Raw genomic sequence first — 56,461 nt, 5'->3', positions numbered from 1 at the left:
ATTCAGCCTTGCCTTTTTCGATGTCGCTGAATTCGACCTTCTGGTACTTCTTGGCTTCGGTGTAGATCGCGGGACCGGTGAAGGTGGAATAGAAGGACGACTCGCCCGGCATCTTGTTCCCGTCGCGCACGAGCTGCAGGTAGAGCTGAGGTACAACAGCTTCCTGTCCGAGATTGCGAACCTCATGTTTCACGTCCACGGCATAACTGCCACGGTGCAAGGTATAGGTCTTGACAAGTTGAACGCCGCCTGAAACTTGCGATTCGAATTGCAGCTGCAGCGTATCAGCGCCCGCCTGCAGCTCACGCTCGCTGCTCACCAGTTTCATCACGGTCTTGTGATTGGGCAGATCTGTGCGGGGATTGCGCGGATCTGCGCCATCGATCAGACCGGTCTGGGACAAGTAAACCCGGTCTTTGCTCTCGTCGAGCAGGACCACCGGGGTCTGCGGATCGTGCGATTCGTGATGGCGCAAGAACTCCGAGCGCACGAGCGAGCCGCCTTCGGTGTCGAATGTCAGCCTCAGCACGTCAGTCGATACGGTGACCCGCTCGCGCGGCAGGGAAGACGCCGCGGCCTGGACGGTGCCGAGGGCGTTCTCTGCGCCGGGCGCCACAAGCTGACGCGCCTGGGGCAGTTCAGCAACTGGCCCCGTGCTGGCCGTCGGCATCTCACGAACCGGCTCAGCAGGCTTGGCTGCCGTGGCGGCGGGCGAGGGAAAGAACGTTGCCGGGCGCCCATTGTGAAGCTGCCATTGGTCCCACAGCAGGACGATGGAGAAGCCGAAGATCACCCAGAGGATGGTGCGGCGGATGTCGTTCATGTCGTTTTCTTTTCCGAAAGGGATTTCAACAAGCCTGTGAATAAACGCGGCTTCTGCTGGGGAACAGGATCATGCCCGCCCGCGCACCAGGGATGACAACGCAGTAGACGCCCCACCGTCAGGGCACTGCCGGCCAGCGCACCATGCCTGTCCAGGGCTTCCAGGGCGTAACGGGAGCAGGTGGGCTCAAAACGGCAGGCCGAACCAAGCCAGGGGCTCAGAAAATAACGGTAGCCCTGAACCAGGGCCATCAGCATGCGGGTTGGCAAACGCGCCCTCATGACTTGCCTCGGTTCAGGTCCGCTGCCCGGGCGAATAGGCGCTCCAACTCCACCCGCACCACCTGTCGCAGAGCAAGGGAAGCCGCGCTGCGGAATTGCTCCGCAGCGTAAGCTGCTTTCATACGCACCAGAAACACCGTATGCTGGGGCAAAGAGGCGCGCAAAGCGGGCATCCAGACCTCGGCCATGTTGAAAATCTGGCGTCGGATCAGGTTGCGCGTGACCGCCCGTTTGGCCCAGCGTTTGGGAGTAACGGCACCGACCCAAAGCCCCTGACCAGGAAACAGGGCAGGAAGCTGGGCTACCGTGGGTCCGGCTGGGGATTGCAAGGCCAAGCCGTGCAAGACGAAATGCTCCGTGCGCGCCAAGGGTGGGCTGGAGCGCAGAGCCTCGAATTGAGGCTGAGCCCGCAGCCGACGCGCTTTCAACGCGAGCTGAGACTTAGACCGCCAGGCGCTTGCGGCCCTTGGCGCGACGTGCGTTGATGACGGCACGGCCACCGCGCGTCTTCATGCGAACCAGAAAGCCGTGGGTGCGGGCGCGTCGAATCTTGGAGGGTTGGTATGTGCGTTTCATGGGATGTCTACCTTGGGGAAACCTTGGATTATCCCAAAAATTTGCTTTCCCGACAATGAAATGGCCAGCCGCAATGCTAAAGCGCAAGTGCCGGACAGGGGTCTCTCAGTGGTGTGGATAAATTATTGACAAGGTACAATGGCCTAGCCCGGTTCATGCAACATATCCACAACAGAACGATTTCCGCATGAGCGACGGATTCTTCCAGACCCAGCAGGGCTCCAGCCAAGACATCGGCCACAGCCTGTGGCAGGCTTGCGTGGATCAACTGGCGCAAGAACTGCCGGAACAACAGTTCAACACCTGGATCCGGCCCCTGTCCGCCCGCTTGGCCGACGACTATTCCCGCTTGACGCTCTATGTCGTCAACCGCTTCAAGCTGGACTGGATACGCGCACAGTACAGCAAACGCATCGCCGCACTGCTGGAAAGCATTTATGGCCAGCCCATTGCCCTGGAGCTGGCGATCGCGCCGCGCGAAGCGGCTCATCCTGTCAGAAGCCAAGGTGCAGGTTTCGTCGAAACGGAATCGCTGGTCGAGACTTTGCCTGTCGAGGAAATCTCCTACGCCGTTGTGTCGGTGCAATCGACCTCGTCCAGCCGGCATCGGCTCAACACGGCCCTGACCTTCGATACCTTGGTCGAAGGCACAGCCAACCGCATGGCGCGTGCGGCCGCCATGCATGTGGCGGGTTCTCCCGGACAGCTCTACAACCCGCTGTTCATCTACGGCAGCACAGGCCTGGGCAAAACCCACTTGATTCACGCCGTGGGCAACCGTCTGCTGGCCGAGAAACCGGGCGCCAAGGTGCTGTACACGCACGCCGAATGGTTCGTCACCGACGTGGTGAAGGCCTACCAGCGCAAGACATTCGACGAGTTCAAGGACAAATACCACTCGCTGGACCTGTTACTGATCGACGACGTGCAGTTCTTCGCAGGCAAGGACCGCACGCAGGAAGAGTTTTTCAACGCCTTCGAGGCCCTGCTGACCAAAAAAAGTCACATCGTGATGACCAGCGACACCTATCCCAAGGGCTTGCTGGACATCAACCAGCGCTTGGTGTCCCGCTTCGATTCGGGTCTGACCGTCGCCATCGAGCCACCGGAACTCGAAATGCGCGTGGCCATCCTGATCAACAAAGCCCAGAGCGAAGGAGCCAGCATGCCGGAAGAGGTGGCCTTCTTCGTCGCCAAGAACGTGCGCTCCAATGTGCGCGAATTGGAAGGGGCCTTGCGCAAGATCCTGGCCTACTCCCGTTTCAATCAGAAAGAAGTCTCGATACAGCTGGCTCGCGAGGCCCTTCGTGACCTGTTGTCGATCCAAAATCGGCAGATTTCGGTGGAAAACATCCAAAAAACCGTGGCTGACTACTACAAGATCAAAGTCGCGGACATGTACAGCAAGAAACGCCCGGCCTCGATCGCCCGCCCGCGTCAGATCGCCATGTACCTGGCCAAGGAATTGACCCAGAAAAGTTTGCCGGAAATCGGCGAGCTGTTTGGCGGACGTGACCATACCACCGTGCTGCATGCCGTGCGCAAGATTTCCGGTGAACGCCAGCAATTGACCGAACTGAACCAGCAGCTGCATGTGCTGGAACAGACGCTCAAGGGGTAAGGCACGACAGAAATAATCCGTTGGCGAAAACCTGGGGATAAATTTTGAATAAGTTGGAACTTATCCACAGATTTTTGAGATGAGCCCAACTTGTTCAAGTTGATGCGCATGCAAAAAGATTCACGCCCACAGACTAGTCCCTGACGCAAGTACTTGATAAAAAAAGAGAAAATGCAGCTGTCCACAGAAACCGGCTGACTTCTATCTACGACTACTAATTTTTTATAAAGATTCTGGAAGTTATTCAAGAAGAGGTTGAAATGATCGTCCTGAAGGCATCACAAGACAAAGTCCTATCCGTGCTTCAGTCTGTCGCGGGCATTGTCGAACGCCGCCACACCTTGCCCATCCTGGCCAATGTGATGCTGCGCAGGTCGGGTAATGCCGTGCAATTGACCACCAGTGATCTGGAGATCCAGATCCGCACCGTCGCCGAATTCGAAGGTGATGCCGGTAACTTCACCACGACCGTGGGTGCGCGCAAGCTGATCGACATCCTGCGGACCTTGCCGCCTGACCAGACCGTCACGCTGGAATCCAGCCAGAACAAGTTGGTTCTCAAAGGGGGCAAGAGCAAGTTCACCCTGCAATCCCTGCCGGCCGAGGACTTTCCCTTGGTGCAGGAAGCCGCGAACTTCGGCCCGAAGTTCAGCGTGCCACAGAAGACCTTGAAGGAGCTGCTGGCGCAGGTGTCCTTCTCGATGGCCGTGCACGACATTCGTTATTACCTTAATGGCATCCTGTTCGTGGCCGAGGGCCAGCAGCTCAGCCTGGTGGCCACCGATGGTCACCGTCTTGCCTTTGCTTCCGCCATGCTGGACGTGGAAGTACCCAAGCAGGAGGTGATCTTGCCGCGCAAGACTGTGCTGGAGTTGCAGCGCTTGCTGTCCGACAACGAGGGCGCCATCGAGATGCAGTTCGCCGGCAACCAGGCCAAGTTCAGTTTTGGTGGCATGGAGTTCGTTACCAAGCTAGTCGAGGGCAAGTTCCCGGACTACAACCGCGTCATCCCCAAGAACCACAAGAACATCATCGTGCTGGGTCGTCAGCCTCTGCTGGCCAGCCTACAGCGTGCCGCGATCCTGACGAGCGACAAGTTCAAGGGCGTGCGCTTGAATATCGAACCCGGCACTCTGCGCATCGCCTCCACGAATGCCGAGCAGGAAGAAGCCGTGGATGAGCTGGACATTGATTACAACGGTGACAGCATTGAAATCGGTTTCAACGTTACCTACCTGATCGACGTGCTGACCAACATGACGCAGGAGATGGTCAAGGTCGAACTCTCCGATTCGAACAGTTCGGCCCTGGTGACCATTCCCGACCATGCCAGCTTCAAATACGTGGTGATGCCCATGCGCATCTGAGCGGGTCCGTCCCGTTCCAGGCCCGCGATGGACCCTTGTCCCGTCGCGGGTTTCTCGTTTCAAGAACCCCAGTAAAAAGCAAAGACCACTTCATGAGTGAAACCGCAAAATCCGGCAGCGAAAGCTACGGTGAGTCCTCGATCCAGATTCTTGAGGGTCTGGAGGCTGTGCGCAAGCGTCCTGGCATGTACATCGGTGACACCTCGGATGGCACGGGCTTGCACCATTTGGTGTTCGAGGTCGTGGACAACTCCATCGACGAGGCGCTGGCTGGGTATTGCGACGACATCGTTGTGACCATCCACACGGACAACTCCATCAGCGTGGTCGATAACGGTCGTGGCATTCCGACTGGCGTCAAGATGGATGACAAGCACGAACCCAAACGCAGCGCGTCCGAGATCGCCTTGACCGAGCTGCATGCGGGTGGCAAGTTCAACCAGAACAGCTACAAGGTCTCCGGCGGCTTGCATGGCGTGGGTGTGTCCTGCGTGAACGCTTTGTCCAAGTGGCTGCGCCTGACGGTGCGTCGCGACGGCAAGGTGCATCAACTGGAGTTTGCCCGCGGTTTCGTGCAGAACCGCGGCATTGTCAAGGTCGAAGGTGTTGATGTGTCGCCGATGAAAGTGATCGGCGACACCGAGAAGCGCGGCACGGAAGTCCACTTCCTGCCCGACACGGAAATCTTTCAGCAGAACAGTGAATTCCACTACGAGATCCTCGCCAAGCGCCTGCGTGAACTGAGTTTCCTCAACAACGGTGTGCGCATCCGCCTCAAGGATGAGCGCAACGGCAAGGAAGACGATTTCTCGGGTGCGGGTGGCGTCAAGGGTTTCGTGGACTTCATCAACGCGAACAAGAAAGTGCTGCATCCCAATGCCTTCCACGCGATCGGCACGCGTCCGGCCGACAGCTATGGCGGGATCCCCGGCACCGAGATCGGCGTGGAAGTCGCGATGCAGTGGAACGACGGCTACAACGAAAGCGTGCTCTGCTTCACCAACAACATTCCCCAACGTGACGGTGGTACCCATTTGACGGGCCTGCGCGCAGCCATGACCCGCGTGATTGGCAAGTACATCGAGAGCAATGAGCTCGCGAAGAAAGCCAAGGTTGAGGTGACGGGCGATGACATGCGCGAGGGTTTGTGCTGCGTGCTGTCGGTCAAGGTGCCGGAACCGAAGTTCAGCAGCCAGACCAAGGACAAGCTGGTGTCCAGTGAGGTGCGCGCACCGGTGGAAGACATCGTGGCCAAGGCCCTCACCGATTATCTGGAGGAACGACCCAACGACGCCAAGACCTTGTGCGGCAAGATCGTCGAGGCGGCGCGTGCCCGTGAGGCTGCCCGTAAAGCCCGGGAGATGACACGCCGCAAGGGCGTGCTCGACGGCATGGGTTTGCCCGGCAAGCTGGCCGATTGCCAGGAGAAAGACCCCTCACTCTGCGAGATCTACATCGTCGAGGGTGACTCCGCCGGCGGCAGCGCCAAACAAGGACGCGACCGCAAGTTCCAGGCCATCCTGCCTCTGCGCGGCAAGATCCTGAACGTGGAAAAGGCCCGGTACGAGAAGCTGCTGACCAGCAACGAAATCGTCACCCTGATCACCGCCCTGGGCACGGGCATCGGCAAGGCCAGCAGCGACTCAGGCAAGTCAGGTGCCGACGATTTCAACATCGACAAGCTGCGCTACCACCGCATCATCATCATGACCGACGCGGACGTAGACGGAGCCCACATCCGCACCCTCTTGCTCACTTTCTTCTACCGGCAGATGCCTGAATTGGTGGAGCGTGGTCATATCTACATCGCCCAGCCGCCGCTGTACAAGGTGAAATCGGGCAAGGAAGAGCTTTACCTCAAGGATGCTTCCGCCCTCGACACCTACCTGCTGCGCATCGCACTCGCGGGCGCGGCCATCCACACCGGTGGCGTGGCGAACACGGTCATCAGTGGTGACACCCTGGCCGAACTGGCGCGCAAGCACCAGCTGGCCGAGAGCGTGATTGCGCGTCTGCACAACTTCATGGACGTGGAGGCCCTGCGTGCCGTCGCCGATGGCGTGGAGCTGAAGTTGGAAACGGTCGCCGAGGCCGAAGCCTCGGCTATGGCACTGCAAGCCAAGCTGCGTGAACTCGGCAGCGGCTCGGAAGTCGCGGGGGAATTCGACGTGCGTACCGACAAGCCTATCCTGCGCATCAGCCGTCGTCACCATGGGAATGTCAAGAGCAGCGTGATCACGCAAGACTTTGTGCATGGCGCCGACTACGCCGCGTTGGCCGAGGCCGCACAGACTTTCCGTGGCCTCTTGGGTGAGGGCGCCAAGGTCCTGCGCGGCGAGGGCGAGAAGCAGAAGGAAGAAAAGGTCGCTGATTTCCGCTCCGCCATGGCCTGGTTGATCAGCGAGGCCGAACGCACGACGTCCCGCCAGCGTTACAAGGGTCTGGGCGAGATGAATCCCGGCCAGCTCTGGGAAACCACCATGGACCCGACCGTGCGCCGCCTGCTGCGCGTGCAGATTGACGACGCGATCGAGGCGGACCGCGTGTTCACCATGCTGATGGGCGACGAGGTGGAACCGCGGCGTGACTTCATCGAAACCAACGCCTTGCGCGCGGGCAACATCGACGTTTGAATTCCTACACAAGTACAAGGAGATAACCATGGGAATGTTCAGCTGGCAGAAAAAAGACACCGAGGTGCTCGCCCAGGGCGGCGTGATCGCGCCTGACGAGCGCCTGCCTTGGGGACAGACGGCCGTCATGGGTGTGCAGCACGTCATCGCCATGTTCGGTGCGACGGTGTTGGCGCCCATCCTGATGGGCTTTGATCCCAATGTCGCGGTGCTGATGAGCGGCATCGGCACCCTGATCTTCTTTCTGATCACGGGCGGCAAGGTGCCCAGTTACCTCGGCTCTTCCTTTGCCTTCATTGGCGTCGTGATCGCCGCCACGGGCTACGCCGGTTCCGGGCCCAATGCCAATCTGGGCGTGGCTTTGGGTGGCATCGTGGCTTGCGGCGTGGTGTACATCGTGATCGGTGCCATTGTGCAGATGGTCGGCGTGGGCTGGGTCGAACGGCTGATGCCGCCGGTGGTCACCGGTTCGGTGGTTGCCGTGATTGGCTTGAATCTCGCTGTGGTGCCGATCAAGAACATGGCCCCCACCAACTTTGATGCCTGGATGCAGGCCATCACCTTTTTGTGCGTCGGCGCCGTCGCGGTGTTCACGCGCGGCATGGCGCAACGCCTGCTGATTCTGCTGGGCCTGATCGCCGCGAGCGTCATATACGCCGTGTTGACCAATGGTCTGGGCCTGGGCAAGCCGATGGACCTGTCCGGCATCGCCGCCGCCGCCTGGCTGGGCCTGCCCGCGTTCAGCGCGCCGGTCTTCAGCGCGCCGGCCATGTTGTTGATCGCCCCGGTGGCCGTGATCCTGGTGGCTGAGAACCTGGGGCACATCAAGGCGGTCACGGCCATGACCGGTCGCAACCTCGATCCTTACCTTGGCCGGGCCTTCATCGGTGATGGCGTGGCCACGGTGGTCAGCGGTGCAGCCGGCGGCACCGGCGTGACGACCTATGCCGAGAACATCGGCGTGATGGCCGCCACCAAGATCTATTCCACGGCCGTGTTCGTGGTGGCCGCCCTGATCGCCGTGCTGCTGGGTTTCAGCCCGAAGTTTGGCGCGGTGATCCAGGCCATTCCCCTGCCGGTGATGGGCGGTGTCTCCATCGTGGTGTTCGGCCTGATTGCCGTGGCCGGCGCACGCATCTGGGTGGACAACAAGGTGGATTTCTCGGACAACCGTAACCTCATCGTCGCCGCCATCACCCTGATCCTGGGCACGGGGGATTTCACCTTGCGTTTCGGAGACTTCGCACTGGGTGGCATCGGCACCGCGACCTTTGGCGCCGTCCTGCTGTGGGCCTTGCTCGGCCGTTCGGCCAAATGATCGCTACTCGGGAAAACGAGGCAAAATGACCCAAAACGGCGTGGCTGACTCCACGCCGTTTTTTTGCTTGGCGAGCACGCATAATTCAGCCCACCCTCCGCAGGAGCCACCCGGTTCGGTTCATGAGCGAGAAGACACCCTTCGAGATCGCCCGCGAAACGCTCAAGCAGATCACGCTGCGCAAGCTGCCGCCGACGCCGGTCAACTACCAGGCCATCTACCACGCAGTGGCTGGCTTGCCGCAGGTGGAGCTGTTTCCCGAGGAGCCCTTGCGGCGCATTGCTCAAGCCTTGCCCGCCCGTAATCCCGGTCAGGAAAAGCAGCTCGGCTTGCTGGACTACGCCATCAACCAGCGCAACTGGCTGGGCGTGCACAACGCCCTCTTGGCCTATGCTGGTTTCGCGGCGCCGGGCGGGGGCGCCCCCCATCCGGCGGCGCCGGAGCCGCTTACGGCCGACGCACCGGACATCACGTCCGGGGTGCTGGAACAGGTCGCCCGTCTGATCGAGTTTGCGCAACCCGCCTTTGGCAAGGAGGACACCGGGTTTCTGGAGCGCATGCAGCAGACCCTGGACGCCTTGCGCGACCCCTCGGTCAACATCCTGAGAATCAAGGTCCAACTCGCGGATTTCAACCACCGGCTTTCCTTCGCCGCCGAGGAACAGGCCGAAATCCGGCAGGCCCTGTTCAAGCTGCTGCAACTGATCATCAAGAACATTGGTGAACTCAGCCCAGACGACGCCTGGCTGCAGGGCCAGATCCAGGCCTTGCAGACCGCAGCCCAGCCCCCGCTGACCCTGCGCCGCCTGGACGAGGTCGAGCACCAACTCAAGGACGTGATCTTCAAGCAGACGGAGGTCAAGGGGCGTGCCATCGAGGCCCAGGAATCCCTGCGGCAGATGCTGGCGGCTTTCATCACACGCCTCACGCAAGTCACCGCGTCCAGCTCCGACTACCAGGACAAGATGGAGGACAGCCTGCGTGATCTGGAGCAGGCCAAGACCCTGGAAGACATCGGTCCCGTGCTGCGCGGCCTGATTCGCGCGACGCGGGATATGCGGCTGGAGACGGTCAACGTGGGTCAGGAGCTGCAGTCCATGCGGGCGCAGGTGCAGGCCAAGGAAGCAGAGCTGCGCAAGCTCCAGGCCGAACTGGAACGGCTGAGCGCCCAAGTTCGCCATGACGGCTTGACGGGCGCACTCAATCGCCAAGGCCTGGACGAGGCCTTTGTGCGCGAGCTGTCCACCGTGCGCCGCAAGGACGCGCCCTTGTGCGTGGCCCTGCTGGACATTGACAACTTCAAGCGCCTCAACGATGCCCGGGGCCATGAGACGGGCGACGTGGCCTTGCAGCACTTGGTGGCGGTGGCCAAGGAAAACCTGCGCCCGCAGGACACTCTGGCGCGTTATGGCGGCGAAGAGTTCGTCATCCTTCTGCCCGAGACGGCGCTGGAGCAGGGCATGGAGATCATGACCCGGCTCCAACGTGAGTTGAGCAAGCGATTTTTTCTGGCCCGGCCCAAGCAGGGCACCAAGTCGGAGCCCCCCGGGGATGCCGCGACTGCGGGCGCCGACCAAGACAAGATTTTCATCACCTTCAGCGCGGGGGTGGCTCAGCTGACGGCTGATGAAACGGCGGAACAGGCGCTGCACCGCGCCGACCAGGCCATGTACCTGGCCAAGCGCGCGGGCAAGAACCGCGTGGTCGCGGCCTGATACGGCCGCACCCAATCAAGGAGTTTGTGTCATGACTTTGCTGATCGCCGGCCTGCTGCTGTTCTTGGGCGTGCATTCCATCCGCATGCTGGCGCCCGCAGCGCGCGAGCGCTGGCGGAGCCGACTGGGTGCCGGCATCTGGAAAGGGCTGTATTCCCTGTTGGCCTTGCTCGGGCTGGCTTTGATCGCCTGGGGGTTTGACGCCGCGCGGGAGCATCCGGTCATTGTCTGGATGCCGTCTTCCCCGGGCATGGCGATGGGCTTGCGTCACCTGGCGGCCTTGTTCACGGTCTTGGCCTTTGTGCTGCTGGCGGCAGCCTATGTGCCTGGCAACCACCTCAAGGCCCGTGTGGGCCATCCCATGGTGCTCGGTGTCAAGACCTGGGCCTTGGCCCACCTGCTGGTGACGGGCATGCTGGCGCATCTGGTTCTCTTCGGCGCGTTCCTGTGCTGGGCCATCGCGAACTACGCGCTTTCGCGGCGTCGCGACCGGCGGGCCGGGGTCACCCACCCGCCTGGGCGATGGACGGCCACTGTGCTGACCGTCGCCTTGGGCCTGGTCGGCTGGGCCGTGTTCGCCTTCGGGCTGCACGGCCTCTTGATCGGCATCAAGCCCCTGGCCTGATCCGCGCGCGGATCACACCTCAGCGCGGACCCGGGCCTCGGGACTCTTCCATGAAGAAGGGCTGCGCCGTGCGGGCATCGAAAGTCTTCTGTTGCTCGGGGTTCAGCGCGGCGTAGAAAGTCCGCGTTGCATCTTCGCGCCGTGTCGCGGCGGCTTCGCGTTCCTGGCGCAAGGCGCGCAGGCGATCCAAGCGCTCTGGCGTCTTCAGCTGGGCCCAATCCACGCGTTTCTTGTCTTCGCGGCCAGGCTCGGCCGCTTGCATGGGCGGCTTGAGGGCCGCATGGAAGGTCTCCCAGGCTGGCGCTTGCGCGGACGTTAGTTTCAGGCTGGCATGCAAATCCGTCATGCGTTTTTCCCAGCGCTCGGCCTGGGGCCCTGCCACGCGGTTCGCTTTGTGTTCCCCGTGCATTTCCGGTCCGGGTCCCTGGTGCGGACCCGGAGGCGCCGCGAGGGCAGGGGCAGGCAGCGTGGAGGTGGCCAGCATCAGGCTGGCCGCGAGCATCGCGGTCGACAGCGGGGTCATGCGTGTTTTCATGGCGTCATCCTTTCATCCATCCCGCCACGAGCGGCGGGGTGCATGAAGTCTGGGGCGCTTGCATGTCCCGCGCGTGTGCCGTCGCTGTGCGCGTGTAAAGATGGACTAAGCCATGGCAAAGGCCAGGCCGGGTTCCGCTTCAGCGCTGCTTCGCGGAGGTGGTGGGCGCATCGTCATCGAGGTCTCTGGCCCGGCCTGCATTTTTTGCCCCGTAGAGGGCACGGTCCGCCCGCTGGTAGAGCGCGGAGGCATCGGTGTCCTGCGCCTTGATCTGGGCCAGGCCGCTTGAAAAACTCAGGCGCAGTTGCGGATGGTCCGGCACGGGTCGGCTGTCGCTCAGATCCTGGCGCAAGCGCGTCAGTACCTGACGTGTTCCTTGGACGGTGGTGTTGGGCAAGGCCATCAGGAATTCTTCGCCACCGATGCGGCCCACCAGATCCTGCGGCCTGCGCCGCGCTTCTAGCTTGCGCGCGAAGTGCGTCAGGACCTGATCACCGACGCTGTGGCCATGGTTGTCGTTGATCTGCTTGAAATGGTCCAGGTCGATGGCGGCCAGGGTCAAGGGATAACGCAGGCTGCGGGCCTGCTGGAACAGGGCCCCCAACTGCTCAAAGACATGGCGCCGGTTGAACAGCCCGGTGAGTGGGTCGGTGATCGCCAACTGCACCGCGTGGTCACGGGCCTGCTGCAGCAGGGACTCCTGGGCTTTGAGGGTGGAGATGTCGGTGATCACATTCAAGAGCCAGCCGTTCTCGTGCAGGGTCTCGGTGACCCGCATCCAGCGGCCGTCCACCATGTCGGATTCGAAGCAGCGCAAGGTGGTCTGGCGTCGCCGTTGCCCGATCTCACGCAACCAGCCCTCGATGTCGTCGGTCTGGATCAGCAGACCGACCCGCGCATGGAAGCAATTGCGCATCATGTCCGCCCAACTGGGATAGGCGGCGGGTGCGATGCCATAGCTGGCGCGCATGTAGTCGTTGGCGTAGCGCAGCCTGTCGTCCGGATCGAACAAGGCAATACCGCTGGCTGCGTCGTCCAGACAATCGAGCAGACGAAGGCGCGTGTGGTCTGTGTTCAAGCCGTGGTAGGTGTGGCCTAGCTGTTTTGGATTGGAACACAGCCGCACTTGGGGCCCAGTACCCCTTGCCCTTTACCGTATTGGTGCCGGGGCCCCTTGCCCCTGTGCGGGGAACTCAGGCGGCGTCGCCGGACTTGTTGGCGCAGGTGTTCCAGCCCAGCAGGGAATAGGGCGGGCACCAGCCCATCAGCCCCGTGGCCAGCGGCAGCAGGCCCAGCCAGCCCCACCAGCCAACGACACCCGTGAGGGCCAGGACGATCAGCACCAGGCCGACCGTGATGCGGAGCGCGCGGTCGATACCGCCGACATTGCGTTTCATGAACATCTCCTCAGTTGATTGAAACAGATGGGCGATCGGTGTCGCCCGCGAGGTCATCCAGGATGGGGCAGTCCGGCCGCTCATCGCCGTGGCAGTCGTGCAGCAGCTCCTTGAGGCTGCGCTGCATGGCCTGCAACGACGCGATGCGCACTGACAGTTCGTCCACATGCCGCTGGGCAATGCGCTTGACGCTGGCGCTGGCGCGGCCCCGGTTGCTCCACAGCCCCAGCAGCTCGGTGATTTCGTCGATGGAAAAACCCAGGTCGCGCGCGCGCCGGATGAAGCGCAGCTGACGCACCTCGATTTCGCCGTACTGCCGGTAGCCGCTGTCTGTGCGGGCCACTTGCGACAGCAGGCCCAACGACTCGTAGTGCCGCACCATCTTGGCCGAGATGCCCGAGCGTTGGGCGGCCTGACCGATGGGGATCGGCCAGCGGTCCGGGTCGCGCGAGGGCTCAGGCAGCGACGGCATAACCCTCTTCCGTGATGGCGCGGCTCAGGGCCTCGCGCGGCTGTTGCGATTGGACCTGGACGAGGTTGTGACTGCGGTCGATCCGGACTTCTGCCTGTGGATCGATTTGGCGGATGGCCTGGGTGACGGCCTTTTCGCAATGACCACAGCTCATGCCGGTGACGGTGAAGGACTGGTTCATGGGGCGTTCCTCCGGAATGTTGGGGTGCTGCATCCGGCATATGCCGGTCTGTGCTTGCCATTTTCAACCTTGACCCCATGGCAAGGTCAAGTGCTGATGTGCAAGCAGACCGTAGCGTGCGCTGGCAAACCATGGGAACTGCAGGAGGCTTGACCTTGACACAAGGGCAAGGTTCAGAATGCCGTGCATGGACACGATCAACACTCCCCTTCCCACGTCAGCCCGTCCGGCGCAAGCGCTCAGCACGCTGGATCTGGGCATCGGCGGCATGACCTGCGCGGCCTGTGTGCTGCGGGTGGAAAAGGCCTTGAAGAAAGTACCTGGCGTGCAGGACGCGGTGGTCAATCTGGCCACCGAGACTGCCCGCGTCACGTACCGGCCGGACGCACCCGATGAAGCGGCCCAGCTCCGACGCGCCGTCCGCAGCGCCGGTTACGAGCCCCGTGCCGCCGATGCGCTGATGCACGAGGACCTTTCTCCCTGGGCCGGTTTTGCGCCGGTGGCCCTGGGCGCCGTGTTGTCGCTGCCGCTGGTCTTGCCCATGCTGCTGGGCTGGTTGAGCCTGGGGCAGGGCGGTCAGGCTTGGATGTTGCCCGCCTGGCTGCAGTTCGTGCTGGCTACACCAGTGCAATTCATCCTCGGGGCACGGTTCTACCGTGGCGCCTGGCACGCCTTGAAGAGCCGTACGGGCAATATGGACCTGCTGGTGGCGCTGGGCACCAGCGCGGGCTGGGGCCTGTCGGTCTGGCTCTGGTGGACGGCGTCTTCGGATGTGCATGCGGGCGCTCACACTGCGGTACAGCCTCATCTTTACTTCGAAGCCAGCGCCGTGGTCATCACCCTGGTGCTGCTGGGCAAGTGGCTGGAGGTTCGTGCCAAGCGCCAGACCACGGCCGCCATCCGTGCCCTGCACGCGCTGCGGCCCGAGCTGGCGCACTGGCTGGGGTCCGAGCTGGCGCCGCAGGACGAAACCGACATCCCAATCAGCGAATTGATGGTGGGGGATCGTGTGGCCGTGCGTCCTGGCGAACGCATTCCCGCAGATGGCCTGCTGCTGGACGGCGAGACCCAGGTGGACGAATCCATGCTGACTGGTGAACCCCTGCCGGTGGGCAAGGCCCCCGGCGCGGTGCTGACCGGCGGCTCGGTCAACGGGGAGGGCCGTGTCGTGCTGCGGGTTACGGCCACGGGCAGCGAGACGGTGCTGGCGCGCATCATCCGCCTGGTGGAGGACGCGCAGGCGGCCAAGGCACCGATCCAGCGACTGGTCGATCAGGTCTCTGCGGTTTTTGTGCCCGTGGTGCTGGTGCTGGCCTTGCTCACACTCGGCGGCTGGCTCTGGCGCGGTGCGGACATGGAAGCCGCGCTGATGCACGCCGTCGCTGTGCTGGTGATCGCCTGTCCCTGCGCTTTGGGCCTGGCCACGCCCACGGCCCTCATCGCCGGTGCCGGCGTGGCGGCACGGCGCGGCATCCTGATCAAGGACGCCCAGGCCCTGGAGCTGGCACACCGGGTCGACACGGTGGCCTTCGACAAGACCGGCACCTTGACCGTGGGCCAACCTCGCCTGACGGCTTTGCAGGTTGCGCCAGGCCAGAATGAGTCCGCCTTGTTGCAGGCGGTGGCCAGCATGCAGAGTGGAAGCGAGCACCCACTGGCCAGAGCCGTATTGCAGCTGGCGCGCGAGCGGGGCGTGAGCTGGCCCGCGCCGGATGCCGTGCAGGCTGTGCCGGGGAGGGGCACGCAGGGCGAAGTTCAGGGCAGGACTTGGCGCATTGGCAGCCTGCGCTGGATGACCGAGCTGGGCGTGTCGCTTGGCGCGTTGGAGGAGGCGGCGACGGCCTTGCAGGCGCAGGGCGCCACGGTGTCCGTGCTGGCCGAAACCGTGAATAGTACTGGGGAGGGCAAGGCGCTCGCACAGGTGCATGCGCGCGCCCTGCTGGCCTTTGGTGACGAACCCAAGCCGGGCGCGGCGGCCGCCTTGTTGGCTTTGCGTGATCGGGGCCTGCGCCTGGTGATGATTTCCGGTGACAACCCGGGCGCTGCGCAGGCCATGGCACGCCGGCTGGGCCTGCGGCCGGAGCATGGGGAAGTGCTGGCCAATGTATTGCCCGGCGACAAGGCCGCCCAGGTGCGGGCCTTGCGCGAGGGCCAGCACGTCGTCGCCATGGTGGGCGACGGCGTGAACGACGCGCCTGCCCTGGCTGCCGCCGATGTCGGCATCGCCATGGGCAATGGCACCGACGTGGCCATGCATGCGGCGGGCATCACCCTGATGCGAGGTGATCCGGCCCTGGTGGAGGCGGCGCTGGACATCTCTCGCCGTACCGTGCGCAAGATCCGCCAGAACCTGTTCTGGGCTTTCATCTACAACGTGGCTGGCATTCCCCTGGCGGCCTTGGGCGTGCTGAGTCCGGTGGTGGCCGGCGCGGCCATGGCCTTGAGCTCCGTCAGCGTGATGGGCAATGCCTTGTTGCTGCGGCGCTGGAAGGGGTCTTAAGCGGGGGGCGGTGCCGGCGGGCCCATCGGCTCGGGCTTGGTGTCCTGCTCCAGCCAGCCCAGAAAACGCAGGGCCTGGGCCCGGCTGTTGCCGCACATCTCGGGCGTGGGCATCAGGCTGCCGCAGACAGCGGGTCGCTCGGGCCGGCCGAAGAGCTTGCAGCGCAGCTGTTCGTCCAGCTGGATGCAGGGCACGCCGGCTGGCTTGCTGATGCCATTGACCACCGGCATGCCCGGGATAGGGCTGGAGATGGAGGGCGCGATGCAGCAGGCGGCGCAGCCGGGGCGGCAATCCATGGCCGGGAGATAGTTCAGTCAGCTGTTGAGTCGTTGCGCCGCGAAGAGCACCTGGTCAATCACGGCCTGAACGGCACTGCGGGCGCGGTCCGACAGCAGCTGCCCTTCGGCGTCAAACGCTTCGCCCGCGCGCCCGAGCGCATAACTTTGCGGCGTGACCCAGCATTGCAGGTTCAGCAGCAGGGGAACCAGGTGGCTTTGCGAGCGCAGCCCACCCAGGGCACCTGGTGAGGCGCTGAGCACGCCCACCACCTTGCCACGCGTGGCCTTGTAGCCGTCGGTCCAATCCGGGTCGGCTGCGACCGGGCGGGAGAGCCAGTCGAAGGTGTTCTTGACCAGGGCCGGGTAGCTGGCGTTGTACTCGGGCGTGCAGATGATCCAGGCCGGATGCTCGAAAAAAACCTGCTTGAGCCGGACCACGTCGGGTGGCGTACCCCGGGCTTCCAGGTCGCCGTTGTACAGCGGGACGTCGTAGTCCCCCAGCTCGAGGTGCGTGACCTCGGCGCCGCTGGCGCGGACCATGGCTGCCGTGACGCGGGCGAGTTGCCGGTTCAGGGATTGCTGGCGGGTGCTGCCCGCGAAGACGAGGACTTTCATGACCGGCATTGAACCACAGACCCGATGCGCAGCGCATGTGCGTGCAGAGCTGGGCCTGCAGGCTGGGTGTTGGCCTGGCACCGCTTCGCTGTGGGATTCACCCGACAAAGCTCCAGGATGCTGCGCAGTTTGTTCCACGTGAAACACAAAGCCTTGCGAGATGCCGCGATGGCGGAAAAAGAGGCGGGCCGGTAAAATTTCGCCCCTCGCACTCCTACTCTCTGTCTGTGCGTTTTGCCTTGATGCCCAAGGCCGCGGCCACAGGAGATGTCCCCATGCTGTATCCCGAAGAATTTGAAGTCATCGTTGTGGGTGGCGGCCATGCCGGCACCGAGGCCGCCCTGGCGGCCGCGCGCATGGGCTGCAAGACCTTGCTGCTGACCCACAACATCGAAACATTGGGGCAGATGAGCTGCAACCCCAGCATCGGCGGCATTGGCAAGGGGCACTTAGTCAAGGAAGTGGATGCGCTGGGCGGCGCCATGGCGATCGCCACGGACGAGGCCGGCATCCAGTTCCGCATCCTCAACGCCAGCAAGGGACCGGCCGTGCGCGCCACGCGCGCCCAGGCCGACCGCATTCTGTACAAGGCCGCCATCCGCCGCCGCCTGGAAAACCAGCCGAACCTGATGCTGTTCCAGCAGGCCGTGGACGATCTGATGGTGGAAGGCCATCGTGTGGTTGGCGCCGTCACCCAGGCCGGCATCGCCTTCCGTGGCCGCACGGTCGTGCTCACGGCCGGAACCTTTCTGGACGGGAAAATCCACATTGGCCTGGACAACTACGCGGCCGGTCGGGCCGGGGACCCGCCTGCGGTCAGCCTTTCGGCGCGGCTCAAGGAACTCCAGCTCCCCCAGGGGCGGCTCAAGACTGGCACGCCGCCGCGCCTGGATGGCCGCACCATCGATTTCTCCCAGTGCACGGAACAGCCCGGGGACGGCATGCCCGGCGCCGCCAGCCAGGGCGCGAACGAGGGGGAGGTGCCGGTGTTCAGCTTCATGGGCCGCCGCGAGATGCACCCCCAGCAGATGCCCTGCTGGATCACGCACACCAATGAGCGCACGCACGAGATCATCCGTTCGGGGTTTGACCGCAGTCCCATGTTCACGGGCAAGATCGAAGGCGTGGGCCCGCGCTACTGCCCCAGCGTGGAAGACAAGATCAACCGCTTCGCGGGCAAGGACAGCCACCAGATCTTCCTGGAGCCCGAGGGCCTGACCACGAACGAGTACTACCCGAACGGTATTTCCACCAGCCTGCCCTTTGACATCCAGCTGGCCTTGGTGCGCTCCATGCGGGGCCTGGAAAACGCCCACATTCTGCGGCCCGGCTACGCCATCGAGTACGACTATTTCGATCCGCGCTCGCTCAAGAGCAGCTTCGAGACCCGCCAGATCCAGGGCCTGTTTTTCGCGGGCCAGATCAATGGGACCACGGGCTACGAAGAGGCCGCTGCCCAAGGCCTGTTTGCTGGCATCAACGCCGCCCTGCAATGCCGGGGCGAGGCGCCCTGGCTGCCCGGCCGTGACCAGGCTTACCTGGGCGTGCTGGTGGATGACTTGATCACCAAAGGCGTGACCGAGCCCTACCGGATGTTCACCAGCCGGGCCGAATTCCGTCTGCAGCTGCGGGAAGACAACGCCGACATGCGCCTTACCGAGACCGGCCGCCGGCTGGGCCTGGTGGACGATGCCCGCTGGGATGCCTTCAACCGCAAGCGGGATGCTGTTTCACGTGAAACAGAACGCCTGAAATCGACCTGGGTGAACCCGCGCATCCTGCCCGCTGCCGAGGCCGAGCGGGTGCTGGGGGTGGGCATCGAGCATGAATACCATCTGTTTGACTTGCTGCGCCGCCCCGGCGTGAAGTACGCGGAACTGATGTCCATGGATGGCGGCAAGTACGCCAGGCCGGTTTCGGGAGGTCGTGAAGCACAAGATCCCACCCTGCCACCGCAGGCCGTTGTTTCACGTGAAACCTTGGGTGAGCTGTACGAACCCGTGGTCGACCAGATCGAGATCGCGGCCAAGTACGCGGGTTACATCGACCGCCAACGGGACGAAGTGGAGCGCGCAGCCCATTACGAGCAGCTCCAGCTGCCTGCGGACCTGGACTACATGGCCGTGTCGGCCCTGAGCATCGAAGCCCGGCAGAAGCTGCAGAAACACCGCCCAGAAACCCTGGGCCAGGCTTCACGCATCTCGGGTATCACGCCGGCCACCATCTCCCTGTTGCTGATCCATCTGCGCAAGAGCGGCTTCAAGGGTTTTGCCAAGATGGCCGAGGCCGAAGCGGCATGACGGCTGAGTTGGCGCCGAACCTGGCAGCCCGCCTCGAAGCCGGCGCCAGCGCGCTCGGCGTGGCCTTGTCCGAGGCCCAGCGCACCCAACTGCTGGACTACCTGGCCTTGGTCCAAAAGTGGAACAAGGTCTACAACCTCACGGCGCTGCGGGATGCGCAAGAGATGCTCACGCACCACCTGCTGGATAGCCTGGCCATCATCGCGCCGCTGCGGCGGCAGACCCAGGGACAGTCTGTGCGCCTGCTCGACGTGGGTTCTGGTGCCGGCTTGCCGGGCGTGGTCATCGCCATCTGCTGCCCGGAGATCGAAGTCACCTGCGTGGACACGGTGGCCAAGAAAGCCACCTTCATCCAGCAGGTGGCCATCGCGCTCAAATTGCCCAAGCTGCACGGTGTGCATGCGCGGGTGGAAAGCCTGTCAGGTCCATTTGACGTGATTTCTTCCCGGGCCTTCGCCTCCTTGGCTGATTTCACCGCCTGGTCCTCTGGCGCTCTGGCGGCCCAGGGTGTCTGGATGGCGATGAAAGGGCGGCACCCGGCCGAGGAAATTGCGGCCTTGTCCCTGGGGGTCGAGGTGTTTCACGTGGAACCACTGACCGTGCCGGGCATGGATGCGGAGCGTTGCATGGTCTGGTTACGCAAAAAAACGGGCGCCGGCACCTCTGCCTGAGTCGCGCCACACGGTGGGCGTCGTACACTCGACGCCTCATTTTCGAGAGACGCTTCCCCCATGTTTGGCATTGCAGACTACGGCGCTTTTGTCGCCGCCATCCTCCTTTTCCTGTTGATTCCGGGGCCGGGCAATCTCGCCATCATCACGTCCACGGGCAAGGGGGGGCGGGCAGGGGGGATGGCGGCATCGTTCGGCATCATCGTGGGTGACCAAATACTCATGTGGTCCGCTGTCGCGGGCGTGGCCGCGCTGCTGCTGGCCTATCCCACTGCCTTCCATCTTGTTCAGTGGCTGGGCGCGGCCTACCTCGCCTGGATGGGTTTCAGAATGTTGATCGCCAAACCCGGTGATGCGCCCGTGCTCAACATCCAGCCGCGCCACTATTTCCGGCAGGCCTTCATCATCACCTTGCTCAATCCCAAGGCCATCGTGTTTTACATGGCTTTCTTTCCGCTGTTCATCAACCCGGCGCAGCACCAGGGCCTGCTCACCTTCGGCGTGATGGCGACCACCGTCGCGGTGCTCGGCTTTCTGTATTCACTGACCGCCGTGCTCCTCACGCACCATCTGGCCGAGCGCCTGCGCGCCAGTCCGCGCATCGGGCAGACATTGGAAAAACTGGCGGGCGTGTTCCTGATCGGTTTTGGCCTGAAGCTTGCGCTGAGCAAATAAGACGAAGACCGGGCCTTTTCCCGCAATAACGAGAGTTCCACACACGAGTGCTGCATGGCCAAGATTTTTTGCGTTGCTAATCAGAAGGGTGGGGTGGGCAAGACCACCACCACGGTCAATCTGGCGGCTGGTTTGGCCAAGCTCAACCAGCGGGTGCTGATGGTCGATCTCGATCCTCAAGGCAATGCCACCATGGGCTCGGGTGTGGACAAGCGCCAGCTGGCGCGCACGGTGTACGACGTGCTGTTGGGCACGGCCTCCGTGGCCGAGGCCCGCGTCAAGAGCGACAAGCTGGTGGAAGCTGGCTACAGCTACGACATCCTGGGTGCGAACCGTGAATTGGCCGGGGCCGAAGTCGAACTGGTCGATCTGGAGCAACGCGAGCGCCGTCTCAAGAACGCCTTGGCCCAGGTCATGGAGGAGTATGACTTCGTCCTGATCGACTGCCCGCCCAGCCTGTCCATGCTCACCCTGAATGGCCTGTGCGCGGCGCATGGCGTCATCGTGCCCATGCAGTGTGAGTACTTCGCGCTCGAGGGCCTGGCCGATCTGGTCAACACCATCAAGCAGGTGCACGCCAACCTGAATCCCGACCTGCAGATCATCGGCTTGTTGCGTGTCATGTACGACCCACGAGTCACCCTGCAGGCCCAGGTCAGCGACCAGCTCAAGGCGCACTTCGGCGACAAGGTGTTCGATGCCGTCATCCCGCGCAATGTGCGCCTGGCCGAGGCGCCCAGCTACGGTTTGCCCGGCGTGGTCTTCGATCCGGCCGCGCGCGGTGCCCAGTCCTTCTTTACCTTCGCGGAAGAAATGGTCGGACGCATCAGCAAGATGTGAACCAAAAGTGAGTGTTTGCTTTTAGATGAAGAACAGCAACGTCCTGCTCCTGCCCGGCTGGTACGACTCCGGTGCCGCCCACTGGCAAAGCTTGTGGGAGGCCCAGCACGGCTATACGCGCGTGCAGCAGCATGATTGGGAGCGCCCACTTCGCGGTGATTGGCAGATCCAGCTGGAAGAAACCATCCTGGCCTGCGACACAGACCGCAACGGACCCGTCGTCTTGGTGGCGCACAGCCTGGGCTGCATCCTGGTCGCAGCCTGGGCCGCGCACAGCCGCAACACGCACCGCGTCCGGGGCGCCCTGCTGGTCGCGCCGGGCGATGCGGAGCGCGACGAAATCCGCAGCCAGCTGCCCAGCTGGTCGCCCATCGCCCGCCAGCGCCTGCCCTTTCCCAGCGTCCTGCTGGGCAGCCGCAATGACCCGTACTGCCGCTTCGAGCGCGCACAAGGCCTGGCGGCGGACTGGGGTGCGCGTTTCATCGACTATGGCGAGCGCGGCCACATCAATGCCGACTCGGGTCTGGGTGACTGGCCCGAAGGGCGTGCCTTGCTGCAGACGCTGATGCAGCCACCCGCCTAGCCCTGAGGCGCGATGAAACAACGACACCTGAAACGGCGGTTGCCATCAACCGCCCTGGCGGTCATGCCGCCCGATCTGAACTTGAACCTGACGCCACCGGGAGTACACACAGAGATGGTCACGAAAAAAACCAGGGGCCTGGGCCTGGGCCTGGAAGCCCTGCTGGGCCCCAAGGTCGAGGAAAACCAGGCCGACCCCGCGCCGGACGGCGTCGTGCCCCAGGCTGGCCAGGTCGGCAGCCTGCGCCTGGAGGAGATGGTGCCCGGCATGTACCAGCCGCGCACCCGCATGGACGAGGGCGCCTTGTACGAGCTGGCCGAGTCCATCAAGGCCCAGGGCATCATGCAACCGATCCTGGTGCGCAAGCTCACGGAAGGCCCCAACGCCGGCAAGCATGAAATCATCGCGGGCGAGCGGCGCTTCCGTGCTGCCAAGCTTGCGGGCCTGGACAGCGTGCCCGTGCTGGTGCGCGAGGTGCCCAACGAGGCAGCCGCCGCGATGGCGCTGATCGAGAACATCCAGCGCGAAGACCTCAACCCGCTGGAAGAGGCCCAGGGCCTGCAGCGTCTGATCCGCGAGTTCGGCCTGACGCACGAGCAGGCAGCGCAGGCCGTGGGTCGCTCGCGCAGCGCGGCAAGCAACCTGCTGCGCCTGCTCAACCTTGCCGAGCCGGTGCAGGCCATGCTGATGGCCGGAGACCTGGACATGGGCCACGCGCGCGCGCTGTTGGCATTGGACCGCGCGACTCAGATCACGGCGGCCAACCAGATCGCCGCGAAAAAGTATTCCGTCCGCGAGGCCGAAAGTCTGGTCAAGAAGCTCGGGGCGGAATTCACCTTGGCGCCGCAGAAGCCGGGCAAGGAAAAATCGCGCGACTTGAAACGCGTGGAAGAAGAGTTGTCCGACCTGCTGATGGCCCAGGTCGAGGTGCGCGTCAAGAAGCGCGTCAAGCGCAATGGCCGTGTCGAGGAAATGGGCGAGCTCTCCGTGCAGTTCGGCTCGCTCGATGAACTCAACGGCTTGATTGACCGCCTCCGCCGCGCCGGTGGCGGCGACTGAACGGACGCGGAGCAACGCGCGAGCCATGCGATCTTCCTTGCCACGGATGTCGTTCACGTCCTTCGGCTGGCCCTTGCCCGCGCTGATGGCCTGGAGCGTTTGCTGGTTTCTGTATTCCCTGCTGCGGCTGAAGACGGGGCTGCCCTTGTGGGCGGTGCTGGGCCTGGTCACCCTGACCGGTGTGCTGCTCAGCCTGCTGGGAGGCACCTGGTGGCGGCGGCTGGCCATTGGCCTGGGTTTTCCGCTTTCGCTGTTTTTCTCGGGGGCCTTGAGCCTGCCGGCCTGGGCTTGGCTGCTGCCGCTGGCCTTGCTGGCTTTGATTTACCCGCTCAATGCCTGGCGGGACGCACCGCTATTCCCGACGCCCGAAGATGCCTTGAACCATCTGCCCGAGGTGGCGCCGCTCGAACCTGGCGCCCGGGTGCTGGATGCCGGTTGCGGTCTGGGCCATGGGCTGGAGGCCTTGCGCCAGGCGTATCCCTTGGCTGATCTGCATGGCGTGGAATGGAGCCGTCCGCTGGCGTGGTGGTGTCGGCGGCGCAGCCAGAGTGGCGGCATCCGTGCGCATGTGGCGCGGGCCGACATGTGGGAGGTCGACTGGTCTGCTTATGACCTGGTCTACCTCTTCCAGCGGCCCGAGACCCTGCCCCGGGCCATGGCCAAGGCGGCGGCGGAAATGCGCTCAGGCACCTGGCTGGTCAGCCTGGAGTTCGAGGCCACCGGTTACAAGCCGACCGCGAAGCTGAAAACCACGGCAGGCAAGCCGGTCTGGGTCTATCGCTGGCCGGCTGTGGCCACGAGCCCCCTGACTCCGATGGATAAGCCCCGCCGCTGACATCGCACCTGCCTTCGCTTGTGGCCATGTCGGTGGGCCCGCCATCCGCAGGCTCTGCGGAAAACGACGAGCCTCTGCCCACCGTGCGCGTTGCGGGAGGCCATCACCGTTTTCGACACTGGGAGGGCATTGACCGCGGTGCCGGCCTTGCGCACAGTGACGCCCATGCCTGTGCCGGATTACGAACTTGAAAAAGCGAGAAGCTGAAAACGCGGAGCAGGACAGATCCGCTACGCCATGAGGCAATTGCCAATCGGCACAAGGGTCCACTGGCGAACGGGACACCGAACGCCCCATCCATCAACGGAGTCATCCCACCATGCGTCTCAACCTGCCTGTCACCCAGAACGGCTACACCTTTCCCGCCGACCAGACCTTGATTTCCATCACCGATCTCAAGGGGCGCATGACCTACTGCAACACCAACTTCGCCAGCGTCAGTGGGTACACGGTGTCCGAGCTGATGGGGCAGCCTCACAACCTGGTGCGACACCCGGACATGCCAGAGGAGGCCTTTCGTGACCTCTGGGAGACCATCCAGAATGGACGACCCTGGACCGCCCTGGTCAAGAACCGACGCAAGAACGGCGACTACTACTGGGTGCGCGCCAATGCCACGCCCATGCGCGACGGCGAGCGCATCATGGGCTACCTCTCGGTGCGTACCCGGGCGTCGGACGAGGAAATCGCCGCCGCCGAAGCCCTCTATGCCACCATGCGCGCGGAAGCGGCCGCCGGCCGCCGGGTGCATGTGCTGCACCATGGCGAGGTGCGCAACAACAGCCTGATGGGGCGCCTGTGGCGCTGGCTGCGGCCCGAGCTGCGTGGCAATTATTTTGGCGCGATGCTGGTCACGGCGCTGATCGGCCCGGTGCTGGTCCATTTGGGGGCGCCCCCCTGGGCGGGCACGGCGGCGGCCATTGTCGCGGCCATCGTCTTTGGCTTTTACCTGGTGCGCATCGGCATCAAACCTTTACAGGACGTGATCGAGACGGCTAACCAGCTTGCGGCGGGGGATCTGACGCGCCAGGTGCGTGTCACCAGCAAGGGCGAGATCGGCCAGCTCCAGTTGGCGCTGGCGCAACTGGCCGTCTCGGTGCGCACCGTGGTGCGCGACGTCCGGCACGAGGTGGCCAATCTGCTGGGCAGCGCGCGCGAAATCGCCAGCGGCAACGCCGACATGTCCGCGCGCACCGAGTCCCAGGCCAGCAGCCTGGAGCAGACGGCCGCCGCAATGGATCAGATCAACGGCACCATCCAGCAAACCAGCAAGCTGGCCGAGGAGGGCGCAGGTGTCGCGCGCGAGACTGCCGGCGTGGCGCAACGCAGCCATGAAGTGGTCCAGAGCGTGGCCAGCACCATGGATGAAATCGCCGAGTCATCCCGCCGCATCAACGACATCATCCAGGTGATCGAAGGCATCGCCTTCCAGACCAACATCTTGGCCCTGAACGCGGCGGTGGAAGCCGCCCGCGCCGGCGAGCAGGGCCGCGGTTTTGCCGTGGTCGCGGCCGAGGTGCGTACCCTGGCCGGCCGCACGGCGGAGGCGTCCAAGGAAATCAAGCGCCTGATCGAGGAATCGCGCCAGCGGGTGGAGTTGGGGGGACAGCGCGCAGTCGATGCGCGCGGGCGCATGGACGGGGTCATGGAATCGGTCGGGCGCGTCACGGTCCTGCTGGACCAGATCAACACGGCGGCGCGCGAGCAGGCCTCGGGCGCGGCGCAGATCAACTCGGCCGTCTCTCACCTGGACGGCATCACGCAGCAGAACGCGGCCATGGTCGAGGAATTGGCAGCCTCGGCCAAGTCCCTCAACGACCAGGTGGGCATGGTGCACAACACCATCCGTGTGTTCCGTCTCACGGCCCAGGATGTCACCTTGGCCGAGGTCGACGCCGTGGCCCTGCGCAAGCAGGGGCGCGGGGAGCTCACGGCGGACGAAGGCCCGGCTTACGCCCCGCCAGCGCGTATCGGCAGGTGATCGGTCCGCCGACCGGCGCCGGACCGGACGTGTGCCGGTCTCGTGCCATCATCGGCCTGCGCCGAAGGCATGCGGCGCGCAGCGTGCGCCCATCCCTGACGCCGACCGCCGCCCCGGGCCTCAGCCCGGGCCCGGTGGTCGTCTAAGGTTTTCCCGGCCCCCGGGTTTGCGTACTGTGCGCGGGCATGTGCCTTGCTCGATGATGGCGCCTACCCGTACATGAAAGCAGACCCTACTCATTCCCATCCTCGTTCCGCGTCGGCTTCCCGGGCTCGGGCCCGCAGCACCATGACACGTTCGCGCGGTGCGCTCGACATCGTCCTGGTCTACGTGGTCTTCGCCTCCCTGTGGATTCTGCTGTCAGACCGTCTCACCGGCTGGCTGCTGCGCGACCCCGACATGCTGCTGCTGGCCTCCACGCTCAAGGGCTGGTTGTTTGTCGCCGTCAGTGCCACCTTGTTGCATTTCCTGCTGCGGCGCCGAATCCGTCCCCTGCCGATCCATGCTGGCCTGGCCGACGCGGCGGCAGCCCGTCATGCGCTGTTGCGCTCCATGGCGGTGTTCACCGTGCTCGCCCTGGTCGTTGTGCTGGTCGTGGCCTCGACCATCTGGCAAGCCATGCGCGAGGAGCGCGAGCAGGCCCACACCCAGTTGCGCGCCATCGTCCAGTCCAAGGCGCGTGAGCTTTCCGCCTGGCAGCAGGAACGGCTGGGCGACGCCGCGCGCATCGCCAACACGCTGTACCTGCGCACGCGCTGGGCAACCTGGCGCGAACGGGGCGATGCGCAAAGCCAGCGCGCCTTGCAGCGTTTTCTGGAGCAGGCCGGGCAACCCCAGGGGTTTGTGCACGCGGACATCGTCGACGCCCAGGGACGGCGTTGGCTGGATGGCTCGCCGTCGCGCGACGCACCGGCGGATGCGGCGCTGGCGCAGGCCGCGCGTCTGGCCATCGAGCAGAGCCGGCCTCAGTGGGTCGGACTCTGGCGCGACGCCCAAGGGGCATGGCGTCTGGCGCTTGTCGCAGCCCTGGGATCCGGCGGTTCGAACGGCGCGGGCAACGACATCGCGCGCGAACAAGACCGTGCAGCCCTGGTGCTGCATGCCGATGCGGACGCCTATCTGCGCATGGCCCTGAGCGACTGGCCCATGCTGCGCTCGGGCGCGGAGGCGGTGCTGTTGCGCCGTGAAGGCGCGCAGTTCATCTTCGCAGGCGAGCTTGTTCCCGAGCGCGCGGCGCAACTGCGCGGGGTGTTGGCCCGACTGTCCTGGCCGCAGCCGGATGGTGCGCTGGTTGACGGTTTCGAGCACCATGGCGTGCCCGCCCTGGCCGTGATCCAACGCATCGGCGAGACCGAGTGGTGGTTGCTGGTCAAGCAGAGTCCAGAGGAAATGCTGCACGGCGCCGCCGCCAGCGGCGCCTGGATGGCCTTGACGGCCGTGCTGGGCCTGCTGGCCCTGGGCGTGGCGCTGTACCTGCGGCACGAGCGCCACCGCCGGCTGCATTCACTGCGCGACATCGAGGAACTCCAGCGGGCCAAGCAGGCCCTGCTCGAGAGCGAAGCCCTGTACCGCCTGTTGGCGGACAACAGCAGTGATGTGGTGTGGCTCTACGACCTGGAGGCCGACCACTACCTCTACGCCAGTCCGGCCGTGCGCCTGTTTGGTTATGACCCGGCGCAAGCCACCAGCATGTCCTTCAGGGACGTGTTGCCGCCCGAGGTGGAACAGGCCACGCGTGAGCGTTTGTACGAACGCATCGCTGCCCTGCAGGAGGGCGACGAAGACCAGCGCACGGCCTTGGGCCAAACCCCGGTGCTGTGTGGGGACGGCAAGCTCATGCCAACCGAGGTGGTTACCACCTTGCTGACCGACGAGAAGACGGGCCGTGTCACCCGCGTGCTGGGCGTGACGCGCGACATCACCCAGCGCAAGCGGGATCAGGACCAGCTGATCCGCCTGTCGCAAGCCATCGAGCAGAGCCCGGCCAGCGTGGTGATCACCAACCTCGAGGGCAATATCGAGTACGTCAACCCGGCATTCGAGGCCATGAGTGGTTATGCGCAGGCCGAGGTGCTGGGCACCAACCCGCGACTTTTGAACTCGGGCCGCACGCCGAGCGAGGTGTACGACACCATGTGGCTCACGATCAAGGCGGGTCAGGCCTGGCATGGGGAGCTGATCAATCGCGCCAAGGACGGGCGCGACTACGTGGTGAGCATGACCATCGCGCCCGTGCGCAATGCCCAGGATGAGGTGGCGCATTACCTGGCGGTGCAGTTGGACGTCACGCAGCAACGCAACGCCGAGGAAAAGGCGCGCCAGCTGGCCTGGTTCCATCCCCTGACCGGCTTGCCCAACCGCCACCGGCTCTTGCTCGATCTGAAGGAAACCCTGGATGCGCGGGGCCCGGGTCGCGGGTCGGACAGCTCGAATGGGGCTGCGTCCGAGCAGTGCGCGCTGCTGTTGCTGGATCTGGACCGTTTCCAGACCGTCAACGACGCGCTTGGCCCGGCGGTGGGCGACCAGCTGCTGCGTCAGCTCAGCTGGCGCTTCGCAGCCGCCTTGCCGCCCGAGGCCCAACTGGCCCACCTCAATGCGGATGAATTCGCCGTGCTGCTGCAGCCGGCACGGGGTCCTGAGCAGGCGGGCGCAGCGGGTGAGCCGGCTGTGCGCGAGGCCGTGAGCGCCCAGGCCCTGCGCCTGGCGCAAAGCCTGCATGACACCTTGACGATGCCCGTGCAACTTGGGCGCGGCGAGAGCCTGGCCGTGAGTTGCTGCATCGGCATCACCTTGCTGCCGCATCGCGGCGAGTCTCAGGAGGCGGCGGCGGATGTCTCGTCCTTGCCCGAAGACACGCCCGAGGACGTGCTGCGCCGCGCCGACACGGCTCTGCACCGCGCCAAGAATGGACGAGGCCGGGAAGGCAGCGCCGGGCACACCGCTTTCTTCGACGCCTCGATGGAGCAGGTGGTCAGCCGCCGTTTCCTGATCGAACGTGACCTGCGCCGGGGGCTGGCCGCTGGTGAGCTGCGCGTGTACCTCCAGCCTCAGGTCGACGCCGATGGACAGATGGTCAGCGCCGAGGCCCTGGTGCGCTGGCAACACCCCGAGCAGGGCCTCGTGCCCCCGGGGGCCTTCATTCCGGTGGCGGAGGAGAGTGAGCTGATCACCGACGTCGGGCGCTGGGTCTTGCAAGGTGTCTGTGCCCACCTGGGCGCCTTGCGTACCCGCGGCCTGCGCCTGCCCATCGCTGTCAACGTGAGCACGCGTCAGTTCCACCAGCCCAGCTTCGTGCACGAGGTGCAGGAGGCCCTGCGCGTGCATGCGGCCGCGCCGGGGGACCTGATCATCGAGATCACCGAAAGCATCCTGATGGAGCAGGTGGAGAACGTGACAAGCAAGATGTCGCAGCTCGCCGGTCTGGGCGTCAAGTTCTCGCTGGACGATTTCGGCACGGGATATTCATCACTGGCTTACTTGAAGCGCCTGCCCATCGACGAGATCAAGATCGATCGCAGCTTCGTGCAGGACGCGCCGACCGACCCCAATGACGCCGCCCTGGTGGACGCCATCCTGTCGGTGGCACGCCACCTGCGGCTCAAAGTCGTGGCCGAGGGCGTGGAAACGCGCGCGCAGGCCGACTTTCTCCACGCGCGGGGACAGATCGTGCAGCAGGGTTATCTGCATGGGCGCCCCGCGCCCGCGGAGGACGTACTGGCTGCCTGGGAGCAGGCGCAGGCCTAGAAATGCGGGGCCGCTTAGGCGGTTCCCGCATGTGGAAACTGCATTTTCACAATGCGGCAGAAGAAATGCTGCGCAGCAGCAAAAATCCGTCATACGAAAAAATGGTTTTTCTCATAACAAAATCAATAACGTAAGTGATTGATTTGAAATAGAAAATTTATTCTCCTGCGATCCGGTAAAACGATGCACACGGAGGTGGCTTGTTCGACACTGAAGGCGGTTTTTCATCGTTAGCAAGGAGTCGAACATGTACATCGAATTCGCACTGCATCACTACATCGGGGACAACGGCGACGAGGTCCTGAACGAGGCCCGGGCCGCGCTGGACGGCACGGATTACGCGAACTACTTGAACAGCGAGCGCGCGGCCATCGTCGTCAATCCGCACAACCTGGCACCCGTGGGCGTCAGCTGGACGGACGGCAATGGCATCCAGAACCGCTTCTTCCGCTGAGACGGTCCCTGCCGTAGGAGCTCAACAATTCAAGGGCGCCGTATTCCGGCGCTTTTTTTATTTCGCTCGCGGTGTTGGGGGCAATACGCCTGCGCACTGTGGGCCGCGCTCTACCAAAGCGTGCTTAGAACGCAAAGATCTTGCCCGGGTTCATGATGTTCTTCGGGTCCAGCGCGCGTTTGATGGTGCGCATCACGTCCACCGCGCCCGCGCCGGTTTCCTCCGGCAGAAAACCCATCTTGTGCAAGCCGATGCCGTGTTCGCCGGTGCAGGTACCGCCCAGGCGCAGGGCTCGCTGCACCAGCTGGTGGTTCAGCAGTTCGGCCTGCATGCGTTCCTGCGCGCTGTCCGGATCGATCAGGTAACCCATGTGGAAGTTGCCATCCCCCACGTGGCCGACCAGGAAGTAGGGAATGCCGGCCGCGTCGGCCTCGGCCACGCTCTCGACCACCGCCGTGGCCAGCTGTGAAATCGGCACGCAGGCATCGGTGGTGATGGCGCGGCAGCCGGGGCGTGTTTGCAGGCCCGCGAAATAGGCCGCGTGCCGCGCGGTCCACAAGCGGGTGCGCTCCTCCGGTGTCTCCGCCCATTCGAAGGCCTGGCCGCCCTGGTCCGCAGCCAGGGCCTGCACAGTTTCTGCCTGCTCGCGCACGCTGGCGGGCGAGCCGTGGAACTCCATCAGCAGCATCGCTTCCTCGCGCAGGCTGAGCTTGCTGTGTTTGTTGACCGCGCGCACGGTGTTGGCGTCCAGTAGTTCCACGCGCGCGATCGGCACCCCGAGTTGGATGATCTCGATGGTGGTGCGCACGGCCGCGCCGATGTCGGGGAAGGAACAGACCGCCGCCGTGATGGCCTCAGGCAAGGGGTAGACCTTGAGCGTGATCTCGGTGATGACACCCAGCGTGCCTTCGCTGCCAACGAAAAGGCGCGTCAGGTCGTAACCGGCGCTGCTCTTCTTGGCGCGGCTGCCGGTGCGGATGATGTCGCTGCCCTTCTCGGAGTGCGGCGTGACGACTTCCAGCGCCAGCACGTTTTCGCGCATGGCACCGTAGCGCACGGTGTTCGTGCCCGAGGCGCGCGTCGCGCTCATGCCGCCGATGCTGGCGTCCGCGCCCGGGTCGACGGAGAAGAACAGGCCCAGGTGTTTCAGTTCTTCATTGAGTTGCTTGCGTGTCACGCCCGGCTGCACGGTGACGGTGAGGTCCTCCGGGTGGATGGCCAGCACCTGGTTCATGCGGCTCACGTCCAGGCTGATACCACCTTCGATGGCCAGCAGATGGCCTTCGAGCGAGGAGCCGACCCCGTAGGGAATCACGGGCGTGCCGTGCTGGTTGGCCAAGCGCAGCACTTCAGCCACCTCGGCCGTGTTTTCCGCGTACACCACAGCCGCGGGCGGCGGCACGTTGGTGAAGGCGGATTCGTCACGGCCGTGCTGCTCGCGCACCGCCAGGGCGGTGGAGCAGCGTGCGCCGAAGCGCGCCGAGAGCGCGTCCAGCAGCACGGCGGGCACGGGACGCTGCTTGGCCTGGGGCTGGAGTTGAGCGGATGTCTGGGGTGCGTTCATGGCAAGTCTCCTGGCCGCGCGACACCCGGTGTTTCTTGCCGGTGGGGCCGCGATAGTTTTGAGTGGATTGAATGGCGAATGATGCGCCGATTGTGGCGGGTGCCACTCAGGGCCTGCCCGAGGGCGTGCCGCTCATGTGCGCGGGCTGCGCCGCCGTTGCCCGTGGCAACCGCACCTCGGCGCGCAGGCCGCCGTGCGCGAGATTGTGCAGACGCACGTCGCCGCCATGCGCGCGCAGCAAGTTGCGCGCGATGCTCAAGCCCAGGCCCGAGCCGCCGGTTGCCCGGCTGCGCGAGATCTCCAGGCGCAGAAAGGGATCGAACACCCGTTCCAGTTGATCAGGCGGGATGCCTGGCCCGTCGTCCTCAATGCCGATGACGATCCGCCCATGGTCCTCGCCCAGCTGGACGCGCGCGCGCTGGCCGTAACGCACGGCGTTGTCCAGCAGGTTCTGCAAGGCGCGCCGCAGCGCGCGCGGCGCGGCGTGCACCGGCGCCTCGACCTGGCCCTGGCAGAGGCAGTCGAACCCCGCATCGCGCATGTCCTCGGCCAGGGCCTCGCACAAGGGGCCGAGGTTCAGCAACTGGCGCGGTTCGCGCAGGCTGGCGCTCTCGGCGTAGTCCAGACCGTCCTGGATCATGGCGTGCATGGCGTCGATGTCGGCCACGAAACGCGGGCGTTGGTCTGGCGGCGCATGGTTCTCGGCGCGCAGCCTCAGCCGGGTCAACGGGGTCTTGAGGTCGTGCGAAATGGCTGCCAGGATTTCCGTGCGCTCGGCCACATGGCGGTGGATGGCACGTTGCATGGCATTGAAGGCCCGGGCCGCGCGGCTGACTTCCATCGGGCCGTCCTCGGCCAAGGGTGGCGCATGCAGGTCACGGCCCAGCGCGTCGGCAGCGTCGGCCAGCCGCGACAGCGGGCGCGTGGCCTGGCGGACCGCGAGCCAAGCCACCAGCATGACCGCCAGGCACAGCGCCGACAGGTAGGCGAAGCCCGTCGAGAAGGGGGGTAGCGGCAGTGGGCGTCCGCCGAAACGCACCAGCAACGTCTGTCTGCTGTCGATTGGCAGGGACAGGAAGGGTTGGTCGGGGATGTCGCACAGTGCCACGACCCCCAAGTCCTGCCCACCACGCGCGCGCATGCTGTCGGCAAGTTCGACGGCGTGCGGGTGCGTGCAGCGAGGCACCGGGGATGTGCCCTCGATCAGTTCGAAGCCGTAATAACCCCGGTCCAGGCTGGTGAGCCAGGCCACGCGCTGCTCGGCTGGCAGGCTGCGCAGGAATCGCTGCACGAAGACGACATCGGCGCTCATGAAGGCGTACATCTGCGCGCGGCCTTCGCGCGCGCTCACGGCCAGCACGGCGATGAAGCTGACGGCCTGGATGAACACGGTGGCCAGCACCAAGATCAGCATCACCCGCGCGGTGAGCGAGCGCAGCGCGCGCGGCAGCTGGAGTCTGCTCATCGTGTCACCTGCTCGCAAGGGCTGACCGACATGCAGAAGACATAACCCTCGTTGCGCACCGTCTTGATGTAGGCCGGTTCGCGTGCGTCGTCGCCCAGGCGCCGCCGCAGGCGGCTGACCCGCAGGTCGATGCTGCGGTCGTAGACCTCGGCGTCGCGTCCCGCCAGTTGGGCCAGCAATTGGTCGCGGTTGACGATGCGCTGCGGGTGGCGCAGAAGAAAGCGCAGCAGGGCATATTCCGCTCCCGACAGCGACGTGACGGCGCCTTGCACGTCCAGCAGATGGCGCGCCACCGTGTCCAGGCGCCAACTGCCAAAGGCCAGGCAGGGGATGTCGTCGTCCGCGCCGGCACCTGCGGGCAGCGCGCGCGTGCGGCGCAGCACGGCGCGGATGCGCGCCACCAGCTCGCGCGGCTCGAAAGGCTTGGGCAGGTAGTCGTCCGCGCCCATCTCCAGGCCGATGATGCGGTCCACCTTGTCGCCGCGCGCGGTCAGCATCAGTACCGGTACCCGGGCCCATGCGCTGTCGCGCAACCAGCGCAGCAGGCTCAGGCCGTCTTCGCCTGGCAGCATCAGGTCCAGAACCACGAGGTCCACCGGCGCGGCGCGCAGGGCGGCACGCATCTGCCGGCCGTCGGCTGCGCAGTCCGCGCGCAGGCCCTGCCCGCCGAGGTATTCGGCCAGCAGTCCGCGGATGTCGGGGTCGTCGTCGACGACCAGGATGCGATCGATGCGCTCCATGCAAGGTTTCCTGGCGGCTGTCCCGAAAGACAGCGGCAGCGGCATTCTCCGCCGGGGAGGACGGGGTTTGTATCCCAGTGTATCGAGCCCTTGCGCCGATGCGTGCCGATACAAAAATCGGGTGGCCGCGATACATCGCCGACAAAACGGCCCGGTGCAATGGCGACTCCTCAACACCTCAGGAGTCTGATCATGCATTCATCCACAAGCCGCCGGCTCGCGGGCGCGCTGCTTGCGCTGTCCTCATTGCCCGTCTTCGCCGCCGACCTGGTGGTCGAAGTCGAAGGCCTGCGCGGCGACCAGGGGGCCGTCGCGGTCGGTCTGTTCGATAAGGCGGAAAACTTCCCCAAGCAGTTCACCACCGGGCTGCGCACACCGGCCGACAAACCCGTCGTCGAAGTGGTGTTCCGTGACCTAGCGCCGGGCCGTTACGCGGTCTCGGCCTACCAGGATGAAAACGGCAACCTCGAGCTGGACCGCGGGCTGTTCGGCATCCCGAAGGAGCCCTATGGCTTTAGCCGTGACGCGCGCGGGACCGCCGGCCCGCCTGAGTTCCGTGACGCCCGTTTCGACCTGGGCGAAGAAGGCGCGCGCATCCGCATCAAGCTGCGCTGAGGGTCGGCCATGACCAACGCTGCGGCTCCTGCCGCCCATCCTCTCATCGCCCGCCTGCGCGGCCTGCACAAGAACTACACATTGGGCGAGGTGCAGGTGCCTGCGCTGCGCGGTGTCGATGTCGACATCGTGGCAGGGCGCTTCACCGTGATCGCCGGCCCGTCGGGCAGTGGCAAAAGCACCCTGTTGCACATCCTGGGGTGCATTGACCGGCCCGATGACGGTCGCGTCGAGATCGACGGCCTGGCGCCGCTGGAGCTGAACGACGACGGGCTCAGCGCCTTCCGTGCACGGCGCATCGGTTTTGTGTTCCAGAACTTCAACCTGCTGCCGGTGCTCAACGCGCTGGAGAACGTGGAGTACCCCATACGCCTGCTGGAGCGTGATGGTGCACGTCGCCGCCAGCGCGCACGCGAACTGTTGGCGGCGGTGGGCCTGCAAGGCATGGAAACACGGCGGCCGAACCAGTTGTCCGGCGGGCAGCGCCAGCGCGTGGCCATCGCCCGTGCCCTGGCCAATGCGCCGGGCCTGGTGCTTGCCGACGAGCCCACGGCCAATCTGGACCGCCAGACCGGTGCCGACATCATCGCCTTGATGCGCCGCATCCAGCGCGATACGGGCACGAGCTTCGTCTTTTCCTCGCATGACCCGGCCCTGATCGACGCGGCCGATGTCTGCATCCGCATCGCCGATGGGCAGATCGTCACGTCGGCGGTCTCGTCCGTGCCGACCCTCGAGGAGGCCCACCATGAACCTGCTTGACCTTGCCTGGCGCAATCTGCTGCGCAACCGGCGCCGCAGCTTGCTGACGCTGGGCGCGCTGGCGGTGAGCGCTACCGCCATCGTCATCTTTGGTGGGTATGTCGCCACCCTCATCAGCGCCTTGCAGACCGAGACCGTGCGCGAGACTGGCCACTTGCAAATCATGCGCAAGGGCTTCCTGGACTTCGGGCGCGGCAACACGGCGCGCTACGCGATCCGCGACCACGCGGACTGGATCGCGCGCATCCGTGGGGACTCCGAACTCCAACCCCTGCTCCGCGTGGTCACGCCCGTGCTGCAGGTGCAGGGCGTTGCGGGCAACTTCGCACTCGGCGCGTCCAGCACCTTCGCGGGCACCGGCTGGCTGCCCGCTGACCGCGACGAACTGCTGGCCTGGGCGGGTGCCGGCCTGCCGCTGCCGCCACGCGTCAATCTGCTGCGCGCCGACCAGCCTGAGGGCGGTGTCATTGGCCTGGGGCTGGCCCAGTTGCTGGCCCTGTGCGAGGCGCTGGAGCTGCGGGACTGCCTCAGCCCGCCCGCAGAGGTCGCGCCTGCGGGGCCCGCCATGGCCGCCGACCTGGGTGCCCTGGTCCAGCAGGCCGAGACGGCTGTGCAGAGCAGCACGACGGGTTCAGGCACGGCGTCCGGCGAAACCGTGCCGGGCATCGAGCTGCTGTCGTCCACCAGCGGCGGCGCGCCCAGCGTGGTGCGCATGGACATCCTGCGCACGGAGCGGCAGGGCGTGCGCGAGCTGGATGTGTCTTTTGTGGCCATGCCCCTGGGTCTGGCCGAGCGCCTGGTGTTCGGCCCGGGCGGGCAGGGCGCTTCAGCCATCGTCGTACAACTCGCCGAGACCGCGCACCTGCCAGTTGCGCAAGCCCGGCTGCGCGCTTTGCTCGACGCCCATCCCGGTGGCGATGGTCTGGAGGTGCGCGACTTCACCGAGGTCCAACCCCAGTACCTGCAGGTGGTCGGCATGTTCGAGGCGCTGTTCCGTTTCGTGGCCTTGCTGATGGGGGCGGTGACGCTGTTCTCGGTCGCCAACGCCGTGGGCATGTCGGTGGGCGAGCGGGTCGGCGAGATTGGCACGCTGCGTTCCCTGGGGTTCCGGCGTGGCCATGTGCGTCGCATGTTCATCCTTGAAGGCGTGCTGATCGGTGTGCTCGGGGCGCTGGCCGGCGTGCTGATCGGCGTGTTGTTCAGCGAGTATGTGATCAACCGCGCGGGTTGGTCATGGACCCCGCCAGGCCGGGTCGTGCCCGTGCCGGTGGGCGTGGATGTGTTCGGCCATCCGGCGTTGTTGTTGGGCACGGTGCTGGTGCTCGCTGGCCTGGCGGCTTTGTCGTCCTTGCTGCCGGCCAACCGCGCGGCTCGCATGCAGATCGTGGAGGCCTTGCGTCATGTCTGAACGTCGACCCTTTCCGCGCCGGGCGCTGCTGCGCTGCTGTGCCGCGCTGCTGCCAGTCGCCTTGGCCTGGCCGGCGTGGTCTGATGAGCGCAGCGTCCAGCAGATCCTGCAGGCCGCCGATGCCGTGCGCAACCCGCCGGGCAGTTTCTCGGTCCGGCTGCAGCTCACCGAGTACCGCCAGGGGCGGCAAAGCGCCAACTCCGTGCTCATCGTCTACGCGCGGCCCAGTCCGGACAGCGGCCAGTACCGCAACCTGGTGCAGTTCGTCGCGCCCGCGCGCGATGCCGGCAAGCTGATGCTGCGCAATGGCGCGGACCTCTGGTTCTACGACCCGTCCAGCCGTGCCAGCGTGCGCATCTCGCCGCAACAGCGCCTGTTGGGCCAGGCCTCGAACGGCGATGTCATGACGACGCAGCTGGCGCGCGACTACCGGGCGGAGCTCATCGGGCGCGAGCCTCTCAAGGATGGCGAAGGCGTGCAACGCGACAGCCTGCACTTGCGTCTGAGCGCGCTGCGCGAGGACGTGTCCTATGCGCGGGTGGACCTCTGGGTCGACGCCGTCGACGACCGCCCGCTGATGGCACGGTATTACTCGGCCGAGGACCGCCTGCTCAAGACCGCCTACTTCCGACGGTACGAAACCGCTCTGGGCCGCACGCGGCCGAGCGAGACCGTCATCATCGACGGCCTGGACAGCGGTTGGGTCACGGTGATGCGCAGCAGTGAGCAGGTCCTGCGTGAGGTGCCCGAAGCCTGGTTGCAGCGTGACTACCTGCCGCGTTTTCGCGCGCAGTGAGGCAGCAAGGAGGACCCCATGCGTTTCCCCTTCCTGTCCTTGCTGCCGCCGCCGGGTGCTGCTGCGGTCCGGCGCGGCGCCGCCGCCAGCGCCCTGCTGCTGGTGGCCTGGTCCGCCGCGACCGCGCAGGACGTGTCGCCCACCCTGGACCCGCTGGCCCTGGGCGTCGAGGTGTCACCACCGAATGCGGACCCGGGAGAGGGTTTGGGCCTGAAGCTGGAAGCCTGGGCCCAGACCATGGACCTGCGCCAAGCGCAGGGCGGGGCGGACCGTCTGGGCCGCGCCGTGCTGGATTTCCGCCGTGAGGGATCGATCGGCTCGGACGGACGCTGGGTCCTGTCGGATCGCCTGGAGGCGGTGGAATACAGTGACGGTGGCACGGACGGCATGCGCCGCAACGCGCTGCGCGAGGCCTACTTCAGCGTTCAGGCCACGCCTTCGTGGTACGTGGACGCGGGCCGCATCAACCTGCGCCAGGGCGTGGCTTTGGGCTACAACCCGACTGACTATCTGCGCGAGAACGCGGTGGTGATGCGCAGCTCGCAGAACCCCGCCGCCTTGCGTGAGAACCGGCTGGGCGCGGTGATGCTGCGCGCGCAGTGGCTGGACGAACTGGGCTCCGCCCAACTGGCCCTGCTGCCCCAGCTGAGCGAAACGGACCATTTCGACGACGGCACCTGGGCCTTGGGCCTGGAGCGCACGAATCGCCATGGCGCGGCCCTGTTGCGCCTGTCGCCGCGCACCGGCGAACGCTGGGCCCTGGACCTCACCGGCTACGCGCGCGAGGGCGCCGCGCCGCAGGTCGGGAGCAACCTGTCCTGGACGGCGACCGATGCCTTGTTGTTTCAAGTGGAGTGGACCGGCGGCCAGCGCGCGCCCGTGCCGACCCTGAACGCCGGCACGACCTCGGGGGACGAACGCTGGTTCAACCGCCTGGCAGCGGGCGCCTCCTGGACCACACCCCTGGGTTTGGTGCTGAGCCTGGAGCAGCACTACGCGGGGGATGCCTTGACCGAAGCCGAATGGGAGGACTGGCGCGCGGCAACCGGACCGGCGGCAGGGCGATTGGGCGCCTTGCGCCAGGACCTGCAAGAGCGGCAGGATCTGCTGACCCGCCGGTACGGTTTCGCGAGGTTGGCCTGGGACCGTGCCTTCGGCTTGGCCAGCCTGGACCTCAGCGCTTTCGTGCGGCGCAATGCCGCCGATGGCAGCGCTTTCTGGCAGGCCGAGGCCGTCTGGCATGCCGACGAGCGCTGGGACCTGGGTCTGCAACACACGCGCAGCACCGGCGCAGGCGATAGCGAATTCGGTGCGGCGCCCACGCGCGCCACGCTCGGCTTGTACCTGCGCTGTTTTCTGTAGGGGGACCCGCCAGAGGACGATAATGGCCCGCCGACCGCACCGGAGCATCGCGCCTTGCGACTGTCCGGCCGTACACCGACATTCTTTTGTTCGAAGGCCAACACGATGGGCAACCGCCTCACCCAGATCGCGACCCGCACCGGCGACGACGGCACGACCGGGCTGGGTGACAACAGCCGCGTGCCCAAGGACCACTTGCGCGTGCAGGCCATGGGCGATGTGGACGAGCTGAACTCGCACATTGGCTTGCTGTTGTGCGAACCCATGCCGGACGCGGTCCGCGCGCTGCTGGTCGAGGTGCAGCACGAGCTGTTCAACCTGGGCGGTGAGCTGTCCATACCTGGTTTCGAACTGCTCAAGGCCCAGGCCGTGCTGGCGTTGGACGAGGCGTTGGCCACGCACAACGCCAGCTTGCCCCGGCTCAAGGAATTCATCCTGCCTGCCGGCACGCGGGCGGCCGCTCAGGCCCATGTCTGCCGCACCGTGGCGCGCCGCGCCGAACGCGCACTGGTGGCGCTGGGTGCGCGGGAAGCGGTGCGCCCCGAACCCCGGCAATACCTCAACCGCCTTTCGGATCTGCTTTTCGTGCTGGCCCGGGTGTTGAACCGCATGGACGGTGGCGACGATGTGTACTGGCGCAGCAAGCGCCTGCTCAAGAGTGATTGAGGGAGCGCAGCGTGAACCCGTGGCGGTGTCATGCGATCAGGGCCATGGCCTCGGCCCTGCTGCTGGCCGGGGTGGCGCAGGCGCGCGAGGTGCGCGTGGGGGTCTATCAGAACGAACCCAAGATCTACCAGGATGAACAAGGAGGCGCGGCGGGCATCTTCATCGATCTGTTCGAGGCCATCGCCCGGACACAAGACTGGACCCCAATTTACGTGCCCTGCGCCTGGCAGGATTGCCTGGTCGCGCTGGAGGACGGTCGCATCGATCTGCTGCCCGATGTGGCCTGGAGCGAAGCGCGCGCGCGGCAGTACGACTTTCACCGGCAGCCGGCCTTGCACAGCTGGTCTCAGATATTCCGCCATCCAGACGCCGCTGTCGCGTCGATGTTCGACCTCGAAGGGCAACGCATCGCGGTGCTGCGCGACTCCATCCAGGCCGAATTCTTCCAGGGCCAGATCGAAAGCTTCGGCTTGACGGTCAAGTTGCTGCCGGTGGATTCGCTGGCCCGTGGCTTCGAAGCCGTGGCGCGCGGCGAAGCCGATGGCGTGATCGCCAACCACCGCTATGGCGAGCTGCACGCGCCGCATTACCGGCTGCAGCCCACACCCATCGTGTTCCAGCCCGCGGCGCTGTACTTCGCCGCGGACAAGGGGCGGCACGCGGATCTGCTGCAGGCGATCGATGATGTGCTGACTCCTTGGCAGAAGGACCCGGGTTCCCCGTATTTCTCGGTCCTGCGGCGCTGGAGCGAGCAGACGCCACAGACGCTGATTCCCTCCTATGTCTGGTGGGGGCTGGCGGCACTGCTGGTGCTGCTGGCCTCGAGCTTGGCCGCGGGCCTGTGGCTGCGTCGTCAGGTGAACAACCGCACCCGTGGCCTGCGCGAGAGCGAGACGCGCCTGTCCACCATCCTCGACAGCGTGGAAGCGGCCATCTACATCAAGGGCCGTGATTACCGCTACCAATACGTCAACCGGCGCATCCGCGAATACTTCAAGCGTCCGCTGGACCAGATTCTGGGCCGCACCGACGACGCCTTCTTCGATGCCGAGACGGCGGCCCAGCTGCGTGCCAACGACCGCCGTGTGCTCGAGCACGGCGAGCGCGTGGAGGCCGAGGAGGTCAACACCACCATCAAAGGCCGCACGACCCACGCCTTCTATTCGGTCAAGCTGCCTCTGCGCGATGAGCATGGGAATATCTACGCGCTGTGCGGCATCTCAACCGACATCACCCAGCGCAAGCTGGCCGAGGAGGAGATTCGCCAGCTCGCCTTCTACGATCCGCTGACGGGTCTGCCCAATCGGCGGCTGATGCTGGAGCGCCTGCGGCACGCACTCGACAGTCACGAGCGGCAGGCGCGCACTGGCGCGCTGCTGTTCATCGACCTGGACAACTTCAAGCAGCTCAACGACACCCTGGGCCATGACATGGGTGACCGGCAGCTGTGCGAGGTGGCGCAGCGCCTCTCGGCCTTGGTGCGCAAGGGCGACACGTTGGCGCGCCTTGGGGGCGACGAGTTCGTGTTGATGCTGGAGGACCTGAGTGTCGATTACGCGGAGGCGGCAGCCCAGGCCGAAGCGATCGCGCGCAAGATGCTGCTGGCCGTGCAGCAGCCGTGGACTCTGGGTGACCGTTCGCACCACGGCTCGTGCAGCATCGGCATCGCCCTGTTTCACGAGCCGATCAGCGTCGATGAACTGCTCAAGCGCGCCGACCTGGCCATGTACCAAGCCAAAGCCGAGGGGCGGGGCACGCTGCGTTTCTTCGATCCCCTCATGCAAACTGCCATCAGCCAGCGCGCCGCGCTCGAGTCCGCCCTGCGTGAGGGCTTGGAGCGTGGCCAGTTCCACGTGCACTACCAATCGCAGGACGCCGCCGATGGGCGCCTGATCGGGGCCGAAGCCTTGCTGCGTTGGCAGCACCCGCAACGTGGTTGGGTGTCGCCAGGTGAATTCATCGCCGTGGCCGAGAGCACCAACCTCATCGTGCCGCTGGGCCGTTGGGTGCTGGAGCAGGCCTGTCGCACCCTGTCATCCTGGGCCGCCCGGCCCGCCACGGCGGCGCTGACGCTGGCGGTCAATGTCAGCGCACGCCAGTTCCATGACCCGGCCTTCGTGCCGGACCTGCGAGCCTTGCTGGCCGAGACCGGCGCACCGGCCGACCGCCTCAAGCTGGAAATCACCGAGAGTCTGCTGATCAACAACATGGAGGACGTGGTGGAAAAGATGGCGGAAATCCAGGCGCTGGGTGTGCGGTTCGCGCTCGACGACTTTGGTACCGGGTATTCCTCGCTGGCCTATCTTCAGCGCTTGCCGCTGGACCAGCTCAAGATCGACCGCTCCTTTGTGCGCGACCTGGAAAGCAACCCCAACGACGCCGCCATTGCCCGCACCATCGTGGCCCTGGCGCACAGCCTGGGTTTGCAGGTGGTGGCCGAGGGTGTGGAAACCGAGGTGCAGCGTGAACTGCTCGGTCAGATGGGGTGTGATGCGTGCCAGGGTTATCTGTTCGGCCGCCCCGACGAACTGGCCGTTCTGGAGCAGCGGCTGGCGGTCGACAAGGCGGACACGGTGCAACAAGCATGAACCTCAAGAAACATATCCTGGGGCTCATGGCCCTCTGGCTGTCCATGCCTCTCTGGGCGCGGACCGAACAAACGGTCAACTACCGTTGCGAGGCCGTGTACCAACCCGCGCGCAGCGTCTGGGTGCGCAGCGTGGACCTGGCCCATGATGGCAACAAGATCACCGAAGTGCGCATCGACGGCGTGCCGGTCTACAGCTTCAATGTGCATGGTCCGCAGGTGCTGACCGCGCTGGACAACGAGCGCATCGTTTTCGACGCGCAGCGGCTCAGCTGGGAAAGCGACTGGCGCGGGGTGATGCAATCCAGCGGACGTTGCGAGCGGGAGTAGGCGGGCACAATCGGCGAATGCGGTGGAAGCGGCCCGTTCGCTCGAGTCGGTTCGGGCCGGCACGACTGGTGATGTCGCCGACATTTCGGTCCACTCAAGCCCCGCGCGACGACAACACGGCGTACACGCCCATGCCATGACGCAAGAACAACAGGCCATCACCCCCGCATCACCTCCGTCTGCGTACTCCACCGGCTTTCCTAGCGGCCGACCTCTGTGGAAAACCTATCTGCTGTTCCTGGGGCCCATGGTCCTGGCCAACCTGTTGCAGTCGCTGTCGGGCACGGCCAACAACATTTTCGTCGGCCAATTGCTGGGCACGCAGGCCTTGGCCGCAGTGGCCGGGATGTTTCCCATCCTCTTCTTCTTCATCGCGCTGATCATCGGCATCGGCGCGGGCGCCTCGGTGCTGATCGGCCAGGCCTGGGGTGCGCGTGAAACGGGGAAAGTGAAAGCCATCGCGGGTGCGGCTCTGTGCCTGAGCCTGCTGATCGGCCTGGCCGTGGGCGTGTTCGGCGGTCTCTACACCGAGCCCCTGTTGCGAATCCTGGGCACGCCCGACGATGTGTTGCCCCTGGCCCTGGGCTATGCGCGTCCCGTGCTGCTGGCCATGCCGGTGCTGCTGGTCTTCATTCTCTACACGCAGTTGCTGCGCGGCGTGGGCGACACGGTAACGCCGCTGTACGCATTGCTGCTGTCCACCGTCGTGTCCTGCCTACTCACGCCGGCCTTCATCCTGGGCTGGCTGGGCCTGCCGCGCCTGGGTGTGGCCTCGGCGGCGGTGGCGGCCATCGTTTCATTCGTGGTGTCCCTGGTCTACTTGGTCTGGCATCTGCACCGCCGCAGGCACCCACTGGCGCTGGACGCGCGGTTGTTGCGGGCCTTGCGCCCAGACGGGCATTGGCTGCGTCTGGTGCTGCGCCTGGGCCTGCCGACCTCGGTGCAAATGATCATGATCGCCCTGTCCGAAATCGCGGTGCTGTCCCTGGTCAATGGCTTTGGCTCGGGCGCGACCGCCGCCTATGGCGCGGTCAACCAGGTGGTGAACTACGTGCAGTTCCCGGCCTTGTCCATCGCCATCACGGCCTCCATCCTGGGTGCGCAGGCCATAGGCGCCGGGCAACCCGGCCGCCTGAACGCGATCATGCGCACGGGGCTGGCGTTGAATCTGTTGATCACAGGTTCACTGGTGCTGCTGGGGTATCTGGCCTCGCGTCCCTTGATGCGGATGTTCATCAGCGACGCCAACGTGGCGGGTATGGCACAGAGCCTGCTGCACATCATGCTTTGGAGCTGCCTGGTGTTCGGCTTTGCCGCCGTGCTCGGTGGCGTGATGCGCGCCAGCGGCACGGTGCTGGTGCCGACGGCCATCGCCATTGTTTGCATTGCCTTCATCCAGGTACCGTCGGCCTGGTTGTTGAGCCGGCAGATCGGTATCGACGGCGTGTGGATGGCCTACCCCATCGCCTTCTGCGCCATGCTGCTGATGCAAGGGGCCTACTACGGCCTGGTCTGGCGCAAGCGCAAGATTCACCGCCTGGTCTAGGCCGGGGACACCCGTTTTCGTTCGCACTCAGCGTCGGCCTGCCTTCAGCGTGGTGTCAGCACTGCCATCGTGATGCGCGAGATGCAGACCATCTCGTCGGCCTCGTTGCGCAGCTCGATCTGCCAGACATGGGTGCTGCGCCCGATGTGGATGGGCCGCGCCACTCCGGTCACCCAGCCGCCGCGGGCGCTGCGCAAGTGGTTGGCGTTGATGTCCAGGCCCACCACCTCCTGGCCTTCGGGGCTGGCGTAGTAGGCACCCATGGAGCCCAGGGTCTCGGCCAGCACGACGGACACGCCCCCATGCAGCAGGCGCATGGGTTGCATGGTGCGCGCGTCCACCGGCACCCTGGCCTTGAGGTAGTCCGGCCCGATCTCCAGGAATTCGATGCCCAGGTGCGTGATGGCGGTGTTCTGCGCGTACTGCGTGGCGGACTCGACGCTGACGGGTTTTTTCCAGATGGCGGTCATGGTGATGTGACAGTGAAGACGATGCCCAGATTATGCGAAGGAGGGGCCCGGCGCGCCTAACCCTGACGCGGAGGTGACACCCAGGACTGGGCAGCGGGAATTCCGTGTGTTGCGCCGTGCAAACCCTGGGCCGCGTGCGACGTGCTTGGCCTGCTGCGTCCGGCGCTGGCGTTAGACGAGCCCTCGCAATGTGCCCGGCAAGAAACAGGAGCTGTCGATCAAGAAGCAAGAAACCGCGGCACGCGCAAGCACGTGACTAAGTGCTGAACCCGGACATGACGACCAGCCTGGACAGATGTGTGAACTCCGCGCGCCCGCTGGCACAGAAGTCAATGGCTGACCAAAAAGCAGAGGGTTCCATTGCAAAACGGCAATCGCTTGCCTGCCGTGTCGGTTGGGGAGATCGTGCCCGGAGTCCTCGACGTCAGTAGTGCGGAGGCCGTTCGTCGCTGGCGTTCTGCCTTGTCGTGCCCTGTGCGGGGTCAGGCTCGGGCAACTGCTTGCGCAGATGGTTGATTTGCCGCTGCAACAGTTCGATTTGCTGTTGTTGCTTGTAGATCGTCAGGTTCAATTGTTCCAGCAAATCCTCGGCAAAACTGGCCTTGATCTCCAATTCGTCCAGCCGAGAGGCCAGGGCGCTGTGTGGGTGTGGGTGGGTCATGCCGGATAGCTGAGTCTGGTGAGGGCATTCATTCTGCAGCAGTCATGGAATGAATCCCGTTTGCGGTTCGCCGATGCACTCGGTGCCTGTTTCCTGAGGCGTAGGGGCGGGGGCATCCAGGGGGGTTTTGATTGACTCGGGAGCACTCCATGGTTTCTACTGTTGACTCGAATAAATGGATCGCGTCCATTTACAAGGACCCTACTGGGTTCATGCGGTTATCGCGTCCACGCAAAGCGGCGCTTCAAAATTTGAGAAAGGCGAACTCATGGCGTTCACCAATCTGAAGATAGGCTCACGTTTGGCTTTGGCCTTCGGCATCCTGCTCTTCATCACCCTGGCGGTGGCGGTGCTGGGTATCTGGCGACTGGACACGCTCAAGAACACCAGTGAGCAAATCGCCACGGTCGAGATGCGGCGCGCCTTGCTGGCTCAAGGCTGGAGCGCGCAGACCACCATCAATTGGATACGCGCCTCGGCCGCCTTGAAGACGCGGGACGCTGCCTACCAGGAACAACTGGCCAAGGACATGGCGGCCACGTCCAAGTCCATCAGCGAAGACCAGAAGGAGCTCGTCGCCCTGATCAACGATGACAAGGGCAAGGCCCTGATGGAGGCGGTGGCGGCCAACCGCAAGGTCTACATCGAAGCGCGCGCCGCCCTCATCAAGCGCCAGCAGGCTGGCGAGGACATCATGAGCCTGGTCGATAGGGATCTGCTGCCCCTGGCCACGGCCTACCTGAAGTCCCTGGATGACGTGGCCGCCCATGCGCGCAACATGTTGCTCGAAACGCAGGCCCAAGCCCAGGTGACGGCGCAACGCAGCCAGCTCGGGCAAAGCATAGGGGTGGCGCTGGCGGTGCTGATCGGCGTGCTGTTGGCGCTGGCGGTGACACGCTCCATTGTGCGGCCCGTGCGTGACGCGGTGACCTTGACGCAGCACATCGCCGACGGCAACCTGACCGCGCGGCTTGAATCCAACGCCAAGGACGAGATCGGCCAGCTGCTGCGCGCGCTCGACACCATGTCCGACCACCTGCGCCGTGTGGTGACCGAGGTACGCATGGGCGTGGAGTCCGTCAACGCGGCGGCCGGCGAAATCGCCAAGGGCAGTGCCGACCTGTCGGCGCGCACCGAGCAGACAGCGGCCAACCTGGAGGAAACCGCGGCCAGCATGGAGGAGCTCACCAGCACCATCACGCAGTCGGCGGACACGGCCGTGCAGGCCAATCAGCTCGCCAGCAGCGCAGCGACCGCGGCGCAGGGTGGTGGCGCCATCGTTGGGCAAGCCATCGTCAGCATGGGGCAGATCACCGAGTCGTCCAAGAAGATCTCGGACATCATCGGCGTGATCGACGGCATCGCCTTCCAGACCAACATCCTGGCCTTGAACGCGGCCGTGGAAGCCGCGCGCGCGGGCGAGCAAGGTCGAGGCTTCGCGGTCGTGGCGGGCGAGGTGCGGGCGCTGGCGGGCCGCAGTGCCGAGGCGGCCAAGGAGATCAAGACGCTGATCGGGAATTCCGTGCAGGCGGTCGAGGAAGGTTCACGCCAGGTGAGCCAGGCGGGCCAGAGCATGGATGACATCGTCACCAGCGTGAAGCGTGTCTCTGACCTGATCGGCGAGATCAGCACGGCTTCCGCGGAGCAACGCGACGGCATCAACCAGGTCAACCAGGCCGTGGGTAATCTCGACCAGATGACCCAGCAGAATGCCGCCCTGGTGGAGGAATCGTCAGCGGCAGCGGCCACCATGCGCGATCAGGCACAGCGCCTGGCGAGCGTGGTGTCGGTGTTCAACGTGGGCGAGGCCGCGGCCTTGCCCGCCGCTCAGATGTCGGCTCCGAAGCCCGCACCCCTGGCGCGTGCCGCGGCGCCCGCGTCGCGTCCGATGACCAGGGTCGCCGCCGCGGCCCCAACGGCGGCGCCGGCCGAGCCTGCAGCGCGCAAGAGCGAACCCGCGAAAGCAGACCCCAAGCGCCTGCAAGCGACGGCCAAGTCGCAGGCGGACGACGGTGATTGGGACGAGTTTTAAGCACTGCGCAGACGGGGCCGCCTTGGGCTGAGCAAGCGGCGCAAGGCCGTTGTGCTCAGGGCTGAGCCTGAACCTGTGCTTGCGCGATCAGCCAGCGGCGCAGCTGGCCGACCGCGGCGCGTTCCGCCCCGTCCTGGTCTGGCTCGGGCGTGACGTAGTAATAGCTGCGCCCGCTTTTCAAGGGTCGGGGGCAGGCGATGACGAGTTCGCCCCGGGCCAGTTCCTCTTCGATCAGCATGGTCGGCACCAGGGCCAGGCCCAGGCCGCGCGAGGCGGCCATGGCCGTCATTGAAAACAACTCGTAACGCGGCCCCGCCATGGCGCGTGGGGCGTCCACGCCTTGGGCCTCGAACCATTGCCGCCAGGCCGTCGGCCGTGTGCTTTGCTGCAGCAGGGGCAGGGTAGCAATCTGGGCCGGTGCCAGGCCGCGTGCCGCAGTGCCTGGTCGGCGCGCCGTTTGGGTGTCCTGCAGCAGGGCGGGGCTGCACACTGGCAGCACCTCTTCAGGCAGCAGGGGCGTGGCTTGGGTGCCGGCCCAGCGCTGCATCTGCTCGGATGTCCCGGCGTAGAGCGCAGCGTCGAATTCCTGGTCGGCGAACAGAAAGGGCCGGGTGCGCGTTTCGATGTGCACCACCATGTCCGGATGGGCCTGCGCAAGCTGAGGCAGACGCGGGATCAGCCAACGCGTGGCGAAGGTCGCCACGGCGGCCAGCGCAATCACGCCGCCACTGGCACCGTCACCATGGTGTGCCATGACGTCCAGCGTGTCGCGTTCCAATGCAGCCAGCCGTTGCGCGATCTGACGGGCGTAGGCAGCGCCCTGGGCCGTGAGCGCAACGCCATGGCGATTGCGCGTGAAGAGCGCCAGGCCCAGGAAATCCTCCAGCGTGAGGATCTGGCGCGATACGGCGCTTTGCGTCAGCGCCAATTCTTGTGCCGCGCGCGTGTAGCTCTGGTGCCGGGCCGCGGCTTCGAAGCAGGCCAGGGCCTGGGTGGAGGGCAGCTTGCGGCGCATTGGAGATATGCGTGAATCGGATGGACCTTGGTGAGAAGGGCTTGCTTCCTTGCGGATCGCACCTCGTCTTTGGTATTAGATATTCTATTTCCGCATGCCTGAGCAAGAAATACGCGTTTGCCGCAAACCTGACCGCGCACTACCATGCCGCCACATCCCGACCATCCATCTTTCCAGGAGACCACGCATGGCTGAAAAAGCCGCCTTCCAGTGGAACGACCCCTTCCTGCTCGACCAGCAGCTCGGCGAGGACGAACGCATGGTGCGCGACGCGGCGGCGGCTTACTGCCAGGACAAGCTGGCGGCGCGTTTGCCGATGGCTTTTCGCGAGGAGAAGACCGATGCGACCATCTTCCGCGAGATGGGCGAGCTCGGCCTGCTCGGCCCCACGATTCCCGAGGCCTACGGTGGTCCGGGCCTGAACTACGTGGCCTACGGCCTGATCGCGCGTGAAGTGGAACGCGTGGACTCGGGCTACCGCTCCATGATGAGCGTGCAGAGCTCGCTGGTGATGTTGCCGATCTTCGAATTCGGCACCGAGGCACAGAAGCAGAAGTACCTGCCCAGGCTGGCTCGGGGCGAGTGGATCGGCTGTTTCGGCCTGACCGAACCGGACCACGGCTCCGACCCGGACTCCATGGCGACACGCGCCTACAAGACCACGGGCGGCTACCGGCTCAAGGGCAACAAGATGTGGATCTCCAACAGCCCGATCGCGGACGTGTTCGTGGTTTGGGCGCGCGAAGTCAGCGAATCGGGAGCCGTCGGCCCCATCCGCGGCTTCGTGCTGGACAAAGGCATGAAGGGCCTGAGCGCGCCGGCCGTGCACGGCAAGGTGGGCCTGCGCGCCTCCATCACCGGCGAGATCGTGATGGACGATGTGTTCGTGCCCGAGGAGAACGCCTTTCCCGAGGTGCGCGGCCTCAAAGGCCCGTTCACCTGCCTGAACAGCGCGCGTTATGGCATAGCCTGGGGGGCGCTGGGCGCGGCAGAGGACTGCTGGTTCCGTGCCCGCCAGTACGTGTTGGACCGCAAGCAGTTCGGCCGACCGCTGGCGGCTAACCAACTGATCCAGAAAAAACTGGCCGACATGCAGACCGAAATCTCTCTGGGCCTGCTGGGCTGCCTGCGCCTGGGACGCATGAAGGACGAGGGCACGGCGGCCGTCGAGATCACCTCCATCCTCAAGCGCAACTCCTGCGGCAAGGCCCTGGACGTGGCGCGGCTGGCGCGCGACATGATGGGTGGCAATGGCATCAGCGACGAGTTCGGCGTGGCGCGGCACCTGGTCAACCTGGAAGTGGTCAACACCTACGAGGGCACGCATGACATCCATGCGCTCATCCTGGGCCGTGCGCAAACTGGAATTTCAGCATTCGCGAATTAAATGTCTGCCCTGAGTGATCTCAAAGTGCTCGACCTGTCCCGCGTGCTCGCGGGGCCCTGGTGCACGCAGATGCTGGCCGATTTGGGCGCAGATGTCATCAAGGTCGAGAAACCCGGCGAGGGCGACGACACGCGCCAGTGGGGTCCGCCGTTCGTGCGGGACGCGCAGGGCCAGTCCACCCCGCAGTCCACCTACTTTTTGGCGTGCAATCGCAATAAGCGCTCCCTGACCCTCGACATCGCCACGCCCGAAGGGCAGGCCTTGATCCGCCAGATGGCCGCGCAAAGCGATGTGCTGGTGGAGAACTTCAAGGTCGGTGGGCTGAAGAAATACGGCTTGGACTATGAGAGTCTGAAGGCGATCAATCCGCGCCTCATCTATTGCTCCATCACCGGCTTCGGCCAAGATGGTCCCTATGCGCAGCGCGCGGGCTATGACCTGATGATCCAGGCCATGAGCGGCATGATGAGCATCACCGGCCGGCCCGATGGTGAGATGGGCGGCGGGCCGCTGCGTGTGGGCGTGGCCATCACCGATCTGTTCACCGGCCTGTACGCGGCCAACGCCATCCTTGCCGCCTTGAGCGTGCGCGACAACGCGAAAACCGGCACGGGCCAGGGCCAGCACATCGACATGGCCCTGCTGGACGTGGGCATGGCCGTGCTGGCCAACCAGGCCACGGCCTACCTCAACACGGGCGAGGTGCCGCAGCGCCAGGGCAACACCCACCCGAGCTTGACGCCCTACCAGGACTTTCCGACGGCGGACGGCGCCATGCTGCTGGCCATTGGCAATGACGGACAGTTCCAGCGTCTCTGCGCCGCGGCGGGCCGGCCGGATTGGGCGAAAGACGAACGCTTTGCGCGCAATACCCTGCGCGTGCAACACCGTGAGACCCTCATTCCGATGCTGGCTGAGCTGACACGCACGCGCTGCACCGCGGACTGGGTGGCGTTGTTGGGTGACCAGGCCGTGCCCTGTGGGCCCATCAACGACATCGGCACGGCCTTCGCGGACACGCAGGTGCAAGCGCGTGGGCTGCGGGTGACTCAGCCCTGCAGCCCGGCGGCGCAGGCGCGGCTGAACGTCGACAGCCTGTACACCGTCGCCAGCCCCTTGCGCTTGTCGGCCACGCCGCCCGTGCTGCGCAACGCGCCACCCTTGCTGGGCGAGCACACGGACCAGGTGCTGGCCGAACTGGGGCTGGACGCCGCGCGCATCGCGGCCTTGCGGCAAGCCGGCGTCGTGTGAGGGCGCGGACGGACCGTGTGTCCTCGCGTCTGCCCGGTTGCCCTTCTGCCTGTTTGTGCACGGCAGTGTGCGGGTGTCGGCGCCACGCCGTCAGGCCTTGCGGTTCACCAGCACGATGCCCAGGGTCACGCCCAGCAGGGCCAGGGTCAGCTGCGCCGTCAGCGGTTCACCCAGCAACAGCACACCGGCTACCAAGGCGCACAGCGGTGTCAGAAAGGTGAAGGACGAGAGCAGGGTGGCCGGGTAGTGCCGCAGCATCCACATCCAGGCCAGGTAGCTGGCGAAGGCGCCGACACCGGCTTGCAAGGCCAAGGATCCCCAGGCCCAGGCCGGGTAGCTGAATGACCAGGCCTCGCCCAGGAACAGCGAAGCCAGCGGCGAGACCGCCGCGCTGACGGCCAGTTGGTAGAACAGGGTCTTCTCGGCGCTGATCGTGGCCATGCGGCTGCCACGGATGACCAGGGTGGTCAGTCCCCAGAACAGACCGGCGGCTAGGGCGAAGGCATCACCGCGCAACTGGTCCGGCGTGAGGTGATGCGGCGTGTCGTGCAGAAATCCTTCGCTGAACGCCAGCACCACGGCCAGGAAGGCCAGTCCCAAGCCGAGCCATTGCAGGCCGCGCAGGCGCTCGGTGGGCACGAGACGCGGCAGCAGCAAGGCCACCACGAAGGGTGCGCTGTAGAGGAACACGGTCAGGCGAGAGGCATGGGTGTCGCGCAGGCCCAGGTAGATGCAGACGAACTCGGCCGCGAACAGCAGACCGGCGAGCAGGCCAGCGCGCAAGGAGCCATCCCTTGCGAACAGGGCCACGCCACGCCAGCGGCACCACAGCAGCAGCAAGGCGGTGGCGGCGGCGAAGCGCAGCGTGGCTTGCCACAGGGGCGGGATGGTGCCGACGGTGGTCTTGATGAGGATCTGTTGGAGTCCCCAGAACGCGCAGCACGCGACGAGCAGGGTGGTGGCGAACGTGTCGAGGTGGGTTTTGCGTTCCGTCATGGCGGGGCGGATTGTCACTCCGCCCGCGCTCCGGCCCTCAGCAGTCGCAATCGACCCGCGTCGCCACCGCGTCAGACCATCAGGTCCAGGTGCTGCATCGTGCCGGCACCGCCGTCTTCGCGGAGGTAGACGCCGCTGCTGCGCAACTGCCCCAGGGTTTCCTGCTTGGCGCCGCGCACCTCAAAAGGGGTATCCGTCTTGCCGAGGTAGAGCGCGCCGACTTGGCGCGCCGCCAGGGTGTCCAGGCGGGGGCTGAAGCCGCCATTGGCATCCAGGTTGGGTGTCCAGATGCTCAGCTTGCTGAAGACAGCGTCGTTCTCATCGATCCAGCCATTGCCATCGTCGTCGTGCAACGCCAGGTCAGCGAAGCCGTCGCCGCTGCGTGTGCCGAAGAGTTCACGACCGTCGTCGATCTGGCCATTGCCATCCAGGTCCAGGGCCAGGTAGCCGAAGTTGCTGCCGGGCAGAGGCAGTTCCTCGGTCTGGCCATCGCCGTCCAGATCGAAGCTGAAGCGCAGGGACTGCAACTGCGCCGCCGTGCCATCGAAGTTGAGGATCAAGGGGTCGACCGGGCGCAGCGCGTCACCCGCGCGCAGCGAGACATGGCTCTCCTCGATGTATTGTCTTTGCATCAGCAGCGCGAGGTCGAAGCGGATTTCGCGCCCGTCCGCCGTGCGCACCACGCCCTGGGCGTTGAACTGCGTGTGTTCGGTCTCGACGCGGATGTCGTGCCGATCGTAGGTCAGGCCCCAGCCTGCGGGTAATGGGGCAGAGGGGCTGGCAGTTGCGTTGACCGCGGCGGCGGTTTGCGGGACGGCGGCCGGGCTGGCCGTGCCCGGGTCCCGCAGCGACTCAGCAGAGAACACGCGCACAAGTCGGCCAGTCAGGCGTTCGATCAGGGAGACCAGCATGCGCAAACGAGGTTCGATGCCGTCATCCGTGGTGCTCTCGTTCGTGGCCGCCTCGGTTTCGTTCGCCGCCGCGTCCGCGTCCGCGATGAGCGCGGCGGCGGGAGAGGGGCTGGCGCCGCGCTCGGCTTGCGCGCGTGCCGCGAGCGCTTGCGCCGCCAGCGAAATAGTGGCGACGGTCAGCGACGGCGACGCGCCGTCCACCAGGAGGTTGCGGCGGCTGGTCGGTGCCGAGGTTGCGTCACCGACCCAGGCGCGCAGGGTCTGGGAAGACCTGCTCCACGCGGTGGTTTCGTGCCTGGCGTCCAGCTGGATCGTGGAGTTGGAGATCTTCATATCGCCTGTATCGGTCGATCGGCGCAGGACTTGACGGCGTCATGCAAAAAAACTTGAGCGGGAAAAACAGCATGAAAACCCTTTTGTTCATGATCAAGTTTTGGAGCAAGCTGCCGTCAGGGTGGCCGCTATGGAGAGCCACCTGCTTCCGAAGGATGACCAACCGGCGACAGTGCGCGCATGGCGCGGCACATGCGCCTGTCTGCGTCACCCCACAACAGACAGGAGACAGGTATGAAACTACAGGCAGCGGCCTTGTGCGCCTCGGGCCATTCGTCCACAGTGTCGATGGGCGTCGCAGAGGATGAGGGGCGGGCGCGTGCACGTCGGCATTTCCTGCGGCGTGGCATGGCCCTGACGGCGGTCTTGGCTGCACCGGCCCTCATCAGTCCCTGGGCACGGGCGCAGGACAGGTTCCCGAGCCGCCCTCTCACCCTGATCACGCCCTGGCCCACCGGGGGCAGCAGCGACGCCGTGATGCGCGCTTTTGCCGATGCCGCCGGTCGGGCGCTGGGTGGCACGGTGGTCATCGACAACAAACCGGGTGCGGGCGGGACCCTGGGTGCCGCGGCCATGGTGAATGCCAAGCCGGATGGCTACACGCTCACGCAGCTGCCGCTGGGCATTTACCGTTTCCCGCACATGCAGAAGACGGCCTTCCATCCGGTCCAGGACCTGACGCACATCGTCTGCCTGACGGGCTACACCTTCGGTCTGGCCGCGCGCCCCGACGCGCCCTACCGCACGTTGCAGGAGATGGTGGCTTACGCGCGGGCCCATCCGGGTCAGGTCAACTATGGCCACACAGGCACGGGCACCACGCCGCATCTGGCCATCGAGGAGTTCGCAAGCAAGGCGGGCATCACCCTGCAGGACATTCCTTACAAGGGTTCCGCGGAAATCCTGCAGGCCATCCTGGGCGGGCACATTCCGTTGATGAGCGGTACCGCTGAATTCGCGCCTCATGTGTTCGCGGGCCGGTTGCGGCTGCTGGCCACGCTGGGCAGCCGGCGCAACAAGGCATTCCCGGATGTGCCGACGGTCAAGGAAAGCGGGTGGGACACGGTGAGCGAATCGCCCTTCGGTATCGGGGGACCCAAGGGCATGGACCCGGCCCTGGTGCGGTTGCTTCACGATGCCTTCAAGAAGACCCTGGACGACCCGCGCGTGCTGGAGACCTTGGACAAGTTCTACATGCCGGTGATCTACATGAACTCGGCAGACTATCAAGCTTACGCCGAACGCACTTATCTCGCGGAGAAAGTCACCATTGATCGCTTGCGCGCCGCAGGAAAGATCTGACGCAGTGCCCGCCAAGGACAGGGTTCTAGAATCTCGACATGTGCTTTTGGAACAGGACTGGTGCGGGCCACAGGGTCGCAGGGCGGATGCCCGCATGCTTTGTTGGAGTCGTGGTGACGTTGAGCGTCTGGGCTTGGCCACCGGGCCGCGCGAGCGCGCAGCCCGCGGAGCCACCCGAGGCGCCCGCATCCTTGGCCGCGCCGCCGACCACGCCACCCGCGCCCGCGTACGCGACCCTTGTCGAGCGTGACGCCCCGCCGCCATTGGCGCAGCGCAAGGGCCAGGTCTGCGAGGAATTCTGGATGCGTCTGCCCAACGTGACCTGGGCCTTGTGCGAAGCCGCGCAATTGCGACCGGGTGAGGGGCGCAGCGCGCGGGGGCGCCCCATCTATGTGCGCGATGTCCAACCCTCGGCGGAGCAGCGCCTGCGGGTGCTGGTCATTGGCGGCATCCATGGCGATGAGATGTCCTCGGCTTCCGTGCCGCTGCACTGGATTCAATTCGCGCAGGCGGAGCCCGAGCAAGGCATCCTCTGGCGCTTCATCCCCGCACTGAACCCGGACGGTCTGTTCGACCGGCCGTCGCGCCGTGTCAATGCCAACGGGGTCGATCTGAACCGCAACTTCCCCACGCCGAACTGGGAGCACGACGCCACCCATTACTGGACGGTGCGCACCCGCAAGGACCCGCGTCGTTATCCCGGCCCCGAACCCCTGAGCGAGCCTGAATCACGGTATCTATTCGAGGAAATGCAGCGTTTCCGGCCGCACCTGATCGTCAGCATCCACGCGCCCTACGGGGTTCTGGATTTCGACGGCCCACAGGAGCCGCCGCGCAAGCTCGGGCGCCTGAGCCTGAACCAGTTGGGCGTGTTTCCGGGTTCGCTGGGCCACTATGCGGGTGTGCACAAGGGTATGCCGGTCGTGACGGTGGAACTGGTCAGCGCAGAACTGACGCCACGCAACGTGGAAATCCGCCGCATGTGGGATGACCTTCACCAGTGGATGGGCATCACCTTGGCGCAAGCCGACGCGACGGAAGACGTGCCGCCTAGGTTGCGACGCTGAAGCGGTCGCACGGCAGGCATACCAGGGCCTGGGCCCTGGCAGTGGGATGTTTGGGCACAGTGGCTCCTGACATCCCACGCCCCCGCATCTGGCGTGCATGGCGCCTGATGCGGCTGGTTGGTGTTCAGCGCACGATCAGTACCGGCACGTTGCAGTTGGCCAGCACCTTGGTCGCCACCGAGCCCAGGATCAGGTTGCCCAGTGTGCCGTGTCCATGCGAGCCCATGACCAGCAGGTCGAACTTCCCGCTCGCGGCCAGCTTGGCGATCAGATCACCCGCGTTCCCGACCTTCCAGTCCGTCTTGGCCGTGATGCCTTGTTGGGCCAGGAACTTGGTGACGGGCTTGAGGACTTTCTCCGACTCTTCCTCGTAGTATTTGTCCACGATCTCCTTGCCCAAGGCAGCCTTGGCCCGTGGTGGCAGCGCGGGCTGTACCGTGAACAGCACGTACTGGTGGTCCGCGCCCAACAGGGTGTCGTGCGCGGCCAGATAAGCGAGCATCTTTTTCGTGTACTCGCTGCCATCAACGGCCAAGAGAATCTTCATGGAGAGTTCCTTTCGTGAATGTGTTGTCCCTCGGGACACAAGAGTCCGGTTGCAAGTGTGCCAGTCCACGGGACCCAGGTCGAGCCTCCGCTTCTCGCGAGTATCGGTCAAGCGTGGCCATGCCGGGCGGGGTTTTGCCCGGGTTTTTGCGCTGGGTCAAGAAAGCGAGGGCGCGGGCATGGTCACGCCCTGCTGTGGGAGCCGGGCCATCACCCCGCGCAGCCACGCGTGCGCGGGGTGATGGCGCTGTCGTCGATGCCAGAGGGCATCCACATGGATGGCTGGCACGGCAAACGGCAGCTCCCGCAGTTCCAGTTGGTCGGCGATGCCGGTGGCATTCACGAAGTGCTGTGGCAGCACCGTGAGCAGGTTTGAGCCGGCCACGACACGACCGGCGGTGAAGAACTGGTTGACGGTGAGCACGATGTTGCGGCGCAGGCCGAGCCCCTCCAGGGCTTCGTCGATGAAGCCCCAGGGTCGTCCCGAGAAGGTGACCAGCAGGTGGCGCGCCGCGCAGTAACGCTCCAGCGTCAGCGTTTCGTGGGCCAGCGGATGCCCGCGGCGCATGA

At 65.3% G+C, this 56,461-nt stretch carries 52 protein-coding genes (2 of these 52 cut by a window edge); 31 read left to right on the top strand and 21 right to left on the bottom strand.

Annotation, left to right across the window (positions count from 1 at the left end; genetic code table 11):
- The 4 genes in view from yidC to rpmH are tightly spaced (at most 20 nt apart) and all read right to left on the bottom strand, a layout consistent with a single transcriptional unit that may run on beyond the window.
- Window positions 1-823, bottom strand: the 5' end (the start) of a protein-coding gene (gene yidC, locus AZ34_RS01480; protein WP_035604020.1) for a membrane protein insertase YidC. 911 nt of this gene lie to the left of the window's left edge; only the first 823 of its 1,734 coding nucleotides appear in the window; the start codon lies at window positions 821-823; its stop codon lies off the left edge, out of view.
- Window positions 820-1,080, bottom strand: coding sequence for a membrane protein insertion efficiency factor YidD (gene yidD / locus AZ34_RS01475; protein ID WP_419670190.1), 261 nt, complete (start codon window positions 1,078-1,080; stop codon window positions 820-822). The genes yidC and yidD overlap by 4 nt, the downstream gene beginning before the upstream one ends.
- A 20-nt stretch (window positions 1,081-1,100) precedes the next feature.
- A complete protein-coding gene (locus tag AZ34_RS01470; RefSeq protein ID WP_035604014.1) occupies window positions 1,101-1,532 on the bottom strand; it encodes a ribonuclease P protein component in 432 nt (143 codons plus the stop codon).
- 13 nt (window positions 1,533-1,545) lie between these two features.
- Window positions 1,546-1,680 (bottom strand): 50S ribosomal protein L34, encoded by a 135-nt coding sequence (gene rpmH, locus AZ34_RS01465; protein ID WP_006299042.1) that lies wholly within the window; start codon window positions 1,678-1,680, stop codon window positions 1,546-1,548.
- 187 nt (window positions 1,681-1,867) lie between these two features.
- On the opposite strand from rpmH, the gene dnaA reads away from it, so the two are divergent.
- The 6 genes from dnaA (at window position 1,868) to AZ34_RS01435 (ending at window position 10,959) form a co-directional block, all read left to right on the top strand.
- Complete coding sequence (gene dnaA / locus AZ34_RS01460; protein WP_051509443.1) at window positions 1,868-3,301, top strand: chromosomal replication initiator protein DnaA; 1,434 nt, start codon at window positions 1,868-1,870, stop codon at window positions 3,299-3,301.
- Window positions 3,302-3,561: 260 nt separating this feature from the next.
- Entirely contained in the window at window positions 3,562-4,668 is a 1,107-nt protein-coding gene (dnaN, locus tag AZ34_RS01455) for a DNA polymerase III subunit beta (RefSeq protein WP_035604010.1), read from the top strand.
- Window positions 4,669-4,760: 92 nt separating this feature from the next.
- Window positions 4,761-7,301, top strand: a complete 2,541-nt coding sequence (gene gyrB, locus AZ34_RS01450) for a DNA topoisomerase (ATP-hydrolyzing) subunit B (protein WP_035604009.1) — start codon at window positions 4,761-4,763, stop codon at window positions 7,299-7,301.
- 28 nt (window positions 7,302-7,329) lie between these two features.
- Window positions 7,330-8,619, top strand: a complete 1,290-nt coding sequence (locus AZ34_RS01445) for a solute carrier family 23 protein (protein ID WP_081767028.1) — start codon at window positions 7,330-7,332, stop codon at window positions 8,617-8,619.
- A 122-nt stretch (window positions 8,620-8,741) separates the two neighbouring features.
- On the top strand, window positions 8,742-10,334 hold the full coding sequence (locus AZ34_RS01440; RefSeq protein WP_035604005.1) for a GGDEF domain-containing protein: 1,593 nt from the start codon (window positions 8,742-8,744) through the stop codon (window positions 10,332-10,334).
- A 31-nt stretch (window positions 10,335-10,365) separates the two neighbouring features.
- A complete protein-coding gene (locus AZ34_RS01435) occupies window positions 10,366-10,959 on the top strand; it encodes an NnrU family protein (protein WP_035604003.1) in 594 nt (197 codons plus the stop codon).
- A 19-nt stretch (window positions 10,960-10,978) separates the two neighbouring features.
- Here AZ34_RS01435 and AZ34_RS01430 read toward each other — a convergent pair whose 3' ends face one another.
- From AZ34_RS01430 to AZ34_RS01410, 5 genes are all read right to left on the bottom strand, one after another.
- On the bottom strand, window positions 10,979-11,494 hold the full coding sequence (locus tag AZ34_RS01430) for a Spy/CpxP family protein refolding chaperone (protein ID WP_081767027.1): 516 nt from the start codon (window positions 11,492-11,494) through the stop codon (window positions 10,979-10,981).
- A gap of 139 nt (window positions 11,495-11,633) precedes the next feature.
- Complete coding sequence (locus tag AZ34_RS01425) at window positions 11,634-12,572, bottom strand: GGDEF domain-containing protein (protein WP_051509441.1); 939 nt, start codon at window positions 12,570-12,572, stop codon at window positions 11,634-11,636.
- A 115-nt stretch (window positions 12,573-12,687) separates the two neighbouring features.
- A complete protein-coding gene (locus AZ34_RS01420) occupies window positions 12,688-12,891 on the bottom strand; it encodes a YgaP family membrane protein (protein WP_035610575.1) in 204 nt (67 codons plus the stop codon).
- A 10-nt stretch (window positions 12,892-12,901) separates the two neighbouring features.
- Complete coding sequence (cueR, locus tag AZ34_RS01415; protein WP_035604001.1) at window positions 12,902-13,363, bottom strand: Cu(I)-responsive transcriptional regulator; 462 nt, start codon at window positions 13,361-13,363, stop codon at window positions 12,902-12,904.
- A complete protein-coding gene (locus AZ34_RS01410) occupies window positions 13,347-13,544 on the bottom strand; it encodes a heavy-metal-associated domain-containing protein (RefSeq protein WP_035610573.1) in 198 nt (65 codons plus the stop codon). Before AZ34_RS01410 ends, cueR begins: the two co-directional genes overlap by 17 nt.
- A gap of 187 nt (window positions 13,545-13,731) precedes the next feature.
- On the opposite strand from AZ34_RS01410, the gene AZ34_RS01405 reads away from it, so the two are divergent.
- On the top strand, window positions 13,732-16,044 hold the full coding sequence (locus AZ34_RS01405; protein ID WP_081767026.1) for a heavy metal translocating P-type ATPase: 2,313 nt from the start codon (window positions 13,732-13,734) through the stop codon (window positions 16,042-16,044).
- On the opposite strand, the gene AZ34_RS01400 is transcribed toward AZ34_RS01405, so the two are convergent.
- Window positions 16,041-16,340 carry a YkgJ family cysteine cluster protein gene (locus AZ34_RS01400; RefSeq protein WP_081767025.1) on the bottom strand — a complete coding sequence of 100 codons (300 nt, stop codon included), beginning with the start codon at window positions 16,338-16,340 and terminating at the stop codon, window positions 16,041-16,043. The genes AZ34_RS01405 and AZ34_RS01400 overlap by 4 nt on opposite strands.
- Window positions 16,341-16,358: 18 nt before the next feature.
- Window positions 16,359-16,937, bottom strand: coding sequence for an NADPH-dependent FMN reductase (locus AZ34_RS01395; protein ID WP_035603996.1), 579 nt, complete (start codon window positions 16,935-16,937; stop codon window positions 16,359-16,361).
- A 275-nt stretch (window positions 16,938-17,212) separates the two neighbouring features.
- Here AZ34_RS01395 and mnmG point away from each other — a divergent pair, with 275 nt between their 5' ends.
- From mnmG to AZ34_RS01345, 10 genes are all read left to right on the top strand, one after another.
- Complete coding sequence (mnmG, locus tag AZ34_RS01390; RefSeq protein WP_035603994.1) at window positions 17,213-19,237, top strand: tRNA uridine-5-carboxymethylaminomethyl(34) synthesis enzyme MnmG; 2,025 nt, start codon at window positions 17,213-17,215, stop codon at window positions 19,235-19,237.
- Entirely contained in the window at window positions 19,234-19,908 is a 675-nt protein-coding gene (gene rsmG / locus AZ34_RS01385) for a 16S rRNA (guanine(527)-N(7))-methyltransferase RsmG (RefSeq protein ID WP_051509440.1), read from the top strand. The genes mnmG and rsmG overlap by 4 nt, the downstream gene beginning before the upstream one ends.
- Before the next feature lie 60 nt (window positions 19,909-19,968).
- Window positions 19,969-20,583, top strand: a complete 615-nt coding sequence (locus tag AZ34_RS01380; protein ID WP_035603991.1) for a LysE family transporter — start codon at window positions 19,969-19,971, stop codon at window positions 20,581-20,583.
- A gap of 54 nt (window positions 20,584-20,637) precedes the next feature.
- On the top strand, window positions 20,638-21,423 hold the full coding sequence (locus tag AZ34_RS01375) for a ParA family protein (protein WP_035603988.1): 786 nt from the start codon (window positions 20,638-20,640) through the stop codon (window positions 21,421-21,423).
- A 25-nt stretch (window positions 21,424-21,448) separates the two neighbouring features.
- Window positions 21,449-22,006, top strand: coding sequence for an RBBP9/YdeN family alpha/beta hydrolase (locus AZ34_RS01370; protein ID WP_035603985.1), 558 nt, complete (start codon window positions 21,449-21,451; stop codon window positions 22,004-22,006).
- A gap of 114 nt (window positions 22,007-22,120) precedes the next feature.
- A complete protein-coding gene (locus AZ34_RS01365) occupies window positions 22,121-23,065 on the top strand; it encodes a ParB/RepB/Spo0J family partition protein (protein ID WP_035603982.1) in 945 nt (314 codons plus the stop codon).
- Between the two features lie 46 nt (window positions 23,066-23,111).
- Window positions 23,112-23,900 carry a class I SAM-dependent methyltransferase gene (locus AZ34_RS01360; RefSeq protein WP_035603980.1) on the top strand — a complete coding sequence of 263 codons (789 nt, stop codon included), beginning with the start codon at window positions 23,112-23,114 and terminating at the stop codon, window positions 23,898-23,900.
- 319 nt (window positions 23,901-24,219) lie between these two features.
- Window positions 24,220-25,881 (top strand): methyl-accepting chemotaxis protein, encoded by a 1,662-nt coding sequence (locus AZ34_RS01355; protein ID WP_035603977.1) that lies wholly within the window; start codon window positions 24,220-24,222, stop codon window positions 25,879-25,881.
- A gap of 288 nt (window positions 25,882-26,169) precedes the next feature.
- Window positions 26,170-29,625: an EAL domain-containing protein gene (locus AZ34_RS17460; protein ID WP_051509439.1), complete on the top strand. Its 3,456-nt coding sequence runs from the start codon at window positions 26,170-26,172 to the stop codon at window positions 29,623-29,625.
- Between the two features lie 247 nt (window positions 29,626-29,872).
- The gene (locus AZ34_RS01345) at window positions 29,873-30,079 is read left to right on the top strand and encodes a hypothetical protein (RefSeq protein WP_035603974.1); all 207 of its coding nucleotides are present in this window, start codon (window positions 29,873-29,875) and stop codon (window positions 30,077-30,079) included.
- A 124-nt stretch (window positions 30,080-30,203) separates the two neighbouring features.
- Here AZ34_RS01345 and AZ34_RS01340 read toward each other — a convergent pair whose 3' ends face one another.
- From AZ34_RS01340 to AZ34_RS01330, 3 genes are all read right to left on the bottom strand, one after another.
- A complete protein-coding gene (locus AZ34_RS01340) occupies window positions 30,204-31,643 on the bottom strand; it encodes an FAD-binding oxidoreductase (RefSeq protein WP_035603972.1) in 1,440 nt (479 codons plus the stop codon).
- Between the two features lie 106 nt (window positions 31,644-31,749).
- On the bottom strand, window positions 31,750-33,108 hold the full coding sequence (locus AZ34_RS01335; RefSeq protein WP_051509438.1) for an ATP-binding protein: 1,359 nt from the start codon (window positions 33,106-33,108) through the stop codon (window positions 31,750-31,752).
- A complete protein-coding gene (locus AZ34_RS01330; protein ID WP_035603969.1) occupies window positions 33,105-33,848 on the bottom strand; it encodes a response regulator in 744 nt (247 codons plus the stop codon). The genes AZ34_RS01335 and AZ34_RS01330 overlap by 4 nt, the downstream gene beginning before the upstream one ends.
- A gap of 192 nt (window positions 33,849-34,040) precedes the next feature.
- Between AZ34_RS01330 and AZ34_RS01325 the strand changes: the two genes are divergently transcribed.
- The 9 genes from AZ34_RS01325 to AZ34_RS01285 all read left to right on the top strand — a co-directional run bounded on the left by AZ34_RS01325 (window position 34,041) and on the right by AZ34_RS01285 (window position 43,920).
- Window positions 34,041-34,463, top strand: coding sequence for a DUF2141 domain-containing protein (locus AZ34_RS01325; protein WP_035603966.1), 423 nt, complete (start codon window positions 34,041-34,043; stop codon window positions 34,461-34,463).
- 9 nt (window positions 34,464-34,472) lie between these two features.
- A complete protein-coding gene (locus tag AZ34_RS01320; protein WP_051509437.1) occupies window positions 34,473-35,225 on the top strand; it encodes an ABC transporter ATP-binding protein in 753 nt (250 codons plus the stop codon).
- The gene (locus AZ34_RS01315) at window positions 35,212-36,633 is read left to right on the top strand and encodes an ABC transporter permease (RefSeq protein WP_035603963.1); all 1,422 of its coding nucleotides are present in this window, start codon (window positions 35,212-35,214) and stop codon (window positions 36,631-36,633) included. The genes AZ34_RS01320 and AZ34_RS01315 overlap by 14 nt, the downstream gene beginning before the upstream one ends.
- On the top strand, window positions 36,626-37,429 hold the full coding sequence (locus tag AZ34_RS01310) for an outer membrane lipoprotein-sorting protein (protein WP_035603960.1): 804 nt from the start codon (window positions 36,626-36,628) through the stop codon (window positions 37,427-37,429). Before AZ34_RS01315 ends, AZ34_RS01310 begins: the two co-directional genes overlap by 8 nt.
- 18 nt (window positions 37,430-37,447) lie before the next feature.
- A complete protein-coding gene (locus AZ34_RS01305; protein ID WP_035603957.1) occupies window positions 37,448-38,791 on the top strand; it encodes a hypothetical protein in 1,344 nt (447 codons plus the stop codon).
- 105 nt (window positions 38,792-38,896) lie between these two features.
- On the top strand, window positions 38,897-39,457 hold the full coding sequence (locus AZ34_RS01300) for a cob(I)yrinic acid a,c-diamide adenosyltransferase (protein ID WP_035603954.1): 561 nt from the start codon (window positions 38,897-38,899) through the stop codon (window positions 39,455-39,457).
- 44 nt (window positions 39,458-39,501) lie between these two features.
- Window positions 39,502-42,045 carry an EAL domain-containing protein gene (locus AZ34_RS01295; protein ID WP_051509436.1) on the top strand — a complete coding sequence of 848 codons (2,544 nt, stop codon included), beginning with the start codon at window positions 39,502-39,504 and terminating at the stop codon, window positions 42,043-42,045.
- The gene (locus tag AZ34_RS01290) at window positions 42,042-42,374 is read left to right on the top strand and encodes a hypothetical protein (RefSeq protein ID WP_035603951.1); all 333 of its coding nucleotides are present in this window, start codon (window positions 42,042-42,044) and stop codon (window positions 42,372-42,374) included. The genes AZ34_RS01295 and AZ34_RS01290 overlap by 4 nt, the downstream gene beginning before the upstream one ends.
- A gap of 136 nt (window positions 42,375-42,510) precedes the next feature.
- Window positions 42,511-43,920 (top strand): MATE family efflux transporter, encoded by a 1,410-nt coding sequence (locus tag AZ34_RS01285; RefSeq protein WP_081767023.1) that lies wholly within the window; start codon window positions 42,511-42,513, stop codon window positions 43,918-43,920.
- Window positions 43,921-43,964: 44 nt separating this feature from the next.
- On the opposite strand, the gene AZ34_RS01280 is transcribed toward AZ34_RS01285, so the two are convergent.
- Together AZ34_RS01280 and AZ34_RS01275 are read right to left on the bottom strand one after the other, a co-directional pair.
- Window positions 43,965-44,390 (bottom strand): hotdog fold thioesterase, encoded by a 426-nt coding sequence (locus AZ34_RS01280; RefSeq protein ID WP_035603948.1) that lies wholly within the window; start codon window positions 44,388-44,390, stop codon window positions 43,965-43,967.
- A 424-nt stretch (window positions 44,391-44,814) separates the two neighbouring features.
- Window positions 44,815-45,051, bottom strand: a complete 237-nt coding sequence (locus tag AZ34_RS01275; protein WP_035603945.1) for a SlyX family protein — start codon at window positions 45,049-45,051, stop codon at window positions 44,815-44,817.
- Between the two features lie 268 nt (window positions 45,052-45,319).
- Between AZ34_RS01275 and AZ34_RS01270 the strand changes: the two genes are divergently transcribed.
- The gene (locus AZ34_RS01270) at window positions 45,320-47,083 is read left to right on the top strand and encodes a methyl-accepting chemotaxis protein (RefSeq protein ID WP_035603942.1); all 1,764 of its coding nucleotides are present in this window, start codon (window positions 45,320-45,322) and stop codon (window positions 47,081-47,083) included.
- 55 nt (window positions 47,084-47,138) lie between these two features.
- On the opposite strand, the gene AZ34_RS01265 is transcribed toward AZ34_RS01270, so the two are convergent.
- Complete coding sequence (locus AZ34_RS01265) at window positions 47,139-48,098, bottom strand: LysR family transcriptional regulator (protein ID WP_035603941.1); 960 nt, start codon at window positions 48,096-48,098, stop codon at window positions 47,139-47,141.
- A 187-nt stretch (window positions 48,099-48,285) separates the two neighbouring features.
- Here AZ34_RS01265 and AZ34_RS01260 point away from each other — a divergent pair, with 187 nt between their 5' ends.
- Together AZ34_RS01260 and AZ34_RS01255 are read left to right on the top strand one after the other, a co-directional pair.
- The gene (locus AZ34_RS01260; RefSeq protein ID WP_035603939.1) at window positions 48,286-49,485 is read left to right on the top strand and encodes an acyl-CoA dehydrogenase; all 1,200 of its coding nucleotides are present in this window, start codon (window positions 48,286-48,288) and stop codon (window positions 49,483-49,485) included.
- Entirely contained in the window at window positions 49,486-50,736 is a 1,251-nt protein-coding gene (locus AZ34_RS01255; RefSeq protein ID WP_035603936.1) for a CaiB/BaiF CoA transferase family protein, read from the top strand.
- Between the two features lie 90 nt (window positions 50,737-50,826).
- Here the strand turns inward: AZ34_RS01255 and AZ34_RS01250 are convergent, their stop codons facing one another.
- Window positions 50,827-51,732, bottom strand: a complete 906-nt coding sequence (locus AZ34_RS01250; RefSeq protein ID WP_035603934.1) for a DMT family transporter — start codon at window positions 51,730-51,732, stop codon at window positions 50,827-50,829.
- Between the two features lie 71 nt (window positions 51,733-51,803).
- Complete coding sequence (locus tag AZ34_RS01245) at window positions 51,804-52,976, bottom strand: hypothetical protein (RefSeq protein WP_035603932.1); 1,173 nt, start codon at window positions 52,974-52,976, stop codon at window positions 51,804-51,806.
- A gap of 234 nt (window positions 52,977-53,210) precedes the next feature.
- Here AZ34_RS01245 and AZ34_RS01240 point away from each other — a divergent pair, with 234 nt between their 5' ends.
- Entirely contained in the window at window positions 53,211-54,278 is a 1,068-nt protein-coding gene (locus tag AZ34_RS01240) for a tripartite tricarboxylate transporter substrate binding protein (protein ID WP_231495434.1), read from the top strand.
- A 113-nt stretch (window positions 54,279-54,391) separates the two neighbouring features.
- On the top strand, window positions 54,392-55,345 hold the full coding sequence (locus AZ34_RS01235; protein WP_231495433.1) for a M14 family murein peptide amidase A: 954 nt from the start codon (window positions 54,392-54,394) through the stop codon (window positions 55,343-55,345).
- 124 nt (window positions 55,346-55,469) lie between these two features.
- Here AZ34_RS01235 and AZ34_RS01230 read toward each other — a convergent pair whose 3' ends face one another.
- Window positions 55,470-55,892 (bottom strand): universal stress protein, encoded by a 423-nt coding sequence (locus tag AZ34_RS01230; RefSeq protein ID WP_035603926.1) that lies wholly within the window; start codon window positions 55,890-55,892, stop codon window positions 55,470-55,472.
- A gap of 156 nt (window positions 55,893-56,048) precedes the next feature.
- Window positions 56,049-56,461: the end of a LysR family transcriptional regulator gene (locus AZ34_RS01225; protein ID WP_035603923.1), read on the bottom strand. Its footprint extends 565 nt past the window's final position; only the last 413 of its 978 coding nucleotides appear in the window; its start codon lies beyond the right edge, outside the window; it ends in the stop codon at window positions 56,049-56,051.

Origin of the sequence: Hylemonella gracilis str. Niagara R (assembly GCF_000600295.1) — a bacterium.
Taxonomy (GTDB): domain Bacteria; phylum Pseudomonadota; class Gammaproteobacteria; order Burkholderiales; family Burkholderiaceae_C; genus Hylemonella; species Hylemonella gracilis_A.
This window is presented reverse-complemented; position numbering and strand designations above follow the sequence as displayed.

Excerpts from the sequence above, each read along its gene's own strand:
- AZ34_RS01420 (WP_035610575.1), bottom strand. The coding sequence starts at position 12,891 with ATGAAACGCAATGTCGGCGGTATCGACCGCGCGCTCCGCATCACGGTC.
- AZ34_RS01300 (WP_035603954.1), top strand. The coding sequence starts at position 38,897 with ATGGGCAACCGCCTCACCCAGATCGCGACCCGCACCGGCGACGACGGC.
- AZ34_RS01295 (WP_051509436.1), top strand. The coding sequence starts at position 39,502 with ATGGCCTCGGCCCTGCTGCTGGCCGGGGTGGCGCAGGCGCGCGAGGTG.
- AZ34_RS01325 (WP_035603966.1), top strand. The coding sequence starts at position 34,041 with ATGCATTCATCCACAAGCCGCCGGCTCGCGGGCGCGCTGCTTGCGCTG.
- dnaA (WP_051509443.1), top strand. The coding sequence starts at position 1,868 with ATGAGCGACGGATTCTTCCAGACCCAGCAGGGCTCCAGCCAAGACATC.
- cueR (WP_035604001.1), bottom strand. The coding sequence starts at position 13,363 with ATGCCGTCGCTGCCTGAGCCCTCGCGCGACCCGGACCGCTGGCCGATC.
- AZ34_RS01230 (WP_035603926.1), bottom strand. The coding sequence starts at position 55,892 with ATGAAGATTCTCTTGGCCGTTGATGGCAGCGAGTACACGAAAAAGATG.
- rpmH (WP_006299042.1), bottom strand. The coding sequence starts at position 1,680 with ATGAAACGCACATACCAACCCTCCAAGATTCGACGCGCCCGCACCCAC.
- AZ34_RS01310 (WP_035603960.1), top strand. The coding sequence starts at position 36,626 with ATGTCTGAACGTCGACCCTTTCCGCGCCGGGCGCTGCTGCGCTGCTGT.
- AZ34_RS01260 (WP_035603939.1), top strand. The coding sequence starts at position 48,286 with ATGGCTGAAAAAGCCGCCTTCCAGTGGAACGACCCCTTCCTGCTCGAC.
- AZ34_RS01345 (WP_035603974.1), top strand. The coding sequence starts at position 29,873 with ATGTACATCGAATTCGCACTGCATCACTACATCGGGGACAACGGCGAC.
- AZ34_RS01330 (WP_035603969.1), bottom strand. The coding sequence starts at position 33,848 with ATGGAGCGCATCGATCGCATCCTGGTCGTCGACGACGACCCCGACATC.
- mnmG (WP_035603994.1), top strand. The coding sequence starts at position 17,213 with ATGCTGTATCCCGAAGAATTTGAAGTCATCGTTGTGGGTGGCGGCCAT.
- AZ34_RS01290 (WP_035603951.1), top strand. The coding sequence starts at position 42,042 with ATGAACCTCAAGAAACATATCCTGGGGCTCATGGCCCTCTGGCTGTCC.
- AZ34_RS01285 (WP_081767023.1), top strand. The coding sequence starts at position 42,511 with ATGACGCAAGAACAACAGGCCATCACCCCCGCATCACCTCCGTCTGCG.
- AZ34_RS17460 (WP_051509439.1), top strand. The coding sequence starts at position 26,170 with ATGACACGTTCGCGCGGTGCGCTCGACATCGTCCTGGTCTACGTGGTC.
- AZ34_RS01430 (WP_081767027.1), bottom strand. The coding sequence starts at position 11,494 with ATGAAAACACGCATGACCCCGCTGTCGACCGCGATGCTCGCGGCCAGC.
- dnaN (WP_035604010.1), top strand. The coding sequence starts at position 3,562 with ATGATCGTCCTGAAGGCATCACAAGACAAAGTCCTATCCGTGCTTCAG.
- AZ34_RS01240 (WP_231495434.1), top strand. The coding sequence starts at position 53,211 with ATGAAACTACAGGCAGCGGCCTTGTGCGCCTCGGGCCATTCGTCCACA.
- AZ34_RS01280 (WP_035603948.1), bottom strand. The coding sequence starts at position 44,390 with ATGACCGCCATCTGGAAAAAACCCGTCAGCGTCGAGTCCGCCACGCAG.
- AZ34_RS01305 (WP_035603957.1), top strand. The coding sequence starts at position 37,448 with ATGCGTTTCCCCTTCCTGTCCTTGCTGCCGCCGCCGGGTGCTGCTGCG.
- AZ34_RS01335 (WP_051509438.1), bottom strand. The coding sequence starts at position 33,108 with ATGAGCAGACTCCAGCTGCCGCGCGCGCTGCGCTCGCTCACCGCGCGG.
- AZ34_RS01275 (WP_035603945.1), bottom strand. The coding sequence starts at position 45,051 with ATGACCCACCCACACCCACACAGCGCCCTGGCCTCTCGGCTGGACGAA.
- yidD (WP_419670190.1), bottom strand. The coding sequence starts at position 1,080 with ATGCTGATGGCCCTGGTTCAGGGCTACCGTTATTTTCTGAGCCCCTGG.
- AZ34_RS01435 (WP_035604003.1), top strand. The coding sequence starts at position 10,366 with ATGACTTTGCTGATCGCCGGCCTGCTGCTGTTCTTGGGCGTGCATTCC.
- AZ34_RS01445 (WP_081767028.1), top strand. The coding sequence starts at position 7,330 with ATGGGAATGTTCAGCTGGCAGAAAAAAGACACCGAGGTGCTCGCCCAG.
- AZ34_RS01340 (WP_035603972.1), bottom strand. The coding sequence starts at position 31,643 with ATGAACGCACCCCAGACATCCGCTCAACTCCAGCCCCAGGCCAAGCAG.
- AZ34_RS01400 (WP_081767025.1), bottom strand. The coding sequence starts at position 16,340 with ATGGATTGCCGCCCCGGCTGCGCCGCCTGCTGCATCGCGCCCTCCATC.
- AZ34_RS01410 (WP_035610573.1), bottom strand. The coding sequence starts at position 13,544 with ATGAACCAGTCCTTCACCGTCACCGGCATGAGCTGTGGTCATTGCGAA.
- AZ34_RS01265 (WP_035603941.1), bottom strand. The coding sequence starts at position 48,098 with ATGCGCCGCAAGCTGCCCTCCACCCAGGCCCTGGCCTGCTTCGAAGCC.
- AZ34_RS01250 (WP_035603934.1), bottom strand. The coding sequence starts at position 51,732 with ATGACGGAACGCAAAACCCACCTCGACACGTTCGCCACCACCCTGCTC.
- AZ34_RS01375 (WP_035603988.1), top strand. The coding sequence starts at position 20,638 with ATGGCCAAGATTTTTTGCGTTGCTAATCAGAAGGGTGGGGTGGGCAAG.
- AZ34_RS01405 (WP_081767026.1), top strand. The coding sequence starts at position 13,732 with ATGGACACGATCAACACTCCCCTTCCCACGTCAGCCCGTCCGGCGCAA.
- AZ34_RS01355 (WP_035603977.1), top strand. The coding sequence starts at position 24,220 with ATGCGTCTCAACCTGCCTGTCACCCAGAACGGCTACACCTTTCCCGCC.
- AZ34_RS01440 (WP_035604005.1), top strand. The coding sequence starts at position 8,742 with ATGAGCGAGAAGACACCCTTCGAGATCGCCCGCGAAACGCTCAAGCAG.
- AZ34_RS01245 (WP_035603932.1), bottom strand. The coding sequence starts at position 52,976 with ATGAAGATCTCCAACTCCACGATCCAGCTGGACGCCAGGCACGAAACC.
- AZ34_RS01380 (WP_035603991.1), top strand. The coding sequence starts at position 19,969 with ATGTTTGGCATTGCAGACTACGGCGCTTTTGTCGCCGCCATCCTCCTT.
- AZ34_RS01360 (WP_035603980.1), top strand. The coding sequence starts at position 23,112 with ATGTCGTTCACGTCCTTCGGCTGGCCCTTGCCCGCGCTGATGGCCTGG.
- AZ34_RS01255 (WP_035603936.1), top strand. The coding sequence starts at position 49,486 with ATGTCTGCCCTGAGTGATCTCAAAGTGCTCGACCTGTCCCGCGTGCTC.
- gyrB (WP_035604009.1), top strand. The coding sequence starts at position 4,761 with ATGAGTGAAACCGCAAAATCCGGCAGCGAAAGCTACGGTGAGTCCTCG.
- rsmG (WP_051509440.1), top strand. The coding sequence starts at position 19,234 with ATGACGGCTGAGTTGGCGCCGAACCTGGCAGCCCGCCTCGAAGCCGGC.
- AZ34_RS01320 (WP_051509437.1), top strand. The coding sequence starts at position 34,473 with ATGACCAACGCTGCGGCTCCTGCCGCCCATCCTCTCATCGCCCGCCTG.
- AZ34_RS01370 (WP_035603985.1), top strand. The coding sequence starts at position 21,449 with ATGAAGAACAGCAACGTCCTGCTCCTGCCCGGCTGGTACGACTCCGGT.
- AZ34_RS01395 (WP_035603996.1), bottom strand. The coding sequence starts at position 16,937 with ATGAAAGTCCTCGTCTTCGCGGGCAGCACCCGCCAGCAATCCCTGAAC.
- AZ34_RS01315 (WP_035603963.1), top strand. The coding sequence starts at position 35,212 with ATGAACCTGCTTGACCTTGCCTGGCGCAATCTGCTGCGCAACCGGCGC.
- AZ34_RS01270 (WP_035603942.1), top strand. The coding sequence starts at position 45,320 with ATGGCGTTCACCAATCTGAAGATAGGCTCACGTTTGGCTTTGGCCTTC.
- AZ34_RS01365 (WP_035603982.1), top strand. The coding sequence starts at position 22,121 with ATGGTCACGAAAAAAACCAGGGGCCTGGGCCTGGGCCTGGAAGCCCTG.